The 46,303-nt window shown below is 60.0% G+C and carries 43 protein-coding genes; 13 read left to right on the top strand and 30 right to left on the bottom strand.

Annotation, left to right across the window (positions count from 1 at the left end):
• The 3 genes from G5332_RS19360 to trhA form a co-directional block, all read right to left on the bottom strand.
• Nucleotides 1-1,727 (bottom strand): retention module-containing protein (locus tag G5332_RS19360; protein ID WP_421311556.1); only part of this gene is annotated, 1,727 nt, incomplete at its 3' end.
• Between the two features lie 229 nt (nucleotides 1,728-1,956).
• Nucleotides 1,957-3,618, bottom strand: coding sequence for a putative transporter (locus tag G5332_RS19355; RefSeq protein WP_421173166.1), 1,662 nt, complete (start codon nucleotides 3,616-3,618; stop codon nucleotides 1,957-1,959).
• Between the two features lie 127 nt (nucleotides 3,619-3,745).
• Nucleotides 3,746-4,381 (bottom strand): PAQR family membrane homeostasis protein TrhA, encoded by a 636-nt coding sequence (trhA, locus tag G5332_RS19350; protein ID WP_158111314.1) that lies wholly within the window; start codon nucleotides 4,379-4,381, stop codon nucleotides 3,746-3,748.
• Between the two features lie 175 nt (nucleotides 4,382-4,556).
• Here trhA and G5332_RS19345 point away from each other — a divergent pair, with 175 nt between their 5' ends.
• From G5332_RS19345 to G5332_RS19335, 3 genes are all read left to right on the top strand, one after another.
• Nucleotides 4,557-6,080 (top strand): aminotransferase class V-fold PLP-dependent enzyme, encoded by a 1,524-nt coding sequence (locus G5332_RS19345; RefSeq protein WP_216952964.1) that lies wholly within the window; start codon nucleotides 4,557-4,559, stop codon nucleotides 6,078-6,080.
• 90 nt (nucleotides 6,081-6,170) lie between these two features.
• On the top strand, nucleotides 6,171-6,734 hold the full coding sequence (locus tag G5332_RS19340) for a septation protein A (RefSeq protein WP_421250001.1): 564 nt from the start codon (nucleotides 6,171-6,173) through the stop codon (nucleotides 6,732-6,734).
• 24 nt (nucleotides 6,735-6,758) lie between these two features.
• The gene (locus G5332_RS19335) at nucleotides 6,759-7,055 is read left to right on the top strand and encodes a YciI family protein (RefSeq protein ID WP_005354350.1); all 297 of its coding nucleotides are present in this window, start codon (nucleotides 6,759-6,761) and stop codon (nucleotides 7,053-7,055) included.
• A gap of 87 nt (nucleotides 7,056-7,142) precedes the next feature.
• Here G5332_RS19335 and cysQ read toward each other — a convergent pair whose 3' ends face one another.
• From cysQ to rpoE, 11 genes are all read right to left on the bottom strand, one after another.
• Nucleotides 7,143-7,910 carry a 3'(2'),5'-bisphosphate nucleotidase CysQ gene (gene cysQ, locus G5332_RS19330; RefSeq protein ID WP_421250000.1) on the bottom strand — a complete coding sequence of 256 codons (768 nt, stop codon included), beginning with the start codon at nucleotides 7,908-7,910 and terminating at the stop codon, nucleotides 7,143-7,145.
• Between the two features lie 202 nt (nucleotides 7,911-8,112).
• Nucleotides 8,113-8,850: a pyridoxine 5'-phosphate synthase gene (pdxJ, locus tag G5332_RS19325; protein ID WP_005335389.1), complete on the bottom strand. Its 738-nt coding sequence runs from the start codon at nucleotides 8,848-8,850 to the stop codon at nucleotides 8,113-8,115.
• 84 nt (nucleotides 8,851-8,934) lie between these two features.
• On the bottom strand, nucleotides 8,935-9,645 hold the full coding sequence (recO, locus tag G5332_RS19320; RefSeq protein WP_005335391.1) for a DNA repair protein RecO: 711 nt from the start codon (nucleotides 9,643-9,645) through the stop codon (nucleotides 8,935-8,937).
• On the bottom strand, nucleotides 9,646-10,545 hold the full coding sequence (gene era, locus G5332_RS19315) for a GTPase Era (RefSeq protein ID WP_005335393.1): 900 nt from the start codon (nucleotides 10,543-10,545) through the stop codon (nucleotides 9,646-9,648). It lies immediately after the preceding gene.
• Nucleotides 10,542-11,213 carry a ribonuclease III gene (gene rnc / locus G5332_RS19310; RefSeq protein ID WP_005335394.1) on the bottom strand — a complete coding sequence of 224 codons (672 nt, stop codon included), beginning with the start codon at nucleotides 11,211-11,213 and terminating at the stop codon, nucleotides 10,542-10,544. The genes era and rnc overlap by 4 nt, the downstream gene beginning before the upstream one ends.
• Complete coding sequence (lepB, locus tag G5332_RS19305; protein WP_005335395.1) at nucleotides 11,214-12,137, bottom strand: signal peptidase I; 924 nt, start codon at nucleotides 12,135-12,137, stop codon at nucleotides 11,214-11,216.
• Between the two features lie 3 nt (nucleotides 12,138-12,140).
• Nucleotides 12,141-13,934 carry a translation elongation factor 4 gene (gene lepA, locus G5332_RS19300; RefSeq protein WP_005335396.1) on the bottom strand — a complete coding sequence of 598 codons (1,794 nt, stop codon included), beginning with the start codon at nucleotides 13,932-13,934 and terminating at the stop codon, nucleotides 12,141-12,143.
• Nucleotides 13,935-14,050: 116 nt separating this feature from the next.
• Nucleotides 14,051-14,512, bottom strand: a complete 462-nt coding sequence (locus G5332_RS19295; protein ID WP_421173176.1) for a SoxR reducing system RseC family protein — start codon at nucleotides 14,510-14,512, stop codon at nucleotides 14,051-14,053.
• Nucleotides 14,513-14,612: 100 nt separating this feature from the next.
• Nucleotides 14,613-15,593 carry a MucB/RseB C-terminal domain-containing protein gene (locus G5332_RS19290; protein WP_216980206.1) on the bottom strand — a complete coding sequence of 327 codons (981 nt, stop codon included), beginning with the start codon at nucleotides 15,591-15,593 and terminating at the stop codon, nucleotides 14,613-14,615.
• 21 nt (nucleotides 15,594-15,614) lie between these two features.
• Entirely contained in the window at nucleotides 15,615-16,217 is a 603-nt protein-coding gene (locus G5332_RS19285; protein ID WP_227342014.1) for an RseA family anti-sigma factor, read from the bottom strand.
• Nucleotides 16,218-16,239: 22 nt separating this feature from the next.
• Complete coding sequence (gene rpoE / locus G5332_RS19280; RefSeq protein WP_005335411.1) at nucleotides 16,240-16,821, bottom strand: RNA polymerase sigma factor RpoE; 582 nt, start codon at nucleotides 16,819-16,821, stop codon at nucleotides 16,240-16,242.
• Nucleotides 16,822-17,003: 182 nt separating this feature from the next.
• Here rpoE and nadB point away from each other — a divergent pair, with 182 nt between their 5' ends.
• Nucleotides 17,004-18,611 carry an L-aspartate oxidase gene (nadB, locus tag G5332_RS19275; RefSeq protein WP_421205957.1) on the top strand — a complete coding sequence of 536 codons (1,608 nt, stop codon included), beginning with the start codon at nucleotides 17,004-17,006 and terminating at the stop codon, nucleotides 18,609-18,611.
• A 154-nt stretch (nucleotides 18,612-18,765) separates the two neighbouring features.
• Here the strand turns inward: nadB and G5332_RS19270 are convergent, their stop codons facing one another.
• Both G5332_RS19270 and G5332_RS19265 read right to left on the bottom strand, forming a co-directional pair.
• Nucleotides 18,766-19,158, bottom strand: a complete 393-nt coding sequence (locus tag G5332_RS19270; protein ID WP_107683480.1) for a protein YgfX — start codon at nucleotides 19,156-19,158, stop codon at nucleotides 18,766-18,768.
• A gap of 19 nt (nucleotides 19,159-19,177) precedes the next feature.
• Nucleotides 19,178-19,447 (bottom strand): succinate dehydrogenase assembly factor 2, encoded by a 270-nt coding sequence (locus G5332_RS19265; protein WP_421173167.1) that lies wholly within the window; start codon nucleotides 19,445-19,447, stop codon nucleotides 19,178-19,180.
• Nucleotides 19,448-19,558: 111 nt separating this feature from the next.
• Between G5332_RS19265 and ygfZ the strand changes: the two genes are divergently transcribed.
• Nucleotides 19,559-20,467 (top strand): tRNA-modifying protein YgfZ, encoded by a 909-nt coding sequence (gene ygfZ, locus G5332_RS19260; RefSeq protein WP_263084571.1) that lies wholly within the window; start codon nucleotides 19,559-19,561, stop codon nucleotides 20,465-20,467.
• Nucleotides 20,468-20,473: 6 nt separating this feature from the next.
• Here ygfZ and G5332_RS19255 read toward each other — a convergent pair whose 3' ends face one another.
• Nucleotides 20,474-21,355 carry a LysR family transcriptional regulator gene (locus G5332_RS19255; RefSeq protein ID WP_076494938.1) on the bottom strand — a complete coding sequence of 294 codons (882 nt, stop codon included), beginning with the start codon at nucleotides 21,353-21,355 and terminating at the stop codon, nucleotides 20,474-20,476.
• 125 nt (nucleotides 21,356-21,480) lie between these two features.
• Here G5332_RS19255 and G5332_RS19250 point away from each other — a divergent pair, with 125 nt between their 5' ends.
• Nucleotides 21,481-21,927 carry a PACE efflux transporter gene (locus G5332_RS19250; RefSeq protein ID WP_005335423.1) on the top strand — a complete coding sequence of 149 codons (447 nt, stop codon included), beginning with the start codon at nucleotides 21,481-21,483 and terminating at the stop codon, nucleotides 21,925-21,927.
• A 162-nt stretch (nucleotides 21,928-22,089) separates the two neighbouring features.
• On the opposite strand, the gene G5332_RS19245 is transcribed toward G5332_RS19250, so the two are convergent.
• Nucleotides 22,090-22,452 carry a hypothetical protein gene (locus tag G5332_RS19245; RefSeq protein ID WP_421173168.1) on the bottom strand — a complete coding sequence of 121 codons (363 nt, stop codon included), beginning with the start codon at nucleotides 22,450-22,452 and terminating at the stop codon, nucleotides 22,090-22,092.
• Nucleotides 22,453-22,696: 244 nt separating this feature from the next.
• On the opposite strand from G5332_RS19245, the gene cutA reads away from it, so the two are divergent.
• The 3 genes from cutA to G5332_RS19230 all read left to right on the top strand — a co-directional run bounded on the left by cutA (nucleotide 22,697) and on the right by G5332_RS19230 (nucleotide 25,337).
• Nucleotides 22,697-23,014 (top strand): divalent-cation tolerance protein CutA, encoded by a 318-nt coding sequence (cutA, locus tag G5332_RS19240; RefSeq protein WP_158111321.1) that lies wholly within the window; start codon nucleotides 22,697-22,699, stop codon nucleotides 23,012-23,014.
• Nucleotides 23,011-24,801, top strand: coding sequence for a protein-disulfide reductase DsbD (locus tag G5332_RS19235; protein ID WP_421173169.1), 1,791 nt, complete (start codon nucleotides 23,011-23,013; stop codon nucleotides 24,799-24,801). Before cutA ends, G5332_RS19235 begins: the two co-directional genes overlap by 4 nt.
• A gap of 122 nt (nucleotides 24,802-24,923) precedes the next feature.
• Nucleotides 24,924-25,337: a hypothetical protein gene (locus G5332_RS19230; RefSeq protein ID WP_058058537.1), complete on the top strand. Its 414-nt coding sequence runs from the start codon at nucleotides 24,924-24,926 to the stop codon at nucleotides 25,335-25,337.
• Nucleotides 25,338-25,391: 54 nt separating this feature from the next.
• On the opposite strand, the gene G5332_RS19225 is transcribed toward G5332_RS19230, so the two are convergent.
• The 11 genes from G5332_RS19225 to G5332_RS19175 all read right to left on the bottom strand — a co-directional run bounded on the left by G5332_RS19225 (nucleotide 25,392) and on the right by G5332_RS19175 (nucleotide 39,453).
• A complete protein-coding gene (locus tag G5332_RS19225; protein ID WP_421311552.1) occupies nucleotides 25,392-25,979 on the bottom strand; it encodes a hypothetical protein in 588 nt (195 codons plus the stop codon).
• A 229-nt stretch (nucleotides 25,980-26,208) separates the two neighbouring features.
• Nucleotides 26,209-27,513 carry an NAD(P)/FAD-dependent oxidoreductase gene (locus G5332_RS19220; RefSeq protein WP_227342010.1) on the bottom strand — a complete coding sequence of 435 codons (1,305 nt, stop codon included), beginning with the start codon at nucleotides 27,511-27,513 and terminating at the stop codon, nucleotides 26,209-26,211.
• Nucleotides 27,514-27,672: 159 nt separating this feature from the next.
• The gene (gene fbaA / locus G5332_RS19215) at nucleotides 27,673-28,752 is read right to left on the bottom strand and encodes a class II fructose-bisphosphate aldolase (RefSeq protein WP_005340963.1); all 1,080 of its coding nucleotides are present in this window, start codon (nucleotides 28,750-28,752) and stop codon (nucleotides 27,673-27,675) included.
• A 115-nt stretch (nucleotides 28,753-28,867) separates the two neighbouring features.
• Complete coding sequence (locus G5332_RS19210) at nucleotides 28,868-30,031, bottom strand: phosphoglycerate kinase (protein WP_005340965.1); 1,164 nt, start codon at nucleotides 30,029-30,031, stop codon at nucleotides 28,868-28,870.
• Nucleotides 30,032-30,092: 61 nt separating this feature from the next.
• Nucleotides 30,093-31,103, bottom strand: a complete 1,011-nt coding sequence (epd, locus tag G5332_RS19205; protein ID WP_139402656.1) for an erythrose-4-phosphate dehydrogenase — start codon at nucleotides 31,101-31,103, stop codon at nucleotides 30,093-30,095.
• Between the two features lie 80 nt (nucleotides 31,104-31,183).
• Nucleotides 31,184-32,113, bottom strand: a complete 930-nt coding sequence (locus G5332_RS19200; RefSeq protein WP_421173171.1) for an ROK family protein — start codon at nucleotides 32,111-32,113, stop codon at nucleotides 31,184-31,186.
• 109 nt (nucleotides 32,114-32,222) lie between these two features.
• Nucleotides 32,223-33,290 carry a uroporphyrinogen decarboxylase gene (gene hemE / locus G5332_RS19195; protein ID WP_005335440.1) on the bottom strand — a complete coding sequence of 356 codons (1,068 nt, stop codon included), beginning with the start codon at nucleotides 33,288-33,290 and terminating at the stop codon, nucleotides 32,223-32,225.
• A gap of 182 nt (nucleotides 33,291-33,472) precedes the next feature.
• Entirely contained in the window at nucleotides 33,473-34,252 is a 780-nt protein-coding gene (nudC, locus tag G5332_RS19190) for an NAD(+) diphosphatase (protein ID WP_421173172.1), read from the bottom strand.
• 221 nt (nucleotides 34,253-34,473) lie between these two features.
• Complete coding sequence (gene putA / locus G5332_RS19185; protein ID WP_421173173.1) at nucleotides 34,474-37,638, bottom strand: bifunctional proline dehydrogenase/L-glutamate gamma-semialdehyde dehydrogenase PutA; 3,165 nt, start codon at nucleotides 37,636-37,638, stop codon at nucleotides 34,474-34,476.
• A gap of 313 nt (nucleotides 37,639-37,951) precedes the next feature.
• Nucleotides 37,952-38,557, bottom strand: coding sequence for a TIGR04211 family SH3 domain-containing protein (locus G5332_RS19180; RefSeq protein ID WP_005335443.1), 606 nt, complete (start codon nucleotides 38,555-38,557; stop codon nucleotides 37,952-37,954).
• A 146-nt stretch (nucleotides 38,558-38,703) separates the two neighbouring features.
• A complete protein-coding gene (locus G5332_RS19175; RefSeq protein ID WP_266135366.1) occupies nucleotides 38,704-39,453 on the bottom strand; it encodes a potassium channel family protein in 750 nt (249 codons plus the stop codon).
• 100 nt (nucleotides 39,454-39,553) lie between these two features.
• Here G5332_RS19175 and G5332_RS19170 point away from each other — a divergent pair, with 100 nt between their 5' ends.
• On the top strand, nucleotides 39,554-40,804 hold the full coding sequence (locus G5332_RS19170) for a methyl-accepting chemotaxis protein (protein ID WP_421249994.1): 1,251 nt from the start codon (nucleotides 39,554-39,556) through the stop codon (nucleotides 40,802-40,804).
• Nucleotides 40,805-40,944: 140 nt separating this feature from the next.
• Here G5332_RS19170 and gltX read toward each other — a convergent pair whose 3' ends face one another.
• Nucleotides 40,945-42,360 (bottom strand): glutamate--tRNA ligase, encoded by a 1,416-nt coding sequence (gene gltX, locus G5332_RS19165; protein ID WP_421259604.1) that lies wholly within the window; start codon nucleotides 42,358-42,360, stop codon nucleotides 40,945-40,947.
• Between the two features lie 274 nt (nucleotides 42,361-42,634).
• Between gltX and G5332_RS19160 the strand changes: the two genes are divergently transcribed.
• The 3 genes from G5332_RS19160 (at nucleotide 42,635) to G5332_RS19150 (ending at nucleotide 45,989) form a co-directional block, all read left to right on the top strand.
• Nucleotides 42,635-44,737 carry a methyl-accepting chemotaxis protein gene (locus tag G5332_RS19160; RefSeq protein WP_421311548.1) on the top strand — a complete coding sequence of 701 codons (2,103 nt, stop codon included), beginning with the start codon at nucleotides 42,635-42,637 and terminating at the stop codon, nucleotides 44,735-44,737.
• Nucleotides 44,738-44,836: 99 nt separating this feature from the next.
• Nucleotides 44,837-45,505, top strand: a complete 669-nt coding sequence (locus G5332_RS19155) for a LysM-like peptidoglycan-binding domain-containing protein (protein ID WP_421259602.1) — start codon at nucleotides 44,837-44,839, stop codon at nucleotides 45,503-45,505.
• Between the two features lie 274 nt (nucleotides 45,506-45,779).
• Entirely contained in the window at nucleotides 45,780-45,989 is a 210-nt protein-coding gene (locus G5332_RS19150; RefSeq protein WP_005338972.1) for a cold-shock protein, read from the top strand.
• Nucleotides 45,990-46,303: the final 314 nt, after the last annotated feature.

Below are 46,303 nucleotides of genomic sequence, written 5' to 3'. Positions count from 1 at the left end.
CTCGGCAGGTCAGCGTTGTCGCTGTCCAGGATCGCCTCTTCCTTGTCGCTCGCCGGGTTGCCCGCCTGGTCGGTCACATCCGCCTTCACGGTGAACTTGCCATCCGCCAGGCCACTGGCCCCCAGGTCTACGGTGGTGCTGAACTTGCCGCCGCTCACGGTCGCCTCGAAGGTCACCGACTTGCCGTTCACGTCGGTCACGGTCAGGGTGACCTTCTGGCCATCTTCCACGTTGCTGGTCACGCCCTTGAGCTCGACCGCCTTGGCTTCCGCCACCGACAGGTTGCCATCGCCAATCGCCGCCAGGTCGATGCTCGGCAGGTCAGTATCCACTTCATAACCTTCGCTGTCGGTCGCGGTGGCGCTGTTGCCCGCCACGTCGGTGCTGGTCACGCTGGCATCGATGGTGCGGTCGCCATCGGCCGCCAGATCGCTGCCCGCCACCAGGATGGTGAAGCGGCCATCGGCAGCCACCTTGCCGGTGTATTCGGTGTTGTTGACGGTCAGGGTGACGGTGTCCCCTACCTTGAACTCGCCCGTCACGGTGCCGCTGACCGGGATCTGCTGACCCGCTTCAGCGGCGTTGATGACGTCGTCGGCGGTGATGTCGGCATCCAGGGTGATGGCCAGGTCAGGGGCCTTGCTATCAACACTGCCATCGTCGGTAGCGGTACCTGTGTTGCCAGACGGATCGGTGATGCTGGCCGTCACCTTATAGCTGCCTTCCGCCAGCGGAGTAGTGACATCTACGCTGTAACCACCACCCGGTTGCACGATGGCGGTCAACGTTTGTTGAGTGCCATTGGCATCGGTCACGACCAGAGTGACCGTGCTGCCAGCAGGTGCATCCGTAGTGCCCGTAATGGTCGGGGTGGTGTCATTGGTATTGTCAGGTGCATCAACAGTAATCACCGGAGCGGTTACATCCACACTGCCATCATCGGTCGCGGTGCCGGTGTTGCCGGCCGGATCGGTCACGGAAGCCGTCACCTGATAGCCCCCTTCGGCCAGCGGTGTGGCGACATCCACGGTGAAGGTGCCATTAGGTGTGACAATAGTGGTCAGGGTCTGCTGATTGCCGTTGGCATCGGTCACCACCAGGGTCACCGTGCTGCCAGCAGGCGCATCCGTGGTTCCGGTCAGGGTCGGAGTGGTGTCATTGGTATTGTCTGGCGCTACCACGGAGATGGTTGGAGGCGTAAGGTCAAATACCTCATCTTCTCCTGCAGCATCCAGCGGTGGCTCGCCATTGGTGTTGTAGGTGGTATCGAAGGTCGCTTCGGCAATGGTTGCGGAGCCGGTACGGTCGATGGTGACAAAACCGCCGTTGCCACTGGCTCCGGCGACACCACCAACCCCGCCACCACCGGCAGCAGGTGCACCGCCTGCGGCGGAGGCTTCAAAGGCCTGGGTCGGGTCAGCGCCACCCAAAATGGCTTCTTGCAGGGCACTGATATCATCGGGTGTGCCTGCGGCACTGTTTTGCGCCAGCTGGGGAGCATCTTCCTCTTCGGCAGGCTCACTCTGCTCGCTGGCAGGTTGCACATTGAAAGACTGTCCGCCGCCCATGAAACTGGCGCCATCCGGCGACATGATCACCGCCCCTTTCGGCAGCACATCCCCTTCCACCAGCAACTTGCGGCTACCATCTGCAGCCACCTGATAAACTTGACCTTTGAGCTGGGTGACGGTTACGCCCTGTTCCAGAGTAACGGAATTGGTAATCATGTTCTCTCCTGAATCCTGATTTGCATGCAAAAAGCCACAGCCTACTCTGCACAGAGAGAGAGCAAATAACCAGTTCGAAAATTCGAAAGAATAGACTGATTTGAGGCTGGACCGTTCAGCCAGACAGAAGGGTGACGAGGGGATTACCGAAAAATAAAAACTAAAATTATCAATACATTACATTATCATGACAGGAGCATGACAAGGCATGCTCCTGTCAGAATTAACCCTATGCACCGGCCCAGAGGATGATGGCCAGCAGTTGCGGCGAGATGATCCGCAAGAACATCACCAGCGGGTAGACAGTGGCATAGGAGAGCGCACTGGCACCACTGGTCGGGTGCATGGCGTTGGCAAAGGCCAATGCGGGAGGATCCGTCATGGAGCCAGCCAGCAAGCCACAGAGGGTGAGATAGTTCATCTTGCCATAGAGACGCGCCAGCACCCCGACCACCAGCAAGGGGATCAGGGTAATCGCTGCCCCATATAGCATCCAGGAGGGGCCATCACCGTTGATCAGGGTATCAACAAAGCCGGCCCCTGACTTGAAGCCAACCACCGCCAGAAACAGCACGATCCCGATCTCCCGCAACGCCAGGTTGGCGCTGGGGGGCATGAACCAGTAGAGCTTGCCGATGCTGCCGATCCGCGACAGGATCAGCGCCACCACCAGCGGCCCCCCCGCCAGACCCAATTTGAGAGCGGCCGGGAATCCGGGCAGGTAGAAGGGGATGGAGCCGAGCAATACGCCGAGGCCAATCCCGATAAATACCGGCAACATCTGCACCTGTTGCAGTTTTTGCTGCACGTTGCCGACCACATTGGTCACGGCCTCGATGGCATCGAGACGACCTACTAGGTTGAGGATGTCACCAAACTGCAGACTGGTCTGGCTGGTCGGTACCAGCTCGATACCGGCCCGGTTGAGGCGCGAGATCACCACGTCATAGCGCTGTTTGATGTCAAGATCGCGGATCTTCTTGCCCAGCACCTGCTCGTTGGTCACCACGACCCGCTCCACCCTCAGGTCGGTACCGCGAGTCGATAGGGAGGTGTCGACCTCTTCACCCAGCACCAGCAACACCTTGTGCAGTGCATGGCGCTCACCAACCAGGTGCAGCAGGTCGCCCAGCTCGATACGGGAATCAGTGCGCGGCACCATCAGCTCGTCGCCACGCTTGAGGCGTGAGCAGATGACATCAGACTCGTCGAGACTCGGGATCTCGCTCAGCATCAAGCCATGCATGTTGGGGTTGCGTACCGCGATGTTGATGGTCTGCAAGCTCTCCTTGGTTTTACCTGTCTGCAACTCGAACTGGGCGGCTTCATCGTCGATCTTGATGCGAAAGAAGACCCTGACCAGCCACATGGTGAGCAAAATGCCGCAGATGCCGAATGGATAGGCCACTGCGTATCCCATCCCCATCAGCCCGGTTGAACCATGGGGAGCTCCCAGCTCCGCCAGGATCTGCTGACCCGCACCAAGAGATGGGGTATTGGTCACGGCACCGGAGAAGACCCCGAGGATCACCGGTAGCGGCACATCAAACAGTTGATGAAGTGCCGCCGCAACGATGCACCCCAGGATAACCAGCAAAGCAGCAAAGGCATTGAGCTTGAGTCCGGAGCTGCGCAATGACGAGAAAAAACCGGGGCCGACCTGAATGCCGATGGTATAGACAAACAGGATCAGGCCAAACTCTTGAATAAAATGGAGTGTTTGCTCATCGAGCGCCAGCTCTGACACCCCGGCAAAGTGACCCACTATGATGCCGCCGAACAGCACCCCACCGATCCCTAACCCAACGCCATAGACTCGCCAGTTTCCAAGCCAGAGTCCCAGCACTGCCACCAGCGACAACATGCTGATGGAAAGCGCGATTTCACTCATTTCGTGCATCCTTTGCGAATTGAACTGGCCCTAGCTTGTCAGCAAACGCTGATGCCAACTGTGTGATACCGCACGAATTTATCCTTTTACGCGCCAAAAATACCAATTAAGGGCTAGTTACAAGACGTTAGGCGACGTAGCCGTAAATGGCCATAAAGTGACAAACGCTGCCACCCAGCACAAAGAGATGCCAGATGGCGTGGTTATAGGGGAGCTGCTTGGCCACATAGAAGATGACCCCGAGGCTGTAGATAAGGCCGCCAAGCCCGAGCAGCAACAACCCCTCACCGGCCAGATGGATATAGAGCTGGTAGATGACCACCAGCGACAGCCAGCCCAACATCAGGTAGGTAAAGAGCGACAACTTCTTGAAGCGGTTGATAAATACCAGCTTGAACACCACCCCGGCCAGCGCCAGGGCCCAGATCACCACCATCAACCCCTTCGCCAACGGCGTATCGAGCGCCACCAGCAGAAAGGGGGTATAGGTGCCGGCAATCAGCAGATAGATGGCACAGTGATCAAACACCTTGCACCAGCGTCTGGCACGCCCTTCAGCCATGCTGTGATAGAGGGTCGAGGCGAGATAGAGCAATACCAAACTGCCGCCATAGAGGCTGTAGCTCACCAGCGCCTGCGTACCCTGTCCCCATCCCTTGATGAGCAACAGCACCAGCCCGACAATCCCCAGCAACAATCCCGCACCGTGACTCAGCCGGTTTGCCAGCTCCTCCCGGGGGGAGTAATCCATCACACCACTCATAACATCGACTCCACAATAACTGTGGCTCACTCTACCCAGCACCATTTCGGAGTACAAGTGTTCGCTTAAAAAATGGGGTGGCTGTCACCCGCCTCCCTTTGGTGTATGCTCTGCCGCCGATGCCCGAGACAAGCGGCATAGACACCTACCCCGGTGACCTGGTCTGGAGAACCTGATGAAGTTGACTGAGTTGTTTGCACAAGCGGATCCCGCCTTTGGCGAGGCGATGAACACCTTGCTGGAGAGCTTCCACCACTCCGACGACAGTCAGGCCCCCTATCAGCGCGACCTGTTCACCCACCAGCTCGATCAATCCCGCATGCCTGCAGTCGGCCAACCTATCGAGGAGTATCTGGCGCGGCTGGCTACTCTGGTACCCGGCGCCTCGCACCTCACCTCGCCACGCTACATGGGCCACATGACGGCGCCCCTGCCGGCCTATACCGCCGAGCTGTCGCGCCTGCTGGTGATGCTCAACCAGAATCCGATGAAGATGGAGTCCTCCCGACTGCTCAGCTTTCTGGAGCGGGAGGTGCTGGCCAAGCTGCACCGCCTCATCTATGGCAGGGACGATGCTTTCTACGGCGAGCAGATGCATGCCAAGGATGCCGCCCTCGGCGTCATGACCAGCGGCGGCACCATCGCCAACGTCACCGCTCTCTGGCTGGCCCGCAACCGCGCCTGCGGCGACAACCTGTTCGCGCTCTATGAGCAAGGCTATCGCGGCGCCGTCATTCTAGGCTCCCGGCTGATGCACTACTCCTTCGACAAGGGGATGGATCTGCTGGGACTGGGCGCCCGCAGCGTCTGGCGCCTCGAGACCGACGAGCAGAACCGGCTCAGTCTGGCTGCGCTGGAACAGGCGCTGATCCAGTGCAAAGAGCAGAAATTGAAAGTACTGGCATTGGTCGGCGTGGCAGGCAGTACCGACTTTGGCTCCATCGATCCCCTGCCTGAGCTGGCGGCCATTGCCGAGCGCGAGCAGATCCACTTCCACGTGGATGCTGCCTGGGGTGGCCCGACCCTCTTCTCCCCCCGCTATCAAGGTCTGCTAGCCGGAATAGAGCAGGCCGACACCGTCACCCTGGATGGTCACAAGCAACTTCTGGTGCCGCTCGGTACCGGCATGCTGCTCTGCCGCCAGCCCGACCTGATGATGGCGGTCAAGCGGGAGGCGCCCTATGCCATTCGCGCCACCTCGTTCGATCAGGGTCGCTTTACCCTGGAGGGCACCCGCCCGGCCAACGCCCTCTATCTGGATGCCGCCTTCCAGCTCTTCGGCCAGCAAGGCTATGCCGAGCTTATCGAAGCCAACTACGACCGAGCCAGACTGATGGCCGAGCTCATCGAAAGCGACCCCGCCTTCGAGTTGATGTCTGCTCCGGTGATGAACCTGCTCTCCTATCGCTGCATCCCGCCCCATCTGCAGGGCAAGGTGCTGGATGAGACGGCCAATGCGCAGATCAACGACTTCAACGTGTCCCTGCAAAAAGCCCAGCGGGCCGAGGGGCACAGCTTTGTCTCCCGCACCCAGCGCGCCGTGGTGCGCTACGGTGCCCAACCGCTCACCCTGCTGCGCGCCGTGCTGCTCAACCCTCTGATTGAAGAGCGCCATATCCGCGACCTGCTGGCCGATCAGCAGCGACTGGGGATATCCATTGCACGCCAACTGTTTGGCGACGGCACGGAACCGGCGTAAAAATGAGCGGTCTTATTCATTTGCCGTTGTCCGCCATGCAGGTAGACTGGGCGAAATTTGCAGGCCATCTTTGAGGACTAGGCGCCAGACATGAAGCAATTTATTGAATTTATTCCACTTATCGTTTTCTTCGCGGTCTACAAGTTCTACGACATCTACATGGCTACCGGCGCACTGGTGGTGGTCACCGGTCTGCAGCTCGCCTATAGCTGGATCCGCTATCGCAAAGTCGAGAAGATGCAGCTCTTTACCTTCCTGCTGGTCGGCTTCTTCGGCGGCCTCACCGTCTTCTTCCACGATGACACCTTCATCAAGTGGAAAGTGACTGTCATCAACGTGCTGTTCGCACTGGGTCTGCTCATCAGCCGCTACGGCTTTGGCAAGAATCTGATCAAACAGATGTTGGCCAAGGAACTGCAGGCACCCGATGCAGTCTGGGACAAGGTCAATCTCGGCTGGGTCGGCTTCTTTGCCGTCTGCGGCCTGCTCAATCTCTATGTGGCCTTCAACCTGCCGCAAGAGATGTGGGTCAACTTCAAGGTGTTCGGCCTGCTGGGGATGACGCTGGTCTTTACCCTGCTGAGCGGCGTCTACCTCTACCGCCACATCCCTGCCGAGCAGTTGTCCCAGCAAAAAGACGAACTCAAAAAGTAACCCTCATCAGAAAAGGATTGTCTCATGTGGTATCTCATCTACTCCGAAGATGTCCCCGATAGCCTGCCACTGCGCAAGCAAGTTCGCCCTGCCCATCTGGCTCGCCTGCAAGCCCTGCAGGATGAAGGTCGGCTGCTGACCGCCGGCCCCAACCCGGCCATCGATGCCGAGGATCCGGCCGATGCCGGCTTTACCGGCAGCACCGTCATCGCCGAGTTTGCCTCGCAGGCGGATGCCCAAGCCTGGGCCGATGCCGATCCCTATGTGGCAGCTGGCGTCTATGCCAAAGTGACCATCAAGCCGTTCAAGAAAGTCTTTTAAAACTGCGTCAAATACAAAGAGGCAGGAACGGATGTACAACCCGCTCCGGCCTCTTTTTATTGCGCGATGCTCAGCGCACCAACAAGGTCACGCTCTGGCGACAAACCAGGGATTGAGGATATCGGGCTTGTTGTAGGCAAGGGGTGAGCCATCGAGTCGGGTGACGCTGCCGCCCGCCCCCTCCAGCACCGCCTGCGCCGCACCGGTATCCCACTCGCAAGTAGGAGCAAGGCGCGGATAGAGCTCGGCGCCCCCCTCGGCAATGATGCAGAACTTCAGCGAACTGCCCATCGAGACCAGCTCGATCTCGCCAAAAGGAGCCAAGAAATCGAGGGTCTCCTGCGACAGGTGGTTGCGACTGCCCACCACTCGCCACGCCTCGCCTTCACGATGAGGCCGGGTCTGGATGGACTCGCGCTTGCCATCGGCGATGCGCCAGGCACCGAGACCCTTTCCGCCATACCAGAGCTTGTCCAGCACTGGGGCATAGACCAGCCCCCAGCGCGGCGCCCCCTCTTCAATCAGCGCGATATTGACGGTGAACTCGCCGTTGCGGGAGACAAACTCCTTGGTGCCATCGAGGGGATCCACCAGCCAGTAGCGTGACCAGCCGTGGCGCGCCGCCATCACCTCGGGCCCCGACTCCTCCGACAACACAGGAATATTAGGAGTCAGCCGTGCCAACCCCTGAACGATCACCTCATGAGCCCCCTTGTCGGCAGCGGTAAGCGGGCTCTCGTCGCTCTTGTACTCCACCGCGAAGGGCTGGCTGTAGATGGCCATGATGGCCGCCCCCGCCGCGCGGGCGACAGGTTCAAGTTCGGTGATATCGGGGTGGTGCAGGGGGTGATCCATAACAATCTCGTCCAACTCACAGAGTCAACCAGTGTAACCCTTTTGACATCAACTGCTTATAGCCGATTGTGCTGGGTTATTACAGCTCTATAGCCGCCAACCCATTGCCCTCACTTGAACAACACCTGAAATAACAAAGGACGCCGTGGCGTCCCTTGTTATTTCTAGCGGCCGGTCTCAGGCCGCGGGCCTATTTTGCAACTCAGATCCCCTGACGGGCTTCCTGCATCAGCAGGCGCATGTCGCTCACAGCCTTGGCCAAACCATCGAAGGCGGCGCGGCCGATGATGGCGTGGCCGATGTTGAGCTCATAGAGCTCGGGGATGGCGGCGATGGCCTTGACGTTGTGGTAGTGCAGGCCGTGACCGGCATTGACCTTCAAGCCCTTGCCAGCGGCATAGGAGGCGCCGGCGGCGATACGCTTGAACTCGGCGTTGCGCTCAGCATCGGTGGTGGCATCGGCGTAACGGCCGGTATGGATCTCGATAAAGGGGGCGCCACTCTCGGCAGCCGCATCGATCTGGATGGGATCGGCGTCGATAAAGAGGGATACCTGGGCACCCACAGCAGAGAGGCGGGCAACTGCGTCAGTCACCTTGTCCAGCTGACCGGCCACGTCCAGACCGCCCTCGGTGGTCACTTCGGTGCGCTTCTCCGGCACCAGACAGACGAAGTGGGGCTTGATGCGGCAGGCGATGCCGATCATCTCTTCGGTCACCGCCATCTCCAGGTTCATTCTGGTCTGGATAGTCTGACGCAAGATCTCCACGTCGCGGTCGGTGATGTGGCGACGATCTTCACGCAGATGCACGGTAATGCCATCGGCCCCGGCCTGCTCGGCCACGAAGGCGGCCTGTACCGGATCCGGATACTGGGTGCCACGGGCGTTGCGCAGGGTGGCGATATGGTCGATGTTCACACCCAGATAGATTTCACTCATTGAGAACTCCTTGAAAGGCTTCATCTATTGACTGCGCGGTCAGCGAATCACACCGCGCCAATATCCGTATGTCTGTAATCTGTGTCAGCCTTGCATACTGGCTTTGCGTTTTAAAAACAGCTCCCGGCTCTTTAGCTGGCGCTTGCCCAGATAGGGTTGCAGTGCCAATCGGCTGAAACGTTTGGCCGCCTGCAGCAAGGGAGGGGTATCGAAACGTCCCTCGGCAAAGGCGAGCAGGTGGGCACCGAGAAACAGGGTACGGGGATCCGGCGCCCGCTCGCAAGCAACAAAGCCCAATTCACGCTCGAAGCCATAGAGCAGGGTCGGCTCGATGGGCGACTCGTCGTCCGCCGTGTATTCGAAATCCACCGCATATCCAAGTGCTTGCAACAGCAGGAACTCGAAGCGGCGCAGCGGCAGCTCAGGCGTCTCGCCGTCGGCCAGCGCCATGATGGCACGGGCATAGGCGTCGAACACTTCGGGGAACGGGGTGTGCGCTTCCAGCAGGTAGTAGACCAGCTCGTTGAGATAGAGGCCGTAGAAGAGGCGATCGCCACCGAGACGCAGGGAGTGATCCGGGCATTCGACCTGGGTGAGGTTCTTGAGATCGCCCTTGCCGCGCCAGGCGATGGTGAGCAGGGTAAAGGGTTGCAGCAGCCCCTTGAGAGGGGAGCGTGGCCCGCGAGAGCCGCGAGCCACCAGAGTAAATCGGCCACTATCTTGGGTGAAGACCTCGACCAGCTGGCTGGTCTCCCGATAGGGCCGACTGTGGATGACGAAAGCCGGGGTCAGCAATCAGTCGTCGCCATACCCGAGGCTGCGCAGGGCGCGCTCATCATCAGCCCAGCCCGACTTGACCTTGACCCACAGCTCCAGGTGCACCTTGTTCTGGAACAGACGCTCCATATCGAGGCGCGCTTCGGTGCCTATGGTCTTGATCTTCTCGCCCTTATTGCCGATGACCATCTTCTTCTGGCCATCGCGCTCGACCAGGATCAGGCCGTGGATGTGATAGAGGCCGTTCTCTTCCACCTTGAAGCGCTCGATCTCCACCGTCACCGAGTAGGGCAGCTCCTCACCGGTGAAGCGCATCAGCTTCTCGCGGATGATTTCGGAGGCCATAAAGCGGGAGGAGCGGTCGGTCACGTAATCTTCCGGGAAGAAGTGGACGTTTTCCGGCAGCAGATCCTTGGCCCACTCGCGGATCTTCTCCACGTTGGTGCCCTTTTCGGCACTGATGGGCAGAATATGGGCGAAGTTCATCTGTTGGCCCAGCCACTCGAGGTGGGGCAGCAGATCTTCTTTCTCTTTGACGTTGTCAATCTTGTTGACCGCCAGCACCACCGGGCACTTGAGATTGCGCAGCTTGCCCAGCACCATCTCGTCGTCTTTGGTCCAGTGGGTACCGTCGACCATGAACACCACCATGGCCACATCACCCAGCGAACTGGTGGCGGCACGGTTCATCAGACGGTTGATGGCCCGTTTCTCTTCAATGTGCAGACCCGGGGTATCTACATAGATGGTCTGGTAGTTATCCTCGGTGTCGATCCCCAAAATCCGGTGACGGGTGGTCTGGGGCTTCTTCGAGGTAATGCTGACCTTCTGGCCAAGCAGCTTGTTGAGCAGGGTGGACTTGCCCACATTCGGGCGGCCCACGATGGCGACAAAGCCGCAGTAGGTGGTATCTGTCATGACAGTTTTTCCAATGCTTGCTGCGCCGCGGCCTGTTCGGCCTTGCGACGGCTGGTGCCGACCCCGACGAGGGGACCATCCAGACCTTCAACGTCACACTGGACGGTGAACTCCTGGTTGTGGGCCTCGCCCTTGACGTTGGTCACAGTGTAGGTCGGCAGGGATTTGCGGCTTCCCTGCAAAATTTCTTGCAGACGGGTCTTGGGATCTTTCTGCTCGATGCCCGGCTTGATCTCTTCCAGGCGGCTGGCATACCAGCTCAGCAGCAGTGTCCGCACCGTCTCAAGATTGGTATCCAGATAGACGGCACCGATCACCGCCTCGACCGTGTCGGCCAGAATGGATTCGCGGCGAAAACCGCCGCTCTTGAGTTCGCCGGGACCCAGGATCAAGTGATCCCCGAGGTCAAACTCCCGGCCCAGTTCGGCCAGGGTCTTCTCGCGCACCAGGGTGGCGCGCATCCGGCTGAGATCCCCTTCCGCCGCTTGCGGGAAGCGGTGGAACAGATCGTCGGCAATCACCAGACTCAAAATCGAGTCACCCAGAAATTCCAGTCGTTCATTGTGACGAGAGCCGGCGCTGCGGTGAGTCAGCGCCCGGGTCAGCAGTTCCAGATCCGCAAAGACATGCCCGAGACGGGACTGCAGTCTGTTCATCTTGATATTCATTTACTTGATTCCGCCAATGCGGTTGAAGCGCACACCTGTCGGTACCCAACTTGGCAGCAGGGAGCCTTCTTCGCGCTCGAATTCAAAACTTATCCAGATAGCGACCGCCTTGCCGACCAGATTCTGCTCGGGCACAAAGCCCCAGAAGCGGCTGTCGGTGCTGTTGTCGCGGTTGTCGCCCATTACGAAATACTGGCCTTCCGGTACCACCCACTCGTCGGGGTAGGTGCCGGGCTGGCGATAGTAACGGCCAACCATGTCGGGCATCAGCGGATTGCGCAGGGTCTCGTGGGAGACATCACCCAACTGCTCGGTATAGCGATCAAGGGGGATCCCCATCTGGGTAAATTCGCCTCTTTGTTCAAACTTGACGTCGAGCTTCTTGAAGCCCGGGCACGTTTTCCCTTCCTGCTCTTCGCACTTGGGCCGGATCATCAGCTCCTTGTTGCGATAGATGACCCGATCACCCGGCATGCCGACCACCCGCTTGATGTAGTCAACGCGCGGTTCAAGGGGATACTTGAACACCACCACGTCGCCACGCTTGGGCTCGCCAGTCTCGAGGAACTTGGTGTTGGTCACCGGATCCCGCAGACCATAGGCAAATTTTTCCACCAGGATGAAGTCGCCCACCAGCAGGGTGGGCATCATGGAACCTGACGGGATCTGGAACGGTTCAAAAATGAACGAACGCAGGATCAGCACAAAGGTGATGACCGGGAAGACCCCGGCGGTCTGTTCAATCCAGACCGGCACAGGGGCCACCTTGGCCAGGGTCTTCTCATCCAGGTGGGCACCGCCATGGGCACGAGCCACGGCAATCTTGGCGGCGCGCTGCTTGGACCAAATCATCTTGTCCAGACACCAGATAACACCGGTGATCGCGCAGACCACCACCAGGATCAGGGAAAACGTGCTTGCCATCTATTAATCCTTTCCGACGTGGAGAATCGCGAGGAAGGCTTCCTGCGGCACGTCGACACGGCCGAGGGACTTCATCCGCTTCTTACCTTCTTTCTGCTTGTTCAGCAGTTTCTTCTTACGACTCACGTCACCACCGTAACACTTGGCGGTTACGTCTTTACGCAACGCCTTGACGGTGCTGCGCGCGATGATCTGGTTGCCGATGGCCGCCTGAATGGCGATATCGAACATCTGGCGCGGGATCAGCTCGCGCATCTTCTCCACCACCTGACGACCGCGATACTGGGCGTTGTCCTTGTGGGTGATGATGGCCAGGGCATCGACGCGCTCACCGTTGATCATGATGTCCAGACGGACCATGTCGGAGGTTTCGAAACGCTTGAAGCCGTAATCCAGCGAGGCGTAACCGCGACTGGTGGATTTCAGACGGTCGAAGAAGTCGAGCACCACTTCCGCCATCGGGATTTCATAGGTCAGTGCCACCTGCTTGCCGTGGTAGACCATGTTGGTCTGCACGCCACGCTTCTCGATACAGAGGGTGATCACGTTGCCCATGTACTCCTGCGGCAGCAAGATATGACACTCGGCGATCGGCTCGCGCATCTCCTTGATGCTGGTGATGGCGGGCATCTGGGCCGGGCTGTCGATGTGGATGGTGGAGCCGTCGGTCAGCTCGATCTCGTACACTACGGTCGGCGCCGTAGTGATCAGATCCAGATCGTATTCACGCTCCAGACGCTCCTGAATGATCTCCATGTGCAGCATGCCGAGGAAGCCACAACGGAAGCCGAAGCCCAGCGCCGTGGAGCTCTCCGGTTCGAAGAACAGGGAGGCATCGTTCAGGGAGAGCTTGTCGAGGGCGTCACGGAACGACTCGTAGTCATCGCTGGAGATGGGGAACAGACCCGCATAAACCTGCGGCTTCACCTTCTTGAAGCCAGCCAGCGCCTTGTCGGCACCATTCTTGGCCTGAGTCAGGGTATCGCCCACCGGCGCGCCGTGGATGTCCTTGATACCGCAGACAACCCAACCTACCTCGCCGCAACCCAGACCCTGGGTATCCACCTGCTTGGGCGTGAAGATACCGATACGATCGACACCCCACACCTGACCGGTGCTCATCACCTTGATCTTGTCGTTCTTCTTCAGGGAACCGTTCTTGATCCGCACCAAAGAGACAACGCCCAAATAGGAGTCGAACCAGGAGTCGATGATCAGCGCCTGCAGCGGGGCATCCGGGTCACCTTCCGGTGCCGGGATCTTGGCGACGATCTCTTCCAGCACCAGATCAACACCCAGACCGGTCTTGGCGGAGCAGCGCACCGCATCGACTGCGTCGATACCGACGATGTCTTCGATCTCCTCGGCAACCCGCTCGGGTTCTGCGGCCGGCAGGTCAATCTTGTTCAGCACCGGCACCACTTCCAGATCCATTTCCATGGCGGTGTAGCAGTTGGCCAGAGTCTGTGCCTCAACCCCCTGGCCGGCATCCACCACCAGCAGCGCCCCTTCACAGGCCGCCAAAGAGCGGGAGACCTCGTAGGAGAAATCCACGTGGCCTGGGGTGTCGATAAAGTTCAGCTGGTAGGTGTTACCGTCTTGTGCCTGGTAGTTCAGGGTCACACTCTGTGCTTTGATGGTAATGCCGCGCTCGCGCTCCAGATCCATGGAGTCAAGCACCTGAGCCTGCATCTCGCGGTCGGACAAGCCACCGCAAGTCTGGATCAGACGGTCCGACAGGGTCGATTTACCGTGGTCGATGTGCGCAATAATCGAAAAGTTACGAATGTGTTTCATCGAGCAAGAGTCACTCAAAATTAGTTAAGGTCAGTTATGGAGGCGCGATTTTACTGGATAACCCGGCTGACGGCCATTCTTTAGTCGCCAGCGCCAGTGAAATAGCGCCTGTTCGGTCAGGGGAGGATGCGGACAGGGACGACAACGCCGAGCATCTGCGGGCCGTAACGCCCCTGATCCAGGCGGTTGGAAAAGTAACGAACCAGTAAAAAGCCCAGCACGCCCCCCAGCAGGCAGCAGAGAATGGTAATCCCCTCCCCGCCCGAGAGCAGCGGCGCCAGCCAGAGCTGCCCCAGCAAGGCGCCGGCCAACAGACAGAAAAGCGGCAGCACATAGACCAGCGCAGCCCCGCGCAGCAGACTCTCCTGCGGGATACCGAGCCTCACTTGCTGGCCAACGCTCACCTCGGCGGTCAGCCTGACTCGCAAGCGGGGGGCTTTCAGGGGAAACGCCTTGGCCACAGTGCCGGTACCGCAGTTGGATTGCTGCTGACAACCACTGCAGGCGGAGCGACGCTCGCACTCCACCCAGGCATGGTCACCCTCAATGGCCACCACGGTCGCCAGCTCTTCACTCATCTCATTCACGGCAACACCTCGTGCTCATGCAATGGCAGGATCTGAACACGACTCACAGCCAACGGCAAGCCGCACACTACTGTGAACCCAGAACATGGACTCACTGCACCGCTTCGTTGCGAGCCAGCGGCTGCACCGACTCGGCGATGCGTTTGGCTGTCTCGGCAGGCACTTCCCCAACCACGGTGATCTCGACCCCCACCTCGTTGACGTAGCTCACCAGCGAGGTCGCCCCCTGGCGGATCAGCTGCTGGCGCACCGCCTGCTTGGGATCGACCCGAGAGACGTAGACCGAGAGATCCACCAGGCCATCGGAGAGCATCATGTAATCCACCGGTACACTGGTGGTCACCAGCTGGTGCCGGTCTTGCGACAGCACCTTGAAGCCATCGGGCAACCAGGTGATCTGCCAGTTCAACTGCTGTTGCGGTGCAGGATAGGCATCCTCCAGCGCCAGCGCCGAGGGCTGCTTGCTGTTGGCCAGCTTTACCAGCCATGGGGACGGTTTTTGTTGCAATTGCAGATCCACCCCCAGCATCTGCTCCACCAGATTGCCCTCCCGCTCCACCATGTCGACTCGCAGCAACAGGTGACTACGTTCGTCAATCCAGAGCACAAAGCCATATTTGTCAGCTTCCTTGGGAACCAACCTGACGACTTGAGCGACCTCGCCGGCCACCCGACTACGGCCAGCAAGCACAGGATCATAACTCTCCAGCACCTGTGCCAACGGCATCTTCACCAGGGTCGACCAGATACCGGGAAAGCGGGCATCCTTCAGGGTGTAGGGATCATGGCTGTTTTCAAAGAAGGTGTACTCGTTCTGACGCTGGAGATACTCGATCGCCTTGCCATCGAGATAGCTGAGATGGGCTACCTCCTTGCCATCGATCACGGCATGGCTGATGCGGATCGGTTCAAGACGTCCCTGACGGGCCTTGACCATGGACAATTCGAAGTTCTGTTGCTGCACGGCACTCTGCATCTGCTGCAACAAGGCCTCGGCCGACTTATCGTCGGCCGAGGCCTTGGCACTGATCAGCAGGAGAGAGGCCAGTAAAATACGGCTGTACTGGCGCACGTTGATATCCCTGACGACTCGTTATTGTTGGTTCTGCCTGTCTTGCAACAGGCGTTGTTGCAACTGGTGGTCACGCAGGAAGGCGTTGATCCGCTCCCGCTGTTCCTGCATCTGCTGTTCGGTCAGACCTTGCTGACGGGCACGGGCACCATCCTGTTGCGGATAATGGACGCTCACAGGCGCCGCGCTGCCACCGATTGGAATGGTATTGAGCACCGGATTGGCCGGAACGCCATCCTGTCCCTGATAATGCTGCACTCCGAAGATAACAGCGGCGGCCACGGAGGCGGCAATGGCGTATTGCCCCAGTTGCTGACCGACACGGCGGAACAACGGAACCACATTGGCATCTGTCTTGACCGGCGCAACGGCAGGTTGCAGCACGGGAGCCGTCTCGACCGGCTTGGGTGCCAGTATGGTGGGCTCATCCTCCAGCGCAGCCATAATGCTGTCACTGAGATCCAGTTGCAGATTGACCGGCAGGTCACCCCGCATGGCATCGCCGATCAGGTGGTAACGACCCCAGGTATCTTGCAAGTCGGAGTCCATCTCCAGCTCGTTCAGTACCTCTGCGTCACTCAGGTCACCATCCATCAGGGCAGAGATTTGCTCTTTATTTGCCATAAGTTAACCCGTCTTTCCCCAGTTAATTCTCGATCAGAGGTTGCAGCTTTTTATCGATTGCTTCCCTCGCCCGGAAGATACGGGATCTGACCGTACCCACAGGGCAATCCATGATTTCGGCAATCTCTTCGTAGCTCAGCCCTTCCAGTTCGCGGAGGGTGATAGCTGTCCTCAGGTCTTCCGGCAATGCCTCTATGGCTGAAAACACGGTGCGTTTGATCTCGTCAGTCAGCGCCAGGTTTTCAGGGGTTGAGACCTCTTGCAAGGCTTCACCACCACCATAAGACTCCGCTTCGTCAGCCTCCACATCACTGCTGGGCGGCCTGCGCCCCTGGGAGGTGAGATAATTCTTCGCCGTGTTCACGGCAATTCGGTACAACCAGGTGTAAAAAGCACTTTCGCCACGGAATGTCGGCAATGCACGGTAGGCTTTTATAAAGGCCTCTTGCGCCACATCGGGCACATCACCGGGATTGTTGACATACCTGGCAACCAGGTTGACCACCTTATGCTGGTATTTTTTTACCAACAGGTTGAAAGCTGCTTTATCGCCGCGCTGGACCCGTTCAACCAGCTGTTCGTCCAGTAGATTCTGGTCGCTCATCAGAGCCGTAAAACCCCCATCAGGTTATCGTTTTTCTTTTCCGGCCCTTCCTAAGCGCACAAGTTCAGACAGGGAGAATCAGAGAAAGTTCGCTTCAATTGAAAAAAATGTGATGCAGGCTGCATCCTCGCCCTCGCTTGGGCTACCATGGTGCCAGTTCTTAATCCAGGCCAATGATACTTATGAAAGCAAGTGTTGAATACCTTTGCGATGTACTGATCATTGGCAGCGGTGCCGCTGGTTTGTCCCTCGCGTTGCGATTGGCAGACCACGCCAAAGTCCTGGTTCTGAGCAAGGGGCCCATCAGTGAAGGGGCCACTTTCTATGCGCAAGGAGGCATCGCTGCCGTTTTCGACGAAACCGACAGCATCGAATCCCACGTGAGCGACACGCTCAACGCGGGCGCCGGGTTGTGTGACCCGGCCGTGGTGGAGTTCACCGCCCGCCACGCCCGCGAGTCCATCCAGTGGCTCATTCAGCAAGGGGTCCCCTTCGATCAGGAGGAGAACGCCGACGGCGAGTCCCAGTACCACCTCACCCGGGAAGGGGGCCACAGCCATCGCCGCATCTTCCACGCGGCAGATGCCACCGGCAAGGCGGTGCAGCTCACCCTGATCGATCAGGTTCGTGCCCACCCCAATATCCAGTTGATGGAGCGCTTCAACGCGGTCGACCTCATCACCACCCGCAAGCTCAACCTGCCGGGCAACAAGGTGCTGGGCGCCTACGTCTGGAACCGCAACGCCGAGCAGGTCGAGGTGATCCGCGCCCGCTTCGTGGCACTGGCCACCGGCGGTGCTTCCAAGGTCTACCAGTACACCTCCAACCCCGATGTGAGCTCTGGCGATGGCATCGCCATGGCGTGGCGGGCCGGCTGCCGGGTGGCGAACCTGGAGTTCAACCAGTTCCACCCCACCAGCCTGTTCCACCCGGATGATCCCAACTTCCTGCTGACCGAAGCACTGCGTGGCGAGGGGGCCTATCTGCGCCGCCCGGACGGCAGCCGCTTTATGCCGGAGTTTGACGAGCGGGCTGAGCTGGCGCCGCGGGATATCGTCGCCCGCGCCATCGACCACGAGATGAAGCGGCTCGGGGCGGATTGCATGTATCTGGATATCAGCCACAAACCGGCCGATTTCATCATCAAGCACTTCCCGACCATTTATGAGCGCTGCCTTGCGGTCGGTATCGACATCACCAAGGAACCGATGCCCATCGTCCCAGCCGCCCACTACACCTGTGGCGGCGTGATGATCGACAGCAACGGCCAGACCGATATTCCCGGCCTCTACGCCATCGGTGAAGTGACCTACACCGGGCTGCACGGTGCCAACCGCATGGCCTCCAACTCCCTGCTGGAATGCGTGGTCTATGCCCATCAGGCGGGGGCCGACATTCTGGCCAAGCTGCCGATGAGTGTGGAGCCGCCGCGCCTGCCGGTATGGGACGAGAGCAAAGTGGAAGATTCCGACGAACTGGTGGTGATCCAGCACAACTGGCACGAGCTGCGGTTGATGATGTGGGACTACGTGGGGATAGTACGTACCAACAAGCGCCTGGCCCGCGCCAAGCGCCGCATCGACCTGCTCAAGCAGGAGGTGCAGGAGTACTACGCCAACTTCCGCGTCTCCAACAACCTGCTGGAGCTGCGCAACCTGCTGCAGGTGGCCGAGCTTATCGTCAACTGCGCCCTGCAGCGCAAGGAGTCTCGCGGCCTGCACTACAACCTGGATTATCCGGATATGCTGCCGGACTCAAAGCCAACCGTGCTGACCCCGGAGCGGGATTAATCCCCTTCCAGCCAAGCGTTACAGCAATCAGTGACCCCGCCCCGGCGGGGTCACTTGTTTTCAACCGCTTTTCAGCCACAAAAAGAGTGCCGCCAGCCGCATCGCAGCAGCTTATCGCGGTAAATCAGCGCATGGTCATCACGGAAAACAGGCGTCAGCGCCGGGACGGCAGAAAGTGGATGGCTCGCGCCAGCAGGCGGTAATGTTCGGGGGGAAGGGCGTCGGAGAAGAGCCACAGTTGCCGTGGCGACGCCGATTCAGAGCCTTCCGGCTCGGGGCAAAGCGCCAGCCTGAGCACGCCGGGCAAAATACGGCTTTTCTTGCCGAGCTGATAGCGGCAACCTTGCCACTGTAGCCACTGACCATCCCAGACAAGCTCGAACGGGGGCTCGGCGAGCGCCCGCCAGCTCAACCAGAGCGCCGCCAGCCAGACGGGCAGCAACAGCGCCCACTGCCAACCGGCAATCAGGCCAGCCACCGGCCAGAGCAGCAACAGAAAGAGGGCCACCAGCAAACATTGCTGATGGCGGGAGGGGTGAACCGTCATGATCACCCGCTCCACGGTATTACCCCTGGCGGTCGTGGCGCGCCTGATTGCGCTCCAGGATCATCGGGATCATGACGGCAAATGCGGGATCGGCAGGGACACCATGACCCATGCACCATTTGAACAGATCCGGATCGTCGCTCGCCAGCAGGCGGATAAAGGTCTGCTGATCGGCTTCGCTCAGGGAGTCGAACTCGTGTTCGAAAAAGGGCATAAAGATCACATCCAGCTCGAGCATACCGCGACGGCAGGCCCACTTCAGGCGGGATTTTTCAACTGGGCTCAACATGGCACTCTCCTTACAAAGACCGGGGGATGGTACCAGCTGGATTTTCCGGCTGACAAACATTAGTTACGTCTTTACCATGCAGCTCACATACTTTCTCTCTGGAATACCATCGTGAGCCTGCAACCACCTGTTTTTCCTGCCGAGCCGACCCGCTTCCCCCTGACCAAGCTGGCCATCACCCGTATCAGCGGCCAGGATCGCGTCAAATATCTGCAAGGTCAGGTCACCTGTGATGTCAACGCCCTGCAACCAGGGCAACAGACCCCGGGCGGCCACTGTGATCCCAAGGGCAAGCTGTGGAGCAATTTCCGCCTGCTCTGCCTCGACGACAGCCTGCTGCTGCTGACCAGCTCTTCGGTGCTGGAGCGCCAACTGCCGGAGCTGAAGAAATTTGCCGTTTTCTCCAAGGTCGAGATCACCGCCGATGAGCGTCACGCTACCGGGATCGCCGGTACGGGCAGCGATGGCTGGATCGCCGCGCAATTTGGCCTTCTGCAGAGCGGTCTTATCGACGGCGGCATGGCGGTGAAGATTGAGCAGGATCGCTGGCTGCTGGTAAGCAATCAGCAAGCCGACGCCCTGCCGCAAGGTGACGAGTCACTCTGGTGGGGGCTCGAGATCAAGGCGGGCCTGCCACACATGGAAGCGGTGCATCAGGGGGAGTTCATCCCGCAGATGCTCAACCTGCAGGCACTGGACGGCATCAGCTTCAACAAGGGCTGCTACATGGGGCAGGAGACGGTGGCCCGCGCCAAGTATCGCGGCGCCAACAACCGCGCCCTGTTCCTGCTGGCGGGGACTACCGGCGAGCCAGTTGCCAGCGGCGATACCCTGGAGCTGCAACTGGGTGACAACTGGCGTCGCAGCGGCATGGTGCTCAACGCCTGGCAACAGGCCGGGCAGGTGTGGCTCACCGCCGTGCTACCAAAAGATACCGAGGCTGACGCCCAATTCCGCCTCAAGCAGGACGAAGGCTCCCGCCTCACCCTGCAACCCTTGCCTTACGCCCTGACCGAGTAAGGTCGGCTAGCGAGGCACCCGCGCCAGCAGTGCCTCCTTCAGCCAGCGCCCCGCCTGCCCCAGCGGGCGGGCGCGATGCCACTGCAACTCCAGCGCCAGCGCGTGGCTGGCGATAAAGTCCGGCTCCAGCACCACCACTTCGCCGCGAGCCAGCGGCTGATGCAGCAGAAATTCCGGGATGGCGGACCAGCCAAGGCCCCGCTTGACCAGCTCCAGCACCCCGAGATCCCCCTCGACCCACCACACCTGAGCCGAGATGCGAAAACGCTGGCGCTCGCTCCCTTCACGTCGGCCGGTCACCATCAGCTGACGTGCCCCCTGCAGATCGACCTCCCGCAGCGGCTGCTTGCGGGCCAGCGGATGATCCGGTGACACCACCAGCGGCATGGTCACCTCCCCCAGCGAATGGGCGACAATCTCCCGCTGGGGATGCACCTTCTGATAACTGATGCCGAGCTGGGCCCGACCTGTCACCAGCATCTCGGTCACATCTTCCATCAGCGGGAAGAGCAGCTCCAGCTCCACGGTCGGGTAACGAGTGGCGAATTCCTCCAGCAGGGTGCCGAGCCAGGGTAGGTGGGAGTCATCATCGATGGCCAGAGTGAGCCGCGTCTCCACCCCGGCCGCCAGCTCCCCGGCAATAGATTGCAATCGTTCACTCTGCGCCAGCAGGATCCCCGCCTCCTGCACCATGCGGGCCCCCGCCTCCGTCAGCTGCGGATAGCGGCCGCTGCGGTCAAACAGGGTGAGCGCCAGATCGATCTCCAGATTGGCGATGGCGCTGCTCACCACCGACTGCGCCTTGCCCAGCTTGCGGGCGGCAGCGGAAAACGAGCCGGTTTCGGCGGCCGCCAGCAAGATCCTCAGTTGTTCCAGTGATGGCGTCATCTTATGGCCCTCCGGCAAGCTCTCTCATCCATCTATTTTAGCGATGGATACCAACATGAATCTATCGCTAAAGATCTATAGATTAACCAGCAATCCGTGAATAAATCTGATTGAGAGAGTGACTTATGCGTACCCGTAACGATCGCCTGCGCCATGCCATTGGCTTTGAATTCATTGGCCTGCTGATTGCCGCCCCGCTGGCCAGCTGGGTTACCGGGGTCGGGCTCAACCATATGGGCCCGCTGGCACTGTTCTTCTCGGTGCTGGCCACCGTCTGGAACTACATCTACAACATCGGGGTCGACAAGCTGCTGCTGAAATATCAGGGCCATACCCACAAGACCCTGTGGCAACGGGTGCTGCATACCTTCGGCTTTGAGGGCGGTCTGCTGATCGTCGCGCTGCCGGTCATGTCCTGGTGGCTGAGCGTCAGCATGCTGGAGGCGCTGGTGCTGGATCTGGGCTTCGTCGTCTTCTACCTGATCTATGCCTTCGTCTACAACTGGGGCTATGACAAGGTGTTCCCCATCCCCCGCGAAGTGCCGCACGGCATGCCCCAAGAGGCGCGCTAAGGCGCAAATCGATTGGGCCGGAACCGAGAAGCGAAGGTCAACAAGAGAAGGCAACAGAAGAAACGACACGGCCCCACCATGGCAGACATGATGGGGCCGCAAGAGGGATCAGCGCTGGCAGGCCGGCTGATTCAGAGGTAAGGATTCAGGCCTGCCCGTCGCTCAGGCCTGGGCCTGGGCCTTGAATTCTTCGCCGCTCTCGTCAGTTGCAACAGCCTCTTCAGGCTGGGCCTGAGCGGTCTGCAGCGCTTCCAGCTCGCTCTGATAATCGCTCAGGATCTGCTGGGCAACCGCCATATCTCCCTTGTGTTTGCGCTCGAACAGATGGTGCTGCACCACGCCGTTGAGATACTCCACCGTGATGGGCTGCTCCAGGGTGGCCATCAGCTCCTCTTTCTCCAGCTCGGCATTGATTTCATCGGCGGTCGTGCGCAGCAGCCCGGCCAATTGAACCAACATGCGGCGCTCACCTTCGCGCAGCAGGCTCAACATGCGGTTTCTCTGCTGCTCATTCTGTTGGGTCATACATTTCCTTACGTCAATTGGGAACAAGCCCGCTCATTCTGCCCTGTCCCCATGACAGCGTCTATCTCATGCCCCCCACAAATTTTTGGCGCTGGCTCACAAATGGCTACAGATGCTATTTGAAGCGGCTCTGGGGTATAGTAGCCGCTGATTTTCAGGCGCTTTTTTCACCTTCATCCGCAGAAAGGGATGAGACGGCAAGGGCGCCTGCCCGGTTTACCCCAACGAGGTGAAGATCCGCTTTATGACCGACGCCATTGTGGTGCTCTGCACCTGCCCAGATCAAACCAGTGCCGACCTTCTCTGCGAACAGCTGCTGAACCAGCGGCTGGCCGCCTGCATCAATCAACTGCCGGGCATCACCTCCGTCTATCGCTGGCAAGGCAAGGTGGAGCGCGCCACCGAGATCCAGCTCATCATCAAATCTCGCCAGCCACTCTTTGCCGAGCTGCAGGCATGTATTCAAGCCCATCACCCCTATGAGGTGCCCGAGCTGCTGGCCCTGCCGGTGAGTGCCGGACTACCCGCCTATCTCGACTGGCTCAATGGGGAGACCGCATGACATTCACTCGCTTGCTCTCTCCCCTGCTGCTGCTCTGCGCCCTGCTGATGACAGCGGTGGGCAGCTCCCCAGCCCACGCCAGCGGCGCCGATCTGCTCAGCTCGCTGGGCATTGAGGCCAACGCCAAACCCAAATTTTTACAGGTCGATGAGGCCTTTCAGATCGAGAGCGAACAGCGTGGCGATCAGCTGCTGCTGACCCTCCACATCGCTGACGATTACTACCTCTATCGCCACAGCCTGCGCTTCAAGGGGAACAACCTCACCTTCAGCGAGCCGACCCTGCCGGAAGGCACCGAGCACGAGGATGACTTCTTCGGCAAGACCCGGGTCTACTACCAGCAGGTGAGCATCGCGGTGCAGCTCAAAGAAGTGGGCGACGGCGCCACCCTTCGGGTGCGCTATCAGGGCTGCACCGACGGCCTCTGCTACCCGCCGACCGACAAGCTGATCGACGTGGCCCCGCTGGTCACGGCAACCACAGCGTCCACTGCTGATACGGCACAAAGCGTCGCACCGGTTAGCCAGCAAGATCAGCTGGCCGCAGCCCTCGGCAATCAGGGGTTCTGGCTCAGCATCGTCGCCTTCTTCGCACTGGGGCTGGGGCTCGCCTTCACCCCCTGCGTCTTCCCCATGTACCCAATCCTGACCGGCATCATCGCCGGTGCCGGCCATCGCCTCTCCACCGGTCGCGCCTTCCTGCTCTCCTTTGTCTATGTGCAGGGGATGGCTGTCACCTACACCCTGCTCGGACTGGTAGTGGCCTCGGCGGGTCTGAAATTCCAGGCGGCGCTGCAACACCCCTATGTGCTGATCGCCCTCTCGGTGATGTTCGTGCTACTGGCCCTCTCCATGTTCGGACTCTATACCCTGCAACTGCCGAGCAGTTTGCAAACCCGTCTCTCCGGCCTATCCAACCGCCAGCAGGGGGGCTCGGTAGTCGGGGTTGCCATCATGGGGATGATCTCTGGGCTGGTCTGCTCCCCCTGCACCACGGCGCCGCTCTCGGGGGCGCTGATCTACGTGGCCCAGAGCGGCGATCTCTGGCTCGGCGGGGCGGCGCTCTATGCGCTGTCACTGGGGATGGGGCTACCGCTGCTGCTGCTCGGCACCTCGGGTGGCAAGCTGCTGCCCAAAGCAGGCGCCTGGATGGATGTGATCAAGCAGCTGTTTGGCTTTGCCCTGCTGGCGGTGCCGATCCTGCTGCTGTCACGGCTCTGGAGCGATCAGATTGCCACTCTCGCCTGGCTCGGCTGGGGGCTGCTGCTGTGCGGCTATCTCTATCACCACAACCAGCACCAGCCCCACTCGGTGGCCAAGAGCGTACGCGGCTTCGTGCTGTTGCTGGCGATGATCAGCGCCGTGGTAGTGGGCAAGGATCTGCTGCAACCGGCCACCCCTGCTGCCATCACGGCGGATGCCGGTCAAACGGCGCCGCAGTTTATCCGCATCAAGACGCTGGATGATCTCAAGGTGCAGCTGGCCGCCGCCCGCGGCAAGCCGGTGCTGCTTGACCTCTACGCCGACTGGTGCGTCGCCTGCAAGGAGTTCGAGCACAAGACCTTCAGCGACCCGGCGGTGAGGGCGCGCTTCGGCCAGATGGTGCTGCTGCAGGCGGATGTCACCGCCAACGACGATGCCGATATCGAGCTGCTCAATACCCTCAATGTGCTGGGCCTGCCGACCCTGATCTTCTTCGACCGCGAGGGCAAGGAGCTGACAGGGCAGCGGGTCACCGGTTTTATGGGACCGGCGGAGTTTCTGGGCAGGCTCGATCAGCTACGCTGACCAACGGCGCCCCTGTAGACAGACAGGGGGCAGCCTTCACTGATTTTTCTGGCAATCCCTTGTATATGACCGGCAGCATGGCAGAATTTGCCCTTCGATTGTCTCGCCCGTCCGGAGTTTTGATGAAAAAGTGGTTCATCCCCCTGCTAGCCCTCTGGCTTTATGGCTGCAGTGCAGGGCCCGGTGAAGAGGATATCCGGAGCCAAGTTACCGCTAAGTTGCTGGCCGAGACAGACGCCAACCTGTTCGATATCAGCGACTTCACCATCCTCGGCAAGGAGGAGCGGATGGAGGGGGTCTATCTGGTCAAGGTAAGTTACCAGCTCCACTTCAAGCAGGGACTCGATCAGTTGCAGGTGTTGCACGACGAGGATCTGGTCTACGACCGGGTTGGCCCCTTCCAGCAGGAGATGGGGCTGATGGAGCTCGAGCGCAAATATGGCGAGTTCGAGGCGGGCCAGGTGCTGCCACAAGAGGCCGAGGTGTGGATGATGAAGGACGAACAGGGGTGGCGGCTGGCGGAACCGGCCCAATAAAGCGCTTTCCGCCCCTTATGCTCTGCAACGGCGAGGCTGCCGTTGCCAACCAGCTCAAACCTGGGTATCGACCCGATACCCTTTTCGCTCTGCAGGTTCGTTCGGCAGCTTGCTGGCCAACCCTGACAGCACCTCCTTGAGGGTGACCCCGCTCTCTGCCGCTCCACTGCTCTCCAGCAGCTTGGTCAGCTGGCTCTGCAAGGGGTTCACCGCTTCGCTTTCGGCCCCTTGCTCGCTCTCTTTTCCCTGTCCGCCCTGCTGATCCAGCTTCTCCAGCAGGCGCTCCAGATCCCGTTTGAGCGGGTTTTCGCTGCTGTCGGCGATGGCGAGTTTGCGCTGTTCCTGCTCTTGCCGCTGTTGTTGCTGCAATGCCAACTGTTGCTCCTGCTGCTGTTGCAGGGCGCCCATCATGGTGTTGATGAACGCTTCCAGCGAATCCCTGATTGAAACAGTGCCACCGCCGCTGCTCTCCCCTTGGGATGACAGCCCTAGCTCATCCAGCACAGCGCCAAGGTCGCGCACCAGGCTGTCACTGCCCGTTGATGGTGAAGTTGCAGCCCGCTCCTGTGCCTGCACAGCGGGAGAACCCTGCCGTTGCGACAGCGGGCTCAGCCCGCCTGACGCGACTACATTTATCTCCATCTTGGTCCTCCTCCCCCCGTCTTCGGCCCTTTCTCGGCGAATATTGCGGCAATCTGACAACCCCTTGGCAGATAACCGCTCTCACACCTAAAAGATAGCGCCAATCGGACGAGATTGGCGCGAATGCATCTTTTGGTCTATCGGGCGGAACGATAGTGCCAACCCGCTATAAACAAGGGCTGGCAAGGGGGCTTCGTTCAGCCAGCACTGCACAGGCTGACAATCGGAGTCAGAGGATATCCTTCATCCGGTGCCACAGCATACCCAAAGCCAGCAACGGAGAGCGCAGCGCCGGGCCGCCGGGGAAGGTGATATGGGGCACGCTGGCAAAGAGATCGAAACCCCGGCTCTCGCCGCAGATCGCCTCGGCCACCAGCTTGCCCGCCATATGAGTGGCGTTGAGGCCGTGACCCGAATAGGCCTGGGCGTAGAGCACGTTGGGGTGTTCCTTCAAGCGACCAATCTGCGGCAGCCGGTTGGCGCCGATCCCGATCATGCCGCCCCACTGAAACTCGATGGCGGTGCCAGCCAGCTCGGGGAATACCCGCAACAACTTGGGTAGCATGAAGGCCTTGATATCTCGGGGATCCCGGCCGGAGTAGTTGCAAGCGCCGCCAAACAGCAGGCGACCGTCGGCTGAGAGGCGGTAGTAGTCGAGGGCCACGTTCTGATCGCATACCGCCATGTTTTGCGGCAGCAGGCGCTGGCGCAAGCGGCGATCGAGCACCTCGGTGGCGAGGATATAGGAGCCGGCCGGCAGCACCCGCCCCCCCAGCTCCGGATTGAGGTCGTTGAGATAGGCGTTGCAGCCGATCACCAGATAATCGGCAGTGACCCGGCCGTGGGCGGTGGTCACCTCCACCTGCTTGCCGTACTCGATATGGGTCACTCTGGAGTGTTCAAACAGGGAGACCCCGAGGCTGGCGGCGGCACGTGCCTCGCCGAGCGCCAGATTGAGGGGATGGAGATGGCCGGAGCCCATGTCGATGAGGCCGCCGATATAGCGATCCGACCCCACCACGCTATGGATATCTTCACGCGGCACCAGCTTCAACTCGTGCTCATACCCCAGACTCGCCAGATGGTCGAGCTCCTCTTCGAAGCCGGCCAGATGACGCTGACGGGTCGCGAGGTCGCAGTAGCCCCAGGTAAGATCGCAGTCGATATTGAAGCGTTCGACCCGCTCGCGCACCAGCTGCACCGCCTCCAGCCCCATCAGGTCGAGTTCGCGCACCCCATCCTCACCAATCCAGCGGGCAAACTGGCTGGTATCGTGGCCGATACCGCGAATAAGCTGACCGCCGTTGCGCCCCGACGCCCCCCAGCCGATGCGGTTGGCCTCCAGCAGCACCACCTTGTAGCCCGCATCAGCCAGATTGATGGCGGTGTTGAGGCCAGTAAAACCGCCGCCGATAATGCAGACGTCAGCCTTGTGCTCCCCCTCCAGCTCGGGCCACTGTTGCGGGTCGTTACGGGTGGCCGCGTAGTAGGAGGCGACGTGCTCCTGATATCCGTTGTGCTTTCCTGCCTGCATACTCAGCATCCTGCCTTGGTTGCAAATTGTTTAATAAAATAAGCAAAGTTGTTTCGATAATACCCAGTTCCTCCTCCACTCACCAACCTGTGCGGATCACAGAAATGCAAAAGGCGCCCCGAAGGGCGCCTTTTCATGCAATCAAGGTGCTGTAACGAATTACAGTACGTCGATGGCGTTCAGGTCGGAGAATGCTTTCTCCAGACGAGCGATCATGGAAGTCTGACCTTCACGCAGCCATACGCGCGGATCGTAGTACTTCTTGTTCGGCTTGTCGGCGCCTTCCGGGTTGCCCAGCTGGCCTTGCAGGTAAGCTTCGTTCTTCTTGTAGAAGTTCAGCAGACCTTCCCAAGTTGCCCACTGGGTGTCGGTGTCGATGTTCATCTTCACTACGCCGTAGGAGATGGACTCGCGGATCTCTTCCAGAGTGGAACCTGAACCACCGTGGAATACGAAGTCCAGAGACTTGGCTGGAACGCCGAACTTCTCGGAAACGTACTTCTGGGAAGCGTCCAGAATGGACGGGGTCAGTTTGACGTTACCCGGCTTGTATACACCGTGTACGTTGCCGAAGGAGGCTGCGATGGTGAAACGCGGGCTGATCTTGGACAGACGCTCGTAAGCGTAGGCAACATCTTCCGGCTGGGTGTACAGAGCGGACTGATCCATGTGGCTGTTGTCGACGCCGTCTTCTTCGCCACCGGTGCAACCCAGTTCCAGCTCCAGAGTCATGTTCATCTTGGCCATGCGGGTCAGGTACTCGCAGCAGATGTCGATGTTCTCTTCCAGAGACTCTTCGGACAGATCCAGCATGTGGGAGGAGAACAGCGGCTTGCCGGTTTCAGCAAAGTGCTTCTCGCCCGCTTCCAGCAGACCGTCGATCCACGGCAGCAGCTTCTTGGCAGCGTGGTCGGTGTGCAGGATTACCGGCACGCCGTAGGCTTCGGCAACAGCGTGAACGTGCTTGGCACCAGAGATGGCACCCAGGATGGCAGCTTTCTGACCTTCCAGCTTCAGACCCTTACCGGCGGTGAACACGGCACCACCGTTGGAGAACTGAACGATAACCGGCGCTTTAACCTTGGCGGCAGCTTCCAGTACGGCGTTAACGGAGTCGGTACCAACGCAGTTTACGGCCGGCAGAGCAAAGCCGTTCTCTTTAGCGATGGCGAACACTTTCTGAACGTCATCACCAGTGATCACGCCGGGTTTTACGAAGTCGAAAATTTTCTTAGACATGTTTAATCGTCCTGTCTCGTATGCCGTTAATAAAAAATGGGGGGTTCATCATGAACCGGCACAGCGGGCACATGATAAACGAAACGGGAGGCTTTTGCCCCCCGTTCCGGGTCAATTAGGCTTTAGCGCGCTGTTCCAGAATCGCAACAGCCGGCAGTACCTTGCCTTCTACGAACTCCAGGAAGGCGCCGCCGCCAGTGGAGATGTAGGAGACTTTGTCAGCGATGCCGAACTTGTCGATGGCAGCCAGGGTGTCACCACCGCCAGCGATGGAGAAGGCCGGAGAAGCAGCGATGGCTTCAGCGATAACCTTGGTGCCTTCAGCGAACTGGTCGAACTCGAACACACCAACCGGGCCGTTCCACAGGATGGTCTTGGCGTTCATGATGATGTCAGCCAGAGCCTTGGCAGAATCCGGGCCGATGTCGAAGATCATGTCGCCGTCGGTCACATCGTTAACAGACTTGATGGTGGCCGGAGTGGACTCGGAGAACTCGGCACCTACAACCACGTCGGTGGTCACAGGAATGTTGGTCTCGGCAGCCAGTTTCTTGGCGGTGTCGATCAGATCGTGCTCGCACAGGGACTTGCCGACGTTGTGACCGGCAGCAGCGATGAAGGTGTTGGCGATGCCACCACCGACAACCAGCTGGTCAGCGATTTTGGAGAGGGATTCCAGAACGGTCAGCTTGGTGGAGACCTTGGAGCCGCCAACGATGGCAACCATCGGGCGCTCGGGCTTCAGCATGGCTTTGCCCAGCGCTTCCAGTTCACCAGCCAGCAGCGGGCCGGCACAAGCGACCGGAGCGAACTGGGCAACACCGTAGGTGGAACCTTCGGCGCGGTGAGCGGTGCCGAACGCATCCATTACAAAGACGTCACACAGGGCGGCGTATTTTTTGGCCAGCTCTTCGGTGTTCTTCTTCTCGCCTTTGTTGAAGCGGCAGTTTTCCAGCACAACCAGCTCACCGGCAGCGACTTCTACGCCATCCAGGTAATCCTTGGCCAGGCGAACCGGGCAGGACAGAGCGTCTTTCAGATAGTTGACAACCGGAGCCAGGGAGAATTCTTCGTTGTATTCACCCTCGGTCGGACGACCCAGGTGGGAGGTGATCATCAGCTTGGCGCCCTTTTCCAGAGCCAGCTTGATGGTCGGCAGAGTCGCAACGATACGTGCATCGGAGGTGACCTTGCCGTCTTTTACCGGTACGTTCAGGTCAGCACGGATCAGAACGCGTTTACCTGCCAGATCCAGGTCAGTCATCTTGATAACAGACATATTCAGTCCTCTATATTTTCCAGGTAATGTTAAAAACAGTAACCTTTCGCCCGGGGCAGGCTCAGCCTGCGGCCATCATGGCCCGGGTGGTATCCAGCATCCGGTTTGCGAAGCCCCATTCGTTATCGCACCACATCAACATCTTGACGAGGTTGGCATCGCTCACCCGGGTCTGGGTACCATCAATGATGCAGGAGTGTGCATCATGATTGAAGTCTACGGAGACCAGCGGTTCTTCCGTGTAATCCAGAATACCGTGTAATGTACCTCTGGATGCCCGTTGCAGGGCTTGATTTACGTCACTAACTGTCACTTTTTTACGAACAGTAATACTCAGATCCATCGCTGTTACATTGATGGTCGGCACCCGCACCGCGATCGCCTCGAACTTGCCGGCGAAGTGGGGCAGGATACGCTCCAGCCCCTTTGCCAGCTTGGTATCCACCGGAATGATGGACTGACTGGCAGCGCGGGTTCGGCGCAAGTCACTGTGGTAGGCATCGATGACTTGCTGATCATGCATGGCCGAATGAATTGTCGTAATAGTACCACAATTTATCTCGAATTCTCGATGCAATGTTTCAATCACCGGCACCACGCAGTTGGTGGTACAGGAGGCGTTGGAGACGATCCGCTCCGCTCCGGTGAGGGTATGATGGTTGACCCCGTAGACCACGGTGGCATCCACATCGGCATCCGCCGGGTGGGAGAAGAGCACCTTGCCCGCCCCCGCCGCCAGATGCAGCTCGGCATCGGCCCGCGAGCCGAATACCCCGGTGCAATCGAGCACCACGTCCACCCCCAGCGCCCGCCACGGCAGCTTTGACGGATCCCGCTCGGCAAACAGGGAGATGAGATCCTCCCCCACCAGCATGCTGTTACCCGCCAGTTGCACCGGATGGTGGAAGCGACCGTGACTGGTATCGTAACGGGTCAGGTGCACCATGGCTTCGGGGGCCGCCAGCTCGTTGATGGCGACGATCTTGATGGTCTTGTCGCGCCCGCTTTCATAGAGGGCTCGCAGTACATTGCGGCCGATCCGTCCGTAACCGTTGATGGCAATCTTGATCATCTGGCAGCCAGTTCCTTACCACAGATTTGCTAGCGCAGGGGCTAGAGAAAAGAGCAGCCGACCGGCTGCCCGGGCCCGGCTCACGACAGCAGGGCATCCTTGAATTCACCGCGGGCCAGCAGGGCCGCCCCGAACACCCCGGCACTGTCACCCAGGGCTGGAGCAATAATGGGGGCACTGAAACGGGGATTAAAGAGGAAGGGCAAAATAGTCTGCCGTCCCACGCTGTAGAGGCTCTGCACGTTACCAACCCCGCCACCGATGACGATCACATCCGGGTCGAGAATGTTGACCACGTTGGCCAGCGCCTGACCAAACAGCAGATGCAGCCGGTCGATGGTGAGCTTGGCCACATGATCGTGAGCCGTGGCGGCCGCGATTTGGGCGAGCGAGAGGTGGCGCTTGGCCTTGGCCTCGTACCAGGCCTCCAGCGCCGGACCGCTGATCAGCGTCTCGACGCAGCCGCGCTTGCCGCAGTAGCACTCGGGGCCATCAGGGGAAAGCACATTGTGGCCCCACTCACCGGCGATGCCGTGATGACCATTGAGAATGCGGCCGTTGATGACGATGCCGGAGCCGACCCCGGTGCCCATGATGATGCCGAACACCACTTTCGCATCGGGATGGTGCTGGCGCACTGCGCCGAGATGGGTTTCTGCCAGCGCGAAGCAGTTGGCGTCGTTGGCGATCAGCACCGGCACGCCCAGCTTGCGCTCCAGATCATCCTTGAACGGCTTGCCGTTGAGCTCGGTGGTGTTGCAGTTCTTCATCAGACCGGTCTGCGGATCCCGCGCCCCCGGCGTGCCCATGCCGATGACGGTCGGGCGTTGACCAATCTTCTCGGCGCACTCAGCTACCAGCTTGGCGATCTGGCCGATCATGTGCTCATAACCGCCAGCCCGCTCGGTGGGGATGCGGTGGCGCAGCAGCACCTCGTCACCATCCAGCACCACGCATTCACACTTGGTACCGCCAAGATCGATACCCCAATCCAGTGACTTGCTGCTCATCTTGCCTCCTGCACTGGCGCCACGTTCTCGTCGTTGCAGCGCCTATTTCAATGTAAAACGGGGCCTGACGGCCCCGGATTTCAAACAAACTCTTCTTCTCTCGCCCCGGCTAGCGACCGTGGTACTGGGCAGAGAGCTCGTGTACCGCGTTGACGAACACGCCGGCGTGTTCCGGGTTCACATCCTGATGGATGCCGTGGCCGAGGTTGAATACGTGGCCATTGCCGTGACCGAAACCGGCCAGAATGGAGGCGACCTCTTCACGGATGCGGGCCGGAGTAGCGTAGAGCATGGAGGGATCCATGTTGCCCTGCAGCGCCACCTTGTCGCCGACCCGGCGCTTGGCGTCGGCAATGTCGGTGGTCCAGTCAAGACCCAACGCATCGCAACCGGTGGCGGCGATCTGCTCCAGCCACTGACCACCGTTCTTGGTGAACAAGGTGACCGGCACGCGGCGACCGTCGTGCTCGCGGATCAGGCCATCAACAATCTTGTGCATGTACTGCAGGGAGAAGTCGCGGTAATCGCGCGGGGTGAGCACGCCGCCCCAGGTGTCGAACACCATGACAGCCTGTGCACCCGCCTTGATCTGGGCGTTGAGGTAGGCAATCACGCTGTCGGCCAGCTTGTCGAGCAGCAGGTGCAGGGTTTGCGGCTCTGCGTACATCATCTGCTTGATCTTGGTGAATGCCTTGGAGCTGCCCCCCTCCACCATGTAGGTGGCCAGGGTCCATGGGCTGCCGGAGAAGCCGATCAGCGGCACTTCGCCCTTGAGCTCGCGGCGGATGGTGCGCACCGCGTTCATCACATAGCCCAGCTCATCTTCCGGATCCGGAATGGGCAGCGCCTGCACGTCGGCCATGGAGGTGATCGGACGCTCGAAACGCGGGCCTTCACCCTGCTCGAAGTAGAGACCCAGCCCCATGGCATCGGGCACGGTCAGGATGTCGGAGAAGAGGATGGCGGCATCGAGCGGGTAGCGGCGCAGCGGCTGCAGGGTGACTTCACAGGCCAGCTCGGCATTGCGGCACAGGGACATGAAATCCCCCGCCTGGGCGCGAGTCGCCTTGTATTCCGGCAGATAGCGGCCAGCCTGGCGCATCATCCATACCGGGGTCATGTCCACGTCCTGACGCAGCAAAGCGCGCAGGTATCGATCGTTCTTCAGCTCTTTCATCCCAGTTCCTGAGTTCGTATCACGCATAAAATGGCGGCCATAATACCACTTTGCCCACCGGATCGGACTGCCCAAAACGTGGCAAATGGGCGCGCGGTTGCAAAGATGTGAAGGGGCGCAAACCAGAGCGCCCCGTTTTTAAAATGAAGTGCAAAAAGATTGGCGAAAAGATAAGCGCTTCGTTACCCCTCGCCCGCCAGCGAACGCTCGATCAGCCGCCGGGCGATGGTGCCGTGGGGCGGCAAACGCGGCAGCCGGTCGGCGGTAAAGAAATCGGCAGCCACCAGTTCGTCATCCTGCACCCGGATTTCGCCGCTCTCGTAGTCGGCGGTAAAGCCCATCATCAGGCTGTGGGGGAAGGGCCAGGGCTGGCTCGCCACATAGCGCACATTGCGCACCCGGATGCCGCTCTCCTCGAACACCTCCCGTGCCACGCACTGCTCGAGATTCTCCCCCGCCTCCACAAACCCGGCCAGTACGGTATACATGGGATCATCCGCCTGATAGTGACGGCGATGGGCCGCCAAGAGGATCTCCGGCCCCTTGCGCACCGCCACGATAATGCAGGGGGAGATACGCGGATAGGCCGTGTGGCCGAGGTGGCACACCTGCGCCCACTCCCCCGCCTTCGGGGTCATGGGGGCGCCGCACTCGCCGCAGAAACGGTGGGTGCGGCGGAAAGTGACGAGCTGCCAGGCACGGCCCGCGAGACGAAACCCCTCTTCATCCCCCGCTACCATCAACTGGCGCAGGGGGGCCATCATAGTCGTGTCGGCCTCAGCCCCCAGATCGAGCAGATAGCAGGGCAGCCCCTGCCACTCATCAAAACGCTCGAAACGGGCACCGGCCAGCGCTGCGGGCAGGCACGCTTTACTTCCCTGTGGCACCTCTCCCTGCTGATCGAGCAGTACCAGATGATCGCCCCCCAGCACGAACCAGCGGGCTTGTTCGGTTAATGACATCAGATAAACACTCTCGTTAAAACAAAACCCTGACCACGGCTGGCCGACCAAGGGGCAAACGCCGCACGAATGGCTCCCATCTTACGACCAGCACGGGTCGCTGACGACCCCGCCGTGGCCGATTGTCCCATTCGTAAAAAACGGATGGTGCAAATAAAGAGGCCGCCCGAAGGCGGCCCGTTGTTATCCGGTATCCCGTATCCGGCCACTATCGACGCGGCTCAGGCATCGCCCATCGCCAGCAGGGAGGCGTTGCCCCCCACCGCAGTGGTGTTGATGGTGCGGGTCTTTTCGGTGACGAAGCGGCTCAGGTAGTGGGGGCCGCCCGCCTTGGGGCCGGTGCCGGAGAGCCCCTGCCCGCCGAACGGCTGCACCCCGACCATGGCGCCGATCTGGTTGCGGTTGATGTAGACGTTGCCCACGTTGATGCGGCTCGCCAGCTCCTCGGCGTGGGATTCGTTGCGGCTGTGGATCCCGAGCGTCAGGCCATAACCGGTACCGTTGATGTCGCTGATCACCTTGTCCAGATCCCGGGTGGCGTAGCGCACCACGTGCAGGATGGGGCCGAACTGCTCCTTGGCCAGCTCCCGGATGGAGCCGATCTCCAGTGCGGTCGGCTGGACGAAGTGCCCTTCCATGGTCGCGGCAGGCATCGGCGCCTGCGCAATCAGGCGAGCGCGCGACATCATGTAGGCGAGGTGAGCATCGAGACCGGCCTTGGCCTCGGCATCGATGACCGGGCCGACGTCGGTGTTGTGCTCGGCCGGGTTGCCCACTTTGAGCTCCTGCATGGCGCCGGTGAGGATCTCCAGTACCCGCTCGGCGATCTCCTCCTGCAGGTAGAGCACCCGCAGGGCCGAACAGCGCTGACCGGCGCTCTGGAAGGCGGCGCTCACCACGTCGCGCACCACCTGCTCCGGCAGGGCTGTGGAGTCAACGATCATGGCGTTCTGACCGCCGGTCTCGGCGATAAGCGGCAGGATGGCGCCATCGCGCTGGGCCAGGGTCATGTTGATGAGCTTGGCGGTCTCGGTGGAGCCGGTGAAGCAGACGCCGCCGATGCGCGGATCCGCCGTCAGCTTGGCGCCGACGGTGGCGCCGTCACCGGGCAGCAGTTGCAGCACCTCGCCCGGAATACCGGCCTGATGGGCCAGAGTCACCGCCAGATGGGCGATAAGGCCGGTCTGCTCGGCAGGCTTGGCGATGACGGTGTTGCCGGTAGCCAGCGCAGCTGCGATTTGCCCGAGGAAAATCGCCAGCGGGAAGTTCCACGGGCTGATGCAGACAAAGACACCACGCCCCTGCAGGAACAGCTCGTTCTGCTCGCCGGTGTAGCCGGGCAGCAGGGTCGCCTGCCCCATCAGGCTGCGGGCCTGCACCGCGTAGTAGCGGCAGAAATCCACCGCTTCACGCACCTCGTCGATGCCATCTTGCAGCAGCTTGCCCGCCTCGCGGGTACAGAGGGAGACAAACTGCTCGCGGTTCGCTTCCAGCAGATCTGCCAGCTTCTCCAGCGCGGCGGCCCGCTCGCTCACCGGGGTTTCGCGCCAGCGCGGGAAGGCAGCGTGGGCAGATGCCAAGGCCTGCTCCACCGCCTGCTCGTCGGCCCAGTGGATCTTGCCGACGGTGAGGCTCACATCCTGCGGGCTCAGCACGGTTCGTGCCTCGCTGCGCTTGAGGGTCTCGCCATCGACGATGGGGCCGGCCAGCCACTGCTTGCTCTCCAGCTCTTTCAAGCGGGCGAAGAAAGGGCGCTGGATGGAGAGGATGTTCATGTTGACGCCGCTGGAGTTCTTGCGGTCGGTGAAGAGGTTCACCGGCTGGGGAATACGGTCGTTGGCAAAGCCGGAGTAGCGCTTGAGGGTGCGCAGCGGGTGCTCGGCCAGCGAGTCCACCGGGGTGTTGGGATCCACCAGCTTGTGAACGAAGGAGGTGTTGGCCCCGTTCTCCAGCAGGCGTCGCACCAGATAGGGCAACAAGTCCTTGTGCGCGCCGACCGGCGCATAGATGCGGCAGTGCAGGCCGGGATTGTCGTTCAGCACCGCGTTGTGCAGCTCCTCCCCCATGCCGTGCAGACGCTGGAATTCAAACTGGCGATCGCCAGCCATCTCCAGAATGCTAACCACGGTATTGGCATTGTGGGTGGCAAACTGGGGGGCGATAAAGCCGCGGGTCGGCTCGCTCAGCAGGTAGCGGGCGCAGGCGAGGTAGGAGATATCGGTGCCCGCCTTGCGGGTAAAGAGCGGGTAGCCGGGCAGGCCCGCCTGCTGGGCATATTTCAGTTCGCTGTCCCAGTAGGCGCCTTTTACCAAGCGAACCGGAATGAGGTCACCCTGTTCGCGGGCCAGTGCGGTGAGCCAGCAGAGTACCGGCAGCGCGCGTTTGGAGTAGGCCTGCACCACCATGCCGAGCTTGCCCCAGCCACGGTTGGCGTCGGAGCGGTAGAGCTGCTCGAACAAGTCCAGCGACAGCTCGAGGCGGTCCATCTCCTCGGCATCGATGCTGATGGCCACATCCTTATCGCGGGCCAGACGCACCAGCCCCACCAGCCGCTCGCACATTTCGCCGAGCACCCGTTCGCGGTTCGCCACGTCATAGCGCGGATGGAGCGCCGAGAGTTTGATGGAGATGGAGGGGGCCGGGCCGCCGTCGCTGATCCGCTCGTTGCCCACCGCCTCGATGGCGTTGCGGTAATCGGTCAGATACTTGTCGGCATCCTGCATGGTCAGCGCAGATTCACCCAGCATGTCGTAGGTGTGGGTGTAGCCCAGCTCGCGGGATTTGCGGCTCGCCTTGAGCGCCTCCTTCATGTCGCGCCCCAGCACGAACTGCTTGCCCATGATCTTCATGGCGGCATACATGGCGGATCGCACCACCGGCTCCCCCAGCTTGTTGACCATGCGCCCCAGCAGGTTGGCCGGGTTGCCGTCGAGCTTTTTGTCGAGCTTGATAATCTTGCCGGTCAGCATCAGCCCCCAGGTGGAGGCGTTGACCAGAGTAGAGTCGCTCTTGCGGAAATGAGATGACCAGTTGGCGCCGGAGAGCTTGTCCTTGATCAGGGCATCGGCGGTCTCGGCATCGGGAATGCGCAGCAGCGCCTCGGCCAGACACATCAGGATGATCCCCTCCTGGGTATCGAGACTGTACTCCTGCAGGAAGGCGTCGATACCGTCACCGGAGCCGCTCTCCTTGCGCACCTTGGTCACCAGAGTACGGGCACGCTGGGTCACCTGCTCCAGCGAGGCGCCATCCCCCGGCAACATGGCCGACAGTTCGGCCAGATAGGCATTTTCATCCACCACATAGTTCTGGGTGATGGCTTCGCGCAGGGCGGCCAGATCGGAGGGGATATAGTCAGCGGCAAGCACTTGAGTAGCTTTGAACATATGGGGTCTTCCTGTACGCCCTAAGGCTGATATCGACAAAGGCGGTCGCGCCGCCGAAACGCCGACAATGTATACAATATCATCCCCTATATGAAATGAATTTGTTGCCACTCTTTAACAAAGATCGCTAATTCACCCTATTCATTCCCTTTTGAAGCCAGCCCGCCAATAAACATGAGGGTCATCTGACTTCATTTTGTATACGATCTGCCGCCGCTCTATCGCAAAGCAGCCACCCATCCCCCCAATACGCCCCAAAAAAAGAAGGGCCGCCACGGCGACCCTTCTCATCAATTTATTCAGCCAAATGCTGTCAGTTCATCCAGCGATCGCCACGACTGCGACGACGGGGCAGCATGGGCAGCAGGATACCAAGCAGGATACCGGCCCCCACCATGGCACCACCACGGATAAACCAGTCCATCTGCATGTCGTGTTCCTGGTTGTCGTAGCTCTGGGTCAGGGCATCATTCTGCTCTTTGAGATTGCTCATCTCCTCACCCTGACTGACCAGCTGGGCCTTGAGAGCAGCGATCTCCTTGCTCTGGGCGGCGATCTGGCCATCCTTCTCGGTGAAGCGTTTCTCGTTGTCACCGTTGAGGTTCTGCAAGCGATCTTTAAGCTCATCGCGCTCTTTTTCCACCTGGGGCAGACGCTCGCGCAGGCTGATCTGGCTCTGCAGTTCGCTGTTCTTGATCCACCCCTCGCGGCCACGACCGTCCACCACCTGGGTGAAACCGGCCTCGCTGTTCACCGCCTTTACCTCCAGCGGTTCACCAGCCTTGACGCTGCCAAGGATCCGGTACTGGGTACCCGGGCCATTGTGGATATAGGTAAAGATGTTGTCTGAAACATAACGGGTATCGGCCAGTGCCTGTTGGGCACATAAGCAGATCAAAATCCCGAGAAGGGCGCGCATGGTCGATCGGTTCTCTTTTTCTGGTGTGGACAAGAGGTTGAATGTTAAGCCGCCAGCAGGCTAAAGGACAAGCAAAGAAAAAGCAGCTCCCCCCGGATATAAAGCGCGGAGTTGCGAGTCACCTCGCAACTTGCCCGCCCTTGGCCTCACTTGTTTTTCAGCTCCCGCACCTCGCTGCGCAGGGCGCGGATCTCTCGCAGCAACTCCTCTTGCTGGTTGTTGTAGTGATGACGCCACTTGTCGGTCTCGCTCTCCTTGGCAGGCTGCAAAAAGATGCTGGCCATAAAACCGCTTATGGCACCAAACAGACCGACCCCGAACAGGATCAGCAGGCTGGCGACAAAACGCCCCTCCTCGGTCTTGGGTACCAGATCGCCATAGCCCACGGTCGACAGGGTCACCAGCGTCCACCAGAAGGCGTCATAGGGGGTCTCAATCTGGCTGCCGGGCTGGCCCGACTCAATCCAGTACATGACGCCGGAGCCCAATCCCAGCAGCAGGACGAAGAGGAAGAGGATGCCGGAGAGGGTGGTCTCGTTGCGCTCGCGACGGAACATGGCCCAGAGATCCGGGTGCTCCTTGAACAGTTGATAGACCCGCCACAACTGGAGCAGTCGGGCCCAACGCAGCTGCTCCACCATCGGCAGACTACCCGGCAGATAGAACCAGTTTGCCTTGAAGTAGGCTTTGCGGTCTGGAGCACGGATCCAGCCATAAGCAAAATGCGCGAGGAAGAAGTAGCAGATCAGACTGTCCAGGTCATAGAAGAGCTGCAGGGTCTGGGGAGTCAGGGTTTCGTGGCCCCACCAGCGGGCCGTCACCAGCAGAACCGAGACAATCGACAGAAATGCCATCAGCAGATCCATCGCCCGTAGATGAGTTAAGTGATGTCGCATACATTTTCCAACTTTAAGCACAGTGCGAATTAATAAAAGAGAAGATAATGCCGATAGCCTTGAGGGCAAAGGAAAAGCGATATTCAAAGGAGATTTTACGATGCAGTTGAACCTGCTGGAGAAGCGGATGAGCAACATTCGGCTGGTGCCGAAAGTGGTGTTGCTGATGGTGGTGAGTACCATTTTGCTACTGACCAAACTCTGGTTTGATACCAACAATCTGGAGACCACCCTGCTCAGCGAGGGGCTTGATCCGGACAAAGCCAACGCCATTGCCGACCGCCTGCTCTGGAGCGGCCTGATGGAGACCACCATCATGGGGCTGCTGTTCGTGATCCTGCTGATGACCGGTTCCCGCCTGATGGTCAAGCAGGTGCACTATCTGGTGGATCTGCTGGAGCGCTTCGCCAAGCGGGATCTCAGTCACAAGGTGTTGCTCAAATCTCGGGATGAATTCGGTGACATCGCCAAGGCGGTCTCCCACTCGCAGGAGAACCTCAAAGCAGTGTTTAACAACCAGCGCGCCGCCTGCAAGGAGCTCAACGACATCGCCTCTCAGGTCACCCTCTGCATGGAGGAGGCCAACGAAGCGATCAACGAAGAGTTCACCCAGATCGAACAGCTGGCGAGCGCCATGAGCCAGATGGTCGGCGCCATTCGCGAAGTGGCTGCCCATGCGGATCAGGCCTCTCACGCCACCGCCGAAACCAGCCAGCTGGCGGAAGAGGGAAGCCGCTGCGTCGCCGATACCGTCAGCACCATCGACACCCTCTCCGGCAACATCCAGCGCTCCGCCACCGTGGTCAACGAGGTGGAGCAGGGGGTCGAGCGCATTGGCTCTGTGGTCGACACCATTCGCGGCATCTCGGAGCAGACCAACCTGCTGGCACTGAACGCGGCCATCGAAGCGGCTCGCGCCGGTGAAGCGGGTCGTGGCTTTGCCGTGGTGGCCTCCGAAGTGCGCGAGCTGGCCAACCGGGCTCAGGCCGCCACCGTCGAGATCCAGAAGATGATCGAACAGCTGCAGGGCAATGCCGGTCAGGCCGCCGAACTGATGGCCCAGAGCGTGCGCCAGGCCGACAAGGGGGTGGAACAGGTGACCCAGGCCGGTACCCAGCTCGCCACCATAGTGCAGCGGGTACAGGGTGTCGCCGACATGAACCGCCACATCGCCACCGCCTCCGAGCAGCAGAGCTCGGTCGCCGAAGAGATGCGCGGCAATCTGGAACAGGTCAAGCAGATTGCCGAAGGCTCCGTCGTGGTGCTGCGCGAGCTGCAAGAGGCCTCCGAGCTGGTCGAACAGCACAGCAAGGAGCTCGACAGCCAGATCCACTCCTTCAAGCTCGCCTGACTGCTCGCCCTGGTCGGGCATGACCGCGTTGTGCCCTGCCGCCGCTCCCGGCCATAAAAAAATCCGAAACCAGTGGTTTCGGATTTTTTCTATCGGACAAAGGGCAGGCTCGGCTATCGCCTTGCCCACTCTTGCACAACTTACTCGGCAGCCATACGGGCTTCGATGTAAGCCAGTGCGCGGTCGATACGAGCGAGAACACGCTCTTTACCTACCAACGCCATTACCGCGTCGATAGCAGGAGACTGACCCAGACCGGTGACGGCTACGCGCAGCGGCATACCAACCTTGCCCATACCCTGACCCAGTTCGGCGGCGGTCGCTTCAATCAGCTCGTGCAGCGCTTCGGTGGTCCAGCTATCCAGTGCAGCCAGCTTGGTTTTGGCCAAGGTGAGCGGCTCGGCAGCGACGCCACGCAGGTGCTTCTTGGCGGCCGCCTCGTCAATGGCTTCGTACTCTTCGAACAGATAGCGGCTCTGGGCAGCCATCTCAACCAGGGTGTTGCAGCGCTCGGCCAGCAGGGTGACCACGTCGGCCAGCGCCGGGCCATTGCTGGTGTCGATCTTCTGGTTTTCCATGTGCCATGCCAGATGCTTGGCAACATAGGCCGGATCCAGGCTGCGCATGTAGTGGTTGTTCAGCCACAACAGCTTGTCGGTGTTGAAGGCGGAGGCAGACTTGGAGATGGCATCCAGGCTGAACAGCTTGATCATCTCTTCCAGGCTGAAGATCTCCTGATCGCCGTGGGACCAGCCCAGACGCACCAGATAGTTCAGCAGCGCTTCCGGCAGGTAGCCGTCGTCGCGGTACTGCATCACGGAGACTGCACCGTGGCGCTTGGAGAGCTTGGCACCGTCGTCACCCAGGATCATGGATACGTGGGCAAACTCAGGTACCGGCGCGTTCAGCGCCTTGTAGATGTTGATCTGGCGCGGGGTATTGTTGATGTGGTCTTCACCACGCACCACGTGGGTGATCTCCATATCCCAGTCATCGACCACTACGCAGAAGTTGTAGGTCGGCGCGCCGTCGGTACGGCGGATAATCAGATCGTCCAGCTCGGTGTTGGCGAACTCGATGCGGCCACGGACGTGGTCATCGAACACCACGGAACCTTCGGTCGGGTTGCGGAAGCGAATCACGTGCGGCGCATCGGCCGGGTGATCGTGGGCGTGGTCGCGGCACTTGCCGTCGTAACGTGGCTTCTCGCCGTTGGCCATCTGGCCTTCGCGCAGCGCTTCCAGACGCTCTTTGGAGCAGTAGCACTTGTAGGCGCGGCCATCGGCCAGCATCTCGTCGATCAGCGCGTTGTAGCGATCGAAGCGCTTGGTCTGGTAGTAGGGGCCCTCATCCCAGTTCAGCTCCAGCCATTCCATGCCCTCAATGATGGCGTCGATTGCCTCCTGAGTGGAACGTTCCAGATCGGTATCCTCAATACGCAGCACGAACTCACCGCCCTGGTTCTTTGCAAACAACCAGGAATAGAGTGCGGTACGGGCACCGCCGACATGCAAAAAGCCGGTCGGGCTGGGAGCAAAACGGGTTTTGACTTTCATCTTTAAGCCTTGTGTAGAGGGCCTTGGGCCAATTCGTTAGAAAAAACCGTCGCATTTTAGCACCGACAATCACGGATGGGAAAACCATGACGCCATTGCGGACTAAAGTAGGGGATTAAATCTGTCGCCATTTGCATCTGTAGCCCGATATTTGAAGAGGATCGCAAAACAGAAGCCCCGTTTCCGATTTGCTATGCACAATGCTGGAGAGCTGCCTCCTCCGGTCGATACCCAGATAACGCTCACCACACTTCTCACGAACAAGGAAGAGACGATGCAGTTCCGTTCTATCCAGAATCGCATTCTAGTGATGGCCGGGATCGCCATGACCGCAGCCCTGGTCATCCTGATCCTGCTCAACCAATACTCCGGCCAACAGACCCAACAACTGACCATCAGCTCCAGCCGTGAAGCGCTGCAGCAGGAGGCATGGCAGAAGGTCAGCGCCAATGCCCGCGCCGAGGCGGCTACCATCACCCAGCTACTGCAAAAAGGGCTCTCCTACACCCAGCAGATGGCCAGCGCCCTCGCCCTGCAACAACAGGGCAAACTGCCGCTGGATCGCCAGCAGGCCACCGACCTGCTCAAGGCACAACTGGCGTTGGAGCCCCAGCTTTATGGCGCCTTTGCCGGCTTCGAGCCCAACGGTTTCGACGGTCAGGATGCCAGCTTTGCTGGCCAGAGTGCGCTGGGCAGTGACGACAAGGGGCGCTTCGTGCCCTATTTCTATCGCGACAAGGATCAAATCGGCACCGATCTGCTGCTCTCCATCGAAAAAACCGACCCGGACGAATTCGGCAATCCCGCCAACGACTACTACGCCTGCCCGAAACGGGAAGGACGCTCTTGCCTCATCGATCCCTTCAAGGTGGATATCAACGGCCAGCAAGTGCTGGTGAGCACCATCACCACCCCCATTCTGGTGAATGGTCAGTTCAGGGGGATCGCCGCACTGGATCTGGCGGTGGACTCCATCAGCCGTCAGGCCAAGAGCCTCAACAGCAACATCTATGATGGCCAGGGGGAGACCCTGATCGTCAGCGCCGCCGGTGTCATCACAGGCACCAGCGGCGATGCCAGCCTGCTAGGTAGTAATGCAGGTAAGGTGCTGGGTAACCAGTGGCAGCAGTACCTGAAACCGGAAGTGCAACGTCAGGAGCTGGACGAATCATTCCGTATTTCCGTTCCCATCATGGTGCCGGGAATGAGCCGCAACTGGGCCATCATCGTCACCCTGCCCTACAAGGTGGTACTGGCAGGGGCCGATCAACTGGAGAGCCAGCTCAATGAGATGAACCAGGCAGCGGTGACCCAGCAGCTGGTCGGTGCCTTTATCGTACTGGTGCTGGCGCTGGCCACCATGCTGGTGATTGCCCGCAGTATCACTGGCCCCATCCGTCAGATGGTCAGCCTGGTGGATGACATTGCCGATGGTGAAGGGGATCTCACCAAGCGCCTCGCAACCCGCTCTGTCGACGAGCTGGGGGATCTCGCCAAGGGCATCAACCGCTTTATCGACAAGTTGCAAGGGCTGCTCGGGGATGTGCTCAAGACTGCCAGCGAGGTGAACCGTTACGCCGGTGACACCGACCGCATCGCCGGTCAGACCGACAACAACCTGCAGCACCATCAGGCGGAGATGGAGCAGATGCTGACCGCGGTGCAGGAGATGTCCTACGTCAGTCAGGAGGTCGCCACCCACGCCAACAACACCGCCGACTCGGCCAAACAGGCGCAAAGCGCCGCCGATCAGGGCAAGGAGCGCTTCCAGCAGGTGATCCAGTCGATGCACAAGGTCGCGGCAGAAGCCGGTAAAGGGGCCGAAGTGGTGGAAGGGCTGGCCCACGACAGCGCCCAGATCACCAGCATCCTCACCGTCATTCAGGGGATTGCCGACCAGACCAACCTGCTGGCCCTCAACGCCGCCATCGAGGCTGCCCGGGCCGGCGAGCAGGGGCGCGGTTTCGCGGTGGTCGCCGACGAGGTGCGCAAACTGGCTGGCAATACCCAGCAGGCGGTACAGAACACCCAGGAGCTAATCGAGAAGATCCGCCTGAGCTCCACCAATGCAGTCAACGCCATCACTCAGAGCCAGCAGTTGACCCATCAAGCGGTGGGCGAGGCGGATCTGGCGGAAGAGGCGCTCGGTAGCATCTACCAGGCCATCTCCACCATCAACGACATGACCTATCAGATTGCCTCCGCCGCCGAAGAGCAGAGCTCGGTCTCAGAAACCGTCTCCGGCAACCTGTCAAAAACCAACGCACTGGCCAACGACATTGCTCAGGATGCGACCGAAACGGCCAAAGCCAGTCAGGCATTGCGTCAGGCGGCCGACAAATTGCAGCAATTATTGGGTCAATTTCGTCTCAGCTGATAATTTTCCGCCTCAGGACTCTCCCCCTCGGGGGCGAGTCCGTTTACCATAGGCGACGAATTTGCCTGATGGCAGGCAATGTAGTGAGAGGTAAATGCCGTGCCCACCCCGGACCGTCGCCCACGAGGCCATAACAGACGAGCCCAGCAGCGTCGCCAAGACGAATCACAAGGATCCCTGCTCCATCGCATCAATGCCGCGACCCTGTCCCTGCGCCAACGTTTTGGCCAAGGGATGAGCAACCTCGGCCAACGCCGCCAGGATGCCAAAGCAGGCAAATTCAAGCTGTCCAGCCCGCTGCCCCGCAAAAACACCATAGGTCTGCTGATCCTGTTCCCGCTCTGGTTGCTGGTGCTGGCCTGGGAGCCGGCACCATCCGCCCCCAAAGCAGCCCCTTCCGGCTCGCTGGAAGTGCCGCTGGCCGTACCTGCTCAAGCTCTAACTGTCGGTAATGGCGCGGCAGGCAGTGCCCCCGCGGCAGCCAAGCCGGTCGAAGAGAAGGTCAACGGTACCTGGCTGCAACACGATGTGCAGGCGGGTGAGACCCTCTACTCCATCTGGCGTAAATTCGAGTTGCCGGGTGCCGAGCTGAGCCGCCTGATCGCCATCGAGGGACCGGATCGCCCCCTGACCCGCCTGCAATCGGGCCGCTCTATCTTCATCCTGGTGGACGACACCCGCCGCATCCAGCGGGTGGAGATCCGCTCCTACGGTCAGGCGGTTTATCGCTACGACCGGCAGGGCGAAGGGTTCGCCCTCAAGGAATAATAAAAACGGGAGGCGCTGGCCTCCCGTTTTTTTCAGTCAAATATCTTCAAATAAGCTACTGACTTCACAATATTTTTAGCTTGTTCAAAAAACGAAAGGGGTCAAATTGACAAGGATCGGCGCTAACGTACAATCGTTTGTGCTTTAGACAGGGATTGTTCTACGTGCTACTGGGACAAAGAGACGTGGTCAGTCATGAGCCAACCCCTGCTTGCAAGGCAAATGCAGCCCAGCACGGGCTTAGTTTCATTTTGTTATTGATAGGATTTAGCACATGTCTGACATTCGCACCGGCCAGGTAAAATGGTTCAACGAAACCAAGGGTTTTGGCTTTATTGAACAATCCCAGGGTCCGGACGTATTCGTTCACTTCTCCTCCATCCAGAGCACCGGTTTCAAAACCCTGGCTGAAGGTCAAAAAGTCCAGTTCACTGTGACCCAGGGCAAAAAAGGCCCTCAGGCTGAAAACGTTACTCTGGTCTAAGCCCGCGCCAGTGAATCATGCAGGAGGAGCCAAGGCCCCTCCTCTTTTTTGCCCGCAATTCTCGCCTTCCACCACCAGTCACAACCGCTTGCCTCGTACAATCCGCACCATGAGCCCACATCCCCTTCCTGTTGGCAGGAGGTGGTAGAGACGCGCCTAGTAAACGCCAGATACGACAAAGCATCGCAGCGCGATGTGATGGGTAATTCAAAGGGATTATGAAAGCTTCGAAGAGAGATTGGAGCGGGAAACGAGACTCGAACTCGCGACCCCGACCTTGGCAAGGTCGTGCTCTACCAACTGAGCTATTCCCG

It is taken from the genome of Aeromonas sp. 603757, from assembly GCF_049171255.1.
In the GTDB taxonomy this organism is placed as follows: domain Bacteria; phylum Pseudomonadota; class Gammaproteobacteria; order Enterobacterales; family Aeromonadaceae; genus Aeromonas; species Aeromonas veronii_A.
Note: the sequence above shows the minus strand (reverse complement) of the source record. Positions and strands in the feature narration are given on the sequence as shown.

What these genes read in the sequence shown, in the direction of transcription:
- G5332_RS19355 (WP_421173166.1), bottom strand. Translation starts at nt 3,618, where the DNA reads ATGAGTGAAATCGCGCTTTCCATCAGCATGTTGTCGCTGGTGGCAGTG.
- trhA (WP_158111314.1), bottom strand. Translation starts at nt 4,381, where the DNA reads ATGAGTGGTGTGATGGATTACTCCCCCCGGGAGGAGCTGGCAAACCGG.
- G5332_RS19345 (WP_216952964.1), top strand. Translation starts at nt 4,557, where the DNA reads ATGAAGTTGACTGAGTTGTTTGCACAAGCGGATCCCGCCTTTGGCGAG.
- G5332_RS19340 (WP_421250001.1), top strand. Translation starts at nt 6,171, where the DNA reads ATGAAGCAATTTATTGAATTTATTCCACTTATCGTTTTCTTCGCGGTC.
- G5332_RS19335 (WP_005354350.1), top strand. Translation starts at nt 6,759, where the DNA reads ATGTGGTATCTCATCTACTCCGAAGATGTCCCCGATAGCCTGCCACTG.
- cysQ (WP_421250000.1), bottom strand. Translation starts at nt 7,910, where the DNA reads ATGGATCACCCCCTGCACCACCCCGATATCACCGAACTTGAACCTGTC.
- pdxJ (WP_005335389.1), bottom strand. Translation starts at nt 8,850, where the DNA reads ATGAGTGAAATCTATCTGGGTGTGAACATCGACCATATCGCCACCCTG.
- era (WP_005335393.1), bottom strand. Translation starts at nt 10,545, where the DNA reads ATGACAGATACCACCTACTGCGGCTTTGTCGCCATCGTGGGCCGCCCG.
- rnc (WP_005335394.1), bottom strand. Translation starts at nt 11,213, where the DNA reads ATGAATATCAAGATGAACAGACTGCAGTCCCGTCTCGGGCATGTCTTT.
- lepB (WP_005335395.1), bottom strand. Translation starts at nt 12,137, where the DNA reads ATGGCAAGCACGTTTTCCCTGATCCTGGTGGTGGTCTGCGCGATCACC.
- lepA (WP_005335396.1), bottom strand. Translation starts at nt 13,934, where the DNA reads ATGAAACACATTCGTAACTTTTCGATTATTGCGCACATCGACCACGGT.
- G5332_RS19295 (WP_421173176.1), bottom strand. Translation starts at nt 14,512, where the DNA reads ATGAGTGAAGAGCTGGCGACCGTGGTGGCCATTGAGGGTGACCATGCC.
- G5332_RS19285 (WP_227342014.1), bottom strand. Translation starts at nt 16,217, where the DNA reads ATGGCAAATAAAGAGCAAATCTCTGCCCTGATGGATGGTGACCTGAGT.
- rpoE (WP_005335411.1), bottom strand. Translation starts at nt 16,821, where the DNA reads ATGAGCGACCAGAATCTACTGGACGAACAGCTGGTTGAACGGGTCCAG.
- nadB (WP_421205957.1), top strand. Translation starts at nt 17,004, where the DNA reads ATGAAAGCAAGTGTTGAATACCTTTGCGATGTACTGATCATTGGCAGC.
- G5332_RS19270 (WP_107683480.1), bottom strand. Translation starts at nt 19,158, where the DNA reads ATGACGGTTCACCCCTCCCGCCATCAGCAATGTTTGCTGGTGGCCCTC.
- G5332_RS19265 (WP_421173167.1), bottom strand. Translation starts at nt 19,447, where the DNA reads ATGTTGAGCCCAGTTGAAAAATCCCGCCTGAAGTGGGCCTGCCGTCGC.
- G5332_RS19255 (WP_076494938.1), bottom strand. Translation starts at nt 21,355, where the DNA reads ATGACGCCATCACTGGAACAACTGAGGATCTTGCTGGCGGCCGCCGAA.
- G5332_RS19250 (WP_005335423.1), top strand. Translation starts at nt 21,481, where the DNA reads ATGCGTACCCGTAACGATCGCCTGCGCCATGCCATTGGCTTTGAATTC.
- G5332_RS19245 (WP_421173168.1), bottom strand. Translation starts at nt 22,452, where the DNA reads ATGACCCAACAGAATGAGCAGCAGAGAAACCGCATGTTGAGCCTGCTG.
- cutA (WP_158111321.1), top strand. Translation starts at nt 22,697, where the DNA reads ATGACCGACGCCATTGTGGTGCTCTGCACCTGCCCAGATCAAACCAGT.
- G5332_RS19235 (WP_421173169.1), top strand. Translation starts at nt 23,011, where the DNA reads ATGACATTCACTCGCTTGCTCTCTCCCCTGCTGCTGCTCTGCGCCCTG.
- G5332_RS19230 (WP_058058537.1), top strand. Translation starts at nt 24,924, where the DNA reads ATGAAAAAGTGGTTCATCCCCCTGCTAGCCCTCTGGCTTTATGGCTGC.
- G5332_RS19225 (WP_421311552.1), bottom strand. Translation starts at nt 25,979, where the DNA reads ATGGAGATAAATGTAGTCGCGTCAGGCGGGCTGAGCCCGCTGTCGCAA.
- G5332_RS19220 (WP_227342010.1), bottom strand. Translation starts at nt 27,513, where the DNA reads ATGCAGGCAGGAAAGCACAACGGATATCAGGAGCACGTCGCCTCCTAC.
- fbaA (WP_005340963.1), bottom strand. Translation starts at nt 28,752, where the DNA reads ATGTCTAAGAAAATTTTCGACTTCGTAAAACCCGGCGTGATCACTGGT.
- G5332_RS19210 (WP_005340965.1), bottom strand. Translation starts at nt 30,031, where the DNA reads ATGTCTGTTATCAAGATGACTGACCTGGATCTGGCAGGTAAACGCGTT.
- epd (WP_139402656.1), bottom strand. Translation starts at nt 31,103, where the DNA reads ATGATCAAGATTGCCATCAACGGTTACGGACGGATCGGCCGCAATGTA.
- G5332_RS19200 (WP_421173171.1), bottom strand. Translation starts at nt 32,113, where the DNA reads ATGAGCAGCAAGTCACTGGATTGGGGTATCGATCTTGGCGGTACCAAG.
- hemE (WP_005335440.1), bottom strand. Translation starts at nt 33,290, where the DNA reads ATGAAAGAGCTGAAGAACGATCGATACCTGCGCGCTTTGCTGCGTCAG.
- nudC (WP_421173172.1), bottom strand. Translation starts at nt 34,252, where the DNA reads ATGTCATTAACCGAACAAGCCCGCTGGTTCGTGCTGGGGGGCGATCAT.
- putA (WP_421173173.1), bottom strand. Translation starts at nt 37,638, where the DNA reads ATGTTCAAAGCTACTCAAGTGCTTGCCGCTGACTATATCCCCTCCGAT.
- G5332_RS19180 (WP_005335443.1), bottom strand. Translation starts at nt 38,557, where the DNA reads ATGCGCGCCCTTCTCGGGATTTTGATCTGCTTATGTGCCCAACAGGCA.
- G5332_RS19175 (WP_266135366.1), bottom strand. Translation starts at nt 39,453, where the DNA reads ATGCGACATCACTTAACTCATCTACGGGCGATGGATCTGCTGATGGCA.
- G5332_RS19170 (WP_421249994.1), top strand. Translation starts at nt 39,554, where the DNA reads ATGCAGTTGAACCTGCTGGAGAAGCGGATGAGCAACATTCGGCTGGTG.
- gltX (WP_421259604.1), bottom strand. Translation starts at nt 42,360, where the DNA reads ATGAAAGTCAAAACCCGTTTTGCTCCCAGCCCGACCGGCTTTTTGCAT.
- G5332_RS19160 (WP_421311548.1), top strand. Translation starts at nt 42,635, where the DNA reads ATGCAGTTCCGTTCTATCCAGAATCGCATTCTAGTGATGGCCGGGATC.
- G5332_RS19150 (WP_005338972.1), top strand. Translation starts at nt 45,780, where the DNA reads ATGTCTGACATTCGCACCGGCCAGGTAAAATGGTTCAACGAAACCAAG.